We start from the raw sequence: 57671 nt of genomic DNA on the forward strand, positions 1-57671 counted from the left end.
ACATTGATGGGCGCTACCTCTCTTTCTTTTATACCATTATGTGAATTAATGATCCACTGATTTGCAAACTTAGCATTATACTTCTTTATGTCTCTGCCACGTAAAATCGGACGTATAATTTCGTCATTTTTAGGTGATGCTTCTATTAATGCATCTCTCGTTTTTTGGTCGATAATGAACGCATCGTTGTACCCTGTCAATATGCCCCTGTAGATATTTATATCCCAATCTTTTAATGGAGTTCCTACCGTTTCAATCTTATTTTTAATGGTGGCTTCTAATGGTGAAAGTATCACCCATCCACCGTCTGGTTTAAATCCGCCTTGAGTTGTAACTGACTGCCTAATAAAAACGCTCATTTTTTCTAAGCTACCTAAACTCTTATCTAGCAGGCAGGTTTCTGTATGCCCTGCGTAGGGTGCTTTTTGGGAGATCAGCATATTGGCATCAACCGTTGCCGATTCAAATACCTGGTAGCCACCAAAGTCTACCAATAATAACGGGTTAGTTTTTTCCAGGAAAAATTTACGTGTGGCTTCACCGTAATTGGCACGCATCCATTTGTTGGAAGTTATATAGCCAAAAAAGTAACCTGGTTTTAATAAGCGGATGGCCTGCTCATAAAAAAGGCAATAAATATCGCCCGTGCGGGTAAAGGTTTCGTAGTTGCATTTTTGCAGTACATCGGCATCAGCACCCATTTTTTGCAGTTGGATATACGGCGGATTCCCTATAATTACCTCAAACCCCTCGAAATCGCCTTTCTCATCCAGCACTTCCGGGAACTCAAAACGCCACTCAAATGCGTTACGGTATAGCGCGTTATTTTCTATCTCTTTTATTTCTATCTCAATTTTATCAATGCTCAATTCAAATCTTCGTACCTCCAGTTCCATTTCTTTCTGGGTACGCTTTTGCCCGAACAGGTCGAAGTTATTTTGCGCTAAAGAAAGGTTTCCGCGTAAGTCTGCAAGTTTTTTCCGGCGCGGGTCGCGTCGGCTTACCGTTTCATGGAATTGAGCTTTTATCTTTTTAATAAAGTCCTTTAAATCTTCCTTAGCCTCCTTATCAGAAGCCTCTTTATAAGCCTGAACTGCGGTTTGATAATCAACCACGCTAAATTTTTGCTTTTTAAAAACTTCGGACAGGTCTTCGGTTAGTGAATATTTGCTTAATAGCGAGTTACCCTGCTTAATATTGATATCAATGTTGGGCAGTGTTTCCAACTCGGTAAAATTCTCCGGCTTGTAATAAGTGTGCTTTAATAATTCGATCCACAAACGAAGGCGGCAAATTTTCACTGAGTTAGGGTTAATATCTACTCCAAAAAGGCAATGTTCAATTATCTTTCGCTTCTCTTCAAATAATGTGCTTTGTATTCGCTGCTCCTTCGGCGATATGTTATTCCCTTTTTCGCTTGACGACTGAATGGTGTATTCGAAAAATTGATTGTCGTGATAAGTAACCACCAGCTCATCGTTGGCAATACTTACTTCGATGTCTGATAAGCGGCTACCCGCTGCGTCGGCCAGAATCCCTAATTCAGATTTCGTACTGATCAATTCATTTAAAGCAGAAACCAAAAAGTGGCCGGAACCAACCGCAGGGTCGGCCATACGGATACTATTTACCAGGCTGTTAAAATCTAAAATATCCTTAGCATTACGTTTGTCTTGCAGGTAGTTTTTTAAATCTGTGATGTCTTTACATTGCCAGTTATAAGTATCATTAAACTTTTTAATTACTGCTTTTCGGATAGTTTCGCGGCATAAAAAAGTTGTGATAGCACCCGGTGTATAAATTGAGCCGTCTTTGTATCCGTTGATTTTTTCGAATACTAATCCTAAAACGGCAGCATTAATAATGGTTTTATTTTCTTCTTGTACCTCTTCTTTACCTACGGATGCAAAATTATAGGCGTCCAAAAAATCAAACAAATAATGCAGCGTAGTTTTGGAATTGGGATAGCTGTTGTTCTTTCCTTTTTTAAGTACGGAGTTGCTGTAAAGGTCGATAGTTAAGTTATCATCAAGACTGTTAACTTTTATGGTATGCTCTTCAATATCTGTAAACTCAAATAACGAACTGTTTAAGTAAGGTATGTGATTGTACTTGCTTTGTATTATCGTACTTCTATCCGTAGGTTGTTTTGCGAGTACCTGGAAGAATAGCTTGTAAAGCTCATCATAGTCATTAACCACCTGTTGGTTTAGGAAACGATACCTGCGGTCGCCCCTATGGTATTTTATCAATTGGGCTTCGAGCAATTTGAGGAATAACACCCGGTTTATCCAGGTTATACTTAATTCTAAAGCCACATTAAATAACTGCTCTTCCGCGGTATCACCCTGCAAATTTGCCGCAGGTATCTTTCTGACAGCATTTTCTACCTGTAGTATATCAATAGCATTTTCTATTAAAGACGCAGGGTGACGTTTGCCCTCAGGTAGCCTCCTTATTATCTTACGTCCACCGTCCTTTATTTCTTCTAACCCTACGATGTGCAGCAGCTCCGAAAAGAATCCTTTATCTAACGAGTTGCTATCATTTAAAAAAGGAAGCTTAAGTAAGTGTACCGGGGTGAAAAATTTGTAAAGCGGTATTAACTGATTATCCTTGGTGTTGCTGCTTTCTAAAAGAGGGATGTATTTTTTAAGATCAAAATAAGTGAAGCTAATTTCCTTATCAAATATATCAAGAAATGGTTTGGCTATTTCCTTATAAAAAAGATCGGTAGAGCTGCTTACCTTTTGTTTATTATCCCACTCGGTGTAAGCCTTTAAAAGTTGTTTATTTTTATTGAAGATACTTTCAAAACTTGCTGCATCAAATATGTACCATTCATAAATATTGGTAATTACCAGATGCGTAAGCGAATTGTTTTTATCCTTTGACCTTTCGCGCAGGTAATAAAGAATAAGCTCGTGCATGGCCTTGGTGTTCAGATTGGTTTGTGTAACCATATCTGCTTTATTGCTTGGCCTTTTAACCTCAAACAAAACACCGGTAGGTGTACTGGCATCTTTTCCTAAATGGATTACAAAATCGGTTTTACCCTTTGTGGCAATAAGATGATCCGGGTTATAGAAAGTGTTTTTCATGAAATCCATCAGGTGGATCTTCACGTTCTCTTCACTTTCCTTTTCATCTATTAAACCCAGCATCAATTGCAGGTTTTTTTTAAATTGGTCAAGGTCAACCCGCCGCGGACTAATGAGCCTGTAAGCTTTATTTAAGCTGGCTTTTAATTCGGCAATATTTATGGTCATTTAGGTTATTTAAGTAAGGCACTTAAATTAGCTATTTTTTCTAAAACATTGTCGAATAAAATACCCCGTTTGATTTGGGCTGAGAAAGGGGATAGATGCTTCACTCCCGTTCAGCATGATAGACAGAGCATCAAAACCCACCTCATCCGTAAAAAACACCACAAAACCCACAAATATTGCCAGTTTAGTACAATTAACATGTTTACTTTTGAATAAACAAAACCATTATGGAACAAAAACTACCCCTGCCGCTCTTCACCTTTGAAACTGCTACGCAAAAAGTTCAACTGGCAGAGGATGCCTGGAACAGTAAAGACCCGCAACGGGTATCCCTGGCCTATACACCCGATACCGAGTGGCGCAACCGGGATGTGTTTATTAATGGCAGGCAGCAGGTGGTTGAATTTTTAACAAAAAAATGGCAGCGCGAGCTCGACTATAAACTAAAGAAAGAGCTTTGGGCTTTTACTGATAACCGTATAGCCGTAAGGTTCGAGTATGAATTTCACGATGCAGCCGGACAATGGTACCGCGCCTACGGCAACGAAAACTGGGAATTTGACGAGAACGGTTTGATGCAGAAACGTTACGCCAGCATCAACGACCTCGCGATTAAAGAAGAAGACAGGCGGTTGTAATTAAGGTTGATCTATGTTTGGGTTATCCTGAGTTATCAAATCCCGTGGCCTATTTAGGGTGAAATGAACACTAATTTTTGCGAAACCGTGCAGCGTGACCGACTATATTATTTGCATGTTTGCCTGTGCCAGGTTTGGATTTAATGGTGACGTTATTTCGTCAGTACCTTATTTTTAAAATCGCTTATTATCAGTTATTTATGCATTAACGATGGTGTTCACGGCCGTGAACGTGAACACTCAACCTAATAAAGTCTTGATTCTTGACTCTTATCTCTTGGCTCTCCTACTTATATCTTCAGCCTCACATTTATCTTCTGCAGCAAGCCGGTAAGCCATACCATTACAAAAGAAAAAATGACGCATTTGATGAGTCCGCCGGTGCCCTGGTCAAAGTATTCGGGATAACCCAGATCGGTCATTTGGTAAAGGGGGTAAAATAAAAAGGGCAGCAGGTAGCAGGTAAAGGTGTTAGTGCCCGCGGGTTCTATCACCTTAAACCAGTGAAACTTGTGCTTTACATCTACCAGGTAAACAAAAAAGGCGTACACCACCAGGCTTATACCGGTACATATCAACACCCATGAAGGGGTATCGCGCGCCTTAGAGATTCCCCCGCTAAAGTAACGGACAATGAAGCCCAGGTTAAACAATATCACGGCCATAAGCAGCATTGCCACCCATAACATTTTAATTTCTTTGTTTTGGTTTAGGCGCATATACAGCACCGATACAAATACGCCCGCCATAGTAAAGGCCTGCATAGCGCCGTTGCCGGCTATCCACATGTATTTTTGAATGCCGCTTAAAAAGTTAAGCATCCCAAAGTGAAAATCGATGTTAAAAAACATGAAGAAGATCCAGGCGGCGGCCTGCACCCACAATACACCGTTAGAGTAATAGTAAATAAACGCGCACACCAGGTACGACCAGCCTATCAGCCCCAGTATGCCCCACCAGGTTAGGTGCAGCCACGGGTGGTTGGGGTCGTCGCTTTTGTAAAGTATGCACATAGTTATCAGCAGCGCCACGCCAAAGCCCTGAAACAGGTATTGCCGCAATTTTGATTTGGTTTTGCTGTAATCTAAAAAGATAAAGAAGAAGCTGAAGGTAGCCAGGCTGTCCCACACGGGCTTGGGTAAAAGGGTGGTTGCCTCGTTATAGGTTTCCATATTGGCATGAAAAAACCCAATAAATATCAGCGCGAACGACCGTGTAATAATGCGCATAGGTATATGGGCATTCTCGTTATGTAAGCGCTTTGCAAATGCATAGGGTATGGATAAGCCCACTATAAAAAGAAAGGCAGGGAAAATGGTATCGGCAAGTCCTAAAGCGTCAGCATTGATATCAGCATGTTTGAGCCATTCAGGAGTGTTTGGCACGCCATCCAGATCATTCACAAAGATCATCAGGAACATGGTAACTGCACGAAACGCATCAATTGACCTGATGCGGTTAATTAAATTACTCATTAAACAGGAAAATGATTTTTACAGATAAATGTTTTAGTTAAACGGTAATTAATTTAAAACAGTATCTGCGCAAAGCTATATTAGTCCCTGTCGCGGCTCAATTTGGCAAACATCAACGGGTTTTCGTTTAGTTCGGCCGTCTCTCTTCTGTGCTTAATAATATGTATAGCCGTGAACAACGCTTCACGGAACGAGATCTCTGACGCCATGTTCTTCCCGGCGATATCATAGGCCGTACCATGGTCTGGCGAGGTACGTACAAAGCTTAACCCGGCGGTATAGTTCACACCCGATTCAAAAGCTATCTGCTTAAATGGAATCAACCCCTGATCGTGGTACATAGCCAGTACAGCATCAAACTGCAGGTATGTTCCGTTTGCAAAAAAACCATCGGCAGGGTAAGGGCCAAATGCCAGTACGTCGTTTTCCCTGGCTTCTTCAATAGCGGGGATAATGGTGTCTTTTTCTTCACTGCCAATAAGGCCGTTATCGCTTGCATGTGGGTTTAACCCCAATACAGCAATCTTTGGTTTGCGTATCCAAAAATCATCCTGCAAGCTCGCGCTCATCAGCTTTAATTTGTGAACTATTTTTTGGGTGGTGATACTTTCCGAGATCTTAGCTACCGGGATATGGCCCGTTACTACACCAACACGCAGGGTATCGCTCACCAAAAACATTAACGATTCGTCCTTGCTATCGCGATGCTGCAAATATTCGGTATGGCCGGGGAAGTTAAATTCCTCGTTCTGGATATTATCTTTATTAATGGGTGCGGTTACCAGGCCGTCAATACTTCCATTCAGCAGATCGTCGGTAGCGCGTTGCAGGGATATGTAAGCGTATTTGCCACCATCGGCAGTGATCTGCCCAGGTTCAATACGTACATCTTCTTCCCAGCAGTTTATCATGTTGGCTTTACGGTGCTGCGCATCTGCAGGGTTATCAATCACGTTAAAGTTAAACTCGCTTATATGCGTGGCGCGGCGATGAAATGATGCCACTTTGGTATGCCCGTAAACAATAGGTGTACAGTAATCGTATATGCGGGTATCGGCAAGGGTTTTAATAATTATCTCTAATCCTATCCCATTAACATCGCCAATACTTATTCCTATTTTAGGTTTGTCGCTCATGATATTTATAATGATTCACCAGCCTGATATTAGGGCCGGATCCTTGTGTTTGCTTTGTGCTTTAGGCTTTTAACCCTAAGCTTATATTGCAAATAAAAAGATTTTAAGTTTATAATTCCTGATTAAAGCACAAATATGCCTTAATTTGCTCAAATAAAAACGGATAATGACATTAGTAAGAGCAAAAAAACATTTAGGGCAACACTTTCTTACTGATAAAAATATAGCCTCGAAAATTGTAGAGAGCCTTCGCCCTGCCGATAAGTACAAACAAGTGCTGGAGGTTGGCCCGGGTATGGGCATCCTGTCCGACTTCCTGCTGCAAAAAACTGAATACGAAACGTTTTTAATTGATATTGACACCGAATCATATACATTCCTGAAAAAGAAGTATCCAAACCTGGGCGAACGGCTCATCAACGCCGATTTCCTGGAACTTGATTTTAAAGCCAAGTTTGATAGCCAGATGGCCGTTATTGGTAACTTCCCTTACAATATATCATCACAAATACTTTTTAAGATACTGGATCACCGCGACCAGGTGCATGAAGTAGTAGGCATGTTTCAAAAAGAAGTGGCCGAACGTTGCGCCTCTAAACCGGGCAGCAAGGAGTATGGCATATTAAGCGTGTTTTTGCAGGCTTATTATAAGGTAGAATATTTATTTACGGTGAAGGCAGGGGTATTTAATCCACCGCCAAAGGTACTATCGGCAGTAATCCGCCTAACCCGTAACGAAACTGCCGGATTGGGTTGCGACGAAAAACTATTTTGGCAGGTTGTAAAAGCCGGTTTTAATCAGCGCCGCAAAACATTGCGTAATGCGGTATCATCTTTAATAAACAAAGAGAAGATGGTCGATAATAAAACCCTCGACCTGCGCGCCGAACGCCTAAGCGTAGCCGATTTTGTGAAACTGACGAATGAGATAGCGCAGAACAGACAGGCTTAATCTATTGGTATCACTACAATTTTATCCACGCCTTTCATTTCCTTTACTTGTTGCGCCATACGTTTAACAAACAAATAGTTTGCTGTACCGCCAATTACAGCGCCAACAACAGGCACTAATCTTCTGGCAGCGCGTGCGCCAAATGCCAGCAATAGTTTCTCGGCAATACTTTCCATCATGGTTTTGGTTAGGGTTACACCAGCCTCTATTTTAAAGGATGTTGCTACCAGGTGCATAAATTCGTCAAAGCTTATTCTGTAACTGCCTTTTTTATAATACATAATGGCCATAGTAACCCTAAACTGCTGGGTTATTAGGTTCACAAAATCAACCGGCATGCCTACTATCATGGTCATAATACCGCCGCTACCAGCTATTGCACCCGAGCCCGCTGCCAGGTAAGCACATTGGTTTATGAATTTATCCAGCCCCATTTTATCAACACTTTTTTTTATGCTGAGCTGATCAATATGGTCAAATATCTGCCTGAAACCATCATGCGATAGTTTTTCGGTATACAGTTTTATATGCGTACGGGTCTTTTTAAATGGAAGTATCATTGGTAATATGTATATATAGATGTATTGCTATTAACGTGCCAAGTTTGGAGGAGTGACCGAATGGTTAGTTGACTCACCCCGACATCGCTACGCTGGTCGACCCTCTCTGCTGCGCAAAGAGGGTGAAGAAAAAAAAGTCCCCCAACCCGAAGCGTAGCCAATTCCGTCATGCTTAAAACACATCTGCCACAACCGTTAACTAATGGATTGCTTTTTACTAATTTTGCCTATCATAATTTCACTCCTTTGAAAAACAACATTCTTATAGTTGACGATCTGCACCCGGCCTTTGTTGAGCAGGCCCAAGCCTTTGGTTATACCTGCAATTACCAGCCGGATATGAAACTTGATGAGGCTTACGCCATTATCAATGATTACGACGGGCTGGCCATCCGTTCAAAATTCCAGGTGGATAAGGTTTTTATTGATCAGGCTAAAAACCTGCGCTTTATTTGCCGCGCTGGTGCCGGTATGGATAATATTGATGAAGAATATGCCCTATCCAAAGGCATTGAACTGATAAACGCTCCCGAGGGCAATATGGATGCGGTTGGTGAGCACGCTATGGGTTTGTTGCTATCATTAATGAACAACCTTAACCGTGGCGATGCCGAGATAAGGGATGGTAAATGGCGCCGCGAAGAAAACCGGGGCTATGAGCTAAAGGGCCGAACCGTGGGTATTATTGGCTATGGCCACATGGGCAGCAGCTTCGCCAAAAGATTATCTGGCTTTGGGGTAAACGTTATTGCCTACGATAAATACAAAACCGGCTTTAGCGATCAATACGCCCGCGAGGTGAGCATGGAAGAAATTGTTAAACACAGCGACGTGTTAAGCCTGCACATCCCCCTAACTGCCGAAACCAACGAAATGGTTACCGATGAGTACCTGTTCCATTTTAAAAAGCCGATATTTTTTATCAATACAGCACGTGGCAAGGTAGTTAAAACCAGCGCGGTATTAAATGCTATTAAACAAGGTAAAATTATAGCTGCCGGTTTAGATGTGCTGGAGGTTGAGAAATTCCCGGCGCTGGGCGAGCAGGAATGGTTTGATGAATTGCGCAAAAGCGGCAAAGTTATTTTAAGTCCCCATGTAGCGGGATGGACCTTTGAGAGTTACCGTAAAATAAGCGAGGTGATGGCCAGCAAGCTCGGCGAGTTAGGTTTAGCGTAGAGACGCGATACCTCGCGTCTTGAATAAGATATTTATACCTAAGGGAGACGCGAAGTATCGCGTCTCTACAGAAAAGGAATGTGTAATCTGAAAAACAAAAAATTTGGATATTAAAATTTAATTATACTATCTTCGTTTTAGACTAAACAAGACTATGCAGGCAATGCCCACGTAGTCTTGTTTGTTTTTAAGGCCATTACGCTCTTCTATCAAAAAGTAGGGGGGCGGTTTTTTTTGGCGATAATTATAAATCAATACTAATTATAATTGTGTTATGGCAGAGGTATCATACTATACCAAAGAAGGTTTAGAAAAATTAAAAGAAGAATTACAAAGGTTAAAAACTACCGGCAGATCTGATATATCAAAGCAAATTGCCGAAGCCCGCGATAAGGGCGATCTTTCGGAAAATGCCGAGTACGACGCAGCAAAAGAAGCACAGGGTTTGCACGAAGCAAAAATTGCGCAAATGCAGGAAAACCTGGCTAACGCCCGTTTATTAGACGAGTCTAAACTGGACGTATCTAAGGTGCTGGCGCTATCTATTGTAAAAATAAAAAACGTTAAAAGCGGCACTACCATGAGCTACCAGCTGGTATCAGAAAGTGAAGCGGATATGAAAGCCGGTAAAATATCGGTAACATCTCCAATTGCCAAAGGCTTATTAGGCAAATCGGTAGGTGAGGTAACAGAAATAACCGTACCGGCAGGTAAAATAGAATTTGAGATATTAGAGATCTCAAGATAATTACTGAATTATCGATTTATAGAATTATTGATTTAGGATAATCCCCAATTAATAATTCTATAAATCATTAAATCAAAAATCACATGTCTATCTTTTCAAAAATCATATCAGGCGAGATCCCGGCGCATAAAGTGGCCGAGACCAATGAATTTCTGGCTTTTTTGGATATCAGTCCCTTAGCCGAAGGCCATGTGCTGGTAATCCCTAAAACAGAGGTTGATTATATTTTTGACCTGGACGACGAAACCTACATGGGCTTACAAATGTTCGCCAAAATTGTAGCTACAGGTATAAAAAAGGCTATCCCTTGTAAAAAGGTAGGTGTGGCTGTGATAGGATTGGAAGTGCCTCATGCACATATCCATTTAATACCCATGAACAGGGTTGATGACATGAACTTTGCACGCCCAAAACTAACACCAAGCCAGGATGAACTGGCCGCTACAGCTCAAAAAATTGTTGAGGCTTTACGGGAAGTGACTCACTAAATTAAGCATTAGCCGACTTTGACGTAGAGACGCAATACTTTGCGTCTCCCTTTAAGATAATTTATAATATAGTCAAAAGACGCGAAGTATCGCGTCTCTACAATTGTCGGCGGCTATTATATCTCCATTATCTCTTTCTTCTTTTTAGTACGAAGCCTTTTGGGTACAAAATCCAGGATCTCGTTTTTAAGGGCCTCTATCATGCGCCGTTTTAAAAAGTTGCGGTGCATTACTATACTTACCTCGCGTGCCGGTTCGGGGCTTTTAAAATAGCGTACACGGTCGCGCTGCCTGTCGCTCATTTCGGCCAGGGCAAGCTCGGGCAAAATCGTAGCGCCATTGTTCATATCAACCATGCGTTTAAGCGTTTCAACGCTACCGGTATTGTATTCAAAATGCTGGAAGCCCTTGGTTGCCTTGCGCCTTTGGCAAATATTTAATACTTGCTCGCGCATGCAATGCCCCTCGTTCAGCACCCATATTTCCTCCATATCTATATCATCGGGACTAATGGTTTTCTTTTTATAAAGCTTGCTGTTTTTGGATGCGTAGGCCACAAAATTTTCGTAGAAGACAGGGATCTCGGTCAGGGTGCTTTCGTGTAGCGGGGTAGATAGAATGCCGCAATCCAGGGTGCCCTGTTTTAATTGCTGAATGATCTGCTCGGTTGTTTGCTCCCAAACAATTAGTTTTACCTGCGGATATTTCTGAATAAACCCATTCAATATCTTTGGCAAGATATAAGGCGATACGGTAGGAATAATGCCCACCTTTAATTCTCCCGAAAGCTCTTTTTGCCTGTCGGTAATAATTTCTTTTATCTTTTCGCTTTCGGCTAATAAAATCCTTGCCTGGGCTATAATTTCCTCACCTATTTCGGTAGGTATAACCGGCTGATGGCTCCTATCAAAAAGCTTTACACCAAGCGTATCTTCCAGCTTTTGTACCTGCATACTTAGCGTGGGCTGTGTAACAAAACATTTGTTGGCAGCCATAACAAAACTGCGGTAGGTATCTACAGCAATTATGTATTCGAGTTGCGTTATAGTCATTATCAATAATATCTATATAAAGATAGTAATTATTGATTTTTTCTATCCATAATTTTTAATGAAGTTTGAAAATAACAAACAGTTACCACCATGGAACCTATAAAGAAGCTGACCACTGCATCAGGCAAGCCTTATGCAGAGAATGAGAACTCTCAAACCGTAGGACCGCGCGGCCCTATTCTGTTACAGGATTTTATCCTACACGAAAAAATGGCCCATTTTAACCGCGAACGCATCCCCGAACGTGTTGTACATGCTAAAGGCTCTGGCGCTTACGGCACTTTAACCATCACACACGATATTACAAAATATACGCGTGCCAAAGTATTTAGTGAAATAGGCAAGCAAACCCGTACTTTTTTACGCTTTTCTACCGTAGGAGGCGAGAAAGGATCGGCAGATACTGAACGCGACCCGCGTGGTTTCGCGCTTAAGTTTTATACCGAAGATGGCAACTGGGACCTGGTTGGTAATAACACACCTGTTTTCTTTATAAAAGACCCCAAGAAGTTTGGTGATTTTATCCATACCCAAAAACGTGACCCATACACCAACTGCAAAAGCGCAACCATGATGTGGGATTTTTGGTCGCTTAATCCCGAAAGTCTGCACCAGGTAACTATCCTGATGAGCGACAGGGGCACGCCATACGGCTACCGCCACATGGATGGTTTTGGAAGCCATACCTTCTCGTTCATTAACGCATATAACGAACGCTTTTATGTAAAGTTCCATTTTAAAACACAGCAGGGAATTAAAAACTTTACTGATGAAGAGGCTGGTGAAATGCGCGGTAGAAACCCTGATTTTGCACAGCACGATCTGTTATCGCACATTGATAACGGCGATTTCCCTAAATGGGATATGAAGATACAAGTAATGCCCGAGGCAGAAGCTGCTACTTATTATATCAACCCTTTCGATCTGACCAAAGTTTGGCCACATGGCGATTACCCGCTGATTGATGTGGGCGTGCTGGAACTAAACGAGAATCCTGATAATTATTTTGCACATGTAGAGCAGGCTGCCTTTGCACCGGCGCATGTTATAGATGGCATAGGCTACTCACCAGACAAGATGCTACAGGGCCGCATACTTTCTTACCCCGACGCACAACGTTACCGCCTTGGGGCTAATTACGAGCAAATACCAGTTAACCGTTGTCCGTTTATGGTGAACAACCACCAGCGCGATGGCCAAATGCGTGTTGATGGCAATGGCGGCAAAAACCCTAACTATTTCCCAAATAGCTTTGACAATATTGTTGCCGACCCGCATTATAAAGAACCGGCCTGGGATATTAACGCGCAGGTAGCTGATTGGTACGACCGCAACGCCGAAGGCGATAACGACCACTACACACAACCGGGCAATTTATACCGCCTTATGAGTGACGAGAGTAAAAAGGATCTGATCAAAAACATAGTACATTCTATGAGTGGTATTGAGGGGCCTAAAAAGGACGAGATAACCAACAGGCAACTTTGCCACTGGTTTAGAGCAGATATTAGCCTGGGGATGGCTGTTGCACAGGGCTTACAATTAGATCTGAGCGAAACCATGCAGCATATGCCGGCTTAGTTTTAGATTCAAGATATAAAAAGTACAGGATGTAACAATCTGATGCAGGATGACGCTTCTTGTAAAAAAGCCGCTTCGTAATTGAAGTGGCTTTTTTATTTTAGAGATCAGACACAAAAAAGGCCGATAGAAGTTCTATCGGCCTTTGTATTAAACGGTCAGAACTAACCTTACTCTACTGTCACTGATTTTGCCAGGTTACGTGGCTGATCAACGTTACAACCGCGCATTACCGCTATATGGTACGACAACAGCTGCAATGGTATAGTTGCCAATAGTGGCACAAATGTTTCGCCTGTTAAAGGTATTTCAATAGTGTAATCGGCCATTTCCTTAACATCAGTATCCCCTTCAGATACAATAGCGATAACGTGTCCGCCACGGGCTTTTACTTCCTGTATGTTGCTGATTACCTTCTCGTACGATGAGTTTTTGGTAGCGATGAACACAACCGGCATATCGGCATCAATTAAGGCGATAGGGCCGTGTTTCATTTCGGCAGCAGGGTAACCTTCAGCATGTATGTAAGATATCTCTTTTAGTTTAAGAGCGCCCTCCAGCGCAACCGGGAACGAACTGCCACGGCCTAAGAACAGGCAATTGGCAGAATCTTTAAAACGCTCTGCAATGGCTTTAACCACATCATTACATTTCAAAGTTTGCTCTACAAGTGCAGGGATCTCATCAAGTTCGGTAAGGTACTCAACAAATTTGCTTTGTGTAATGGTACCTCTTTGCTGCGCAATATAAAACGCTATAAGTGTTAATACTGTAACTTGTGCGGTAAAAGCTTTGGTTGATGCCACACCAATTTCGGGGCCGGCATGGGTATAAACACCTGCATGGGTAATACGTGGTATTGATGCGCCAACAACATTACATATCCCAAAAATGGTAGCGCCTTTTTCTTTGGCCAGTTCAATGGCAGCCATGGTATCAGCCGTTTCGCCAGATTGTGATATGGCTATTACCAGGTCTTTAGAAGATATGATAGGGTTACGGTATCTAAACTCCGAAGCGTACTCCACTTCAACTGATACACGTGCGTATTCTTCAATTAAATATTCACCAACCAAACCTGCATGCCATGATGTACCGCAAGCCACAATAATGATACGATCGATGTTTTTTAACTTTTCAATATACTCTTTAATACCACCAAGGGTAACAATGCCCTGCTCCGGGTCAATACGCCCGCGCAGACAATCGCGGATAGAGCGGGGCTGCTCGTAGATCTCTTTAAGCATAAAGTGATCGTAGCCGCCTTTTTCAAGCATTTCCAGCTTAAGCTCAAGTTCTTGTATATATGGTGTTTGTATTGTATTGTCAATATGTTTTATTAACAGGTCATCGCGCCTTACATACGCAATTTCGTTATCGTTTAAGTAAATAACGTTTTTGGTGTATTCAACAATAGGTGTAGCATCAGATGCTATAAAGTATTCGCCCTTGCCTACACCAATAACCATTGGGCTGCCTTTACGCGCTGCAATAAGCTCATCCGGCTCATCTGCACTCATAATAACAATTGCATAAGCGCCCACAACCCTGTTTAAGGCAAGCCTCACTGCTTCGCGAAGGCCTAACTGGGTTACATCCTGTATCTCTTCAATAAGGTGTATCAATACTTCGGTATCGGTGTCACTTTTAAAAGTGTGTCCTTTTGATAATAAAGCCTCTTTTAAGGTAGCGTAGTTTTCAATAATGCCATTATGTATAATGGTAAGTTTGCTATCGCCTGATGTGTGAGGATGCGAATTTCTGTCGCTTGGCGCACCGTGGGTAGCCCAGCGCGTATGCCCCATCCCTGCAGAACCCGAAAGGTCTTCGCCTTCAACATGGGCTTCCAGATCGCTTACTTTTCCAGCCTTTTTAAAAAGTTTTAAGCTATGATTTGCTAAGGCAATGCCTGCGCTGTCATATCCCCTGTACTCCAGTCTGTGAAGACCCTTTATTACTATTGGATAGGCGTCTCTGAAACCTATATAACCTACTATGCCGCACATAAATAAATAAATTTGTTGTAATTAATAGAATTAGATGTGCGACAAAAATAAGGAGATAAATAGCATTATCAATATTAAAAATAAGATATAAAAAAAACGCCCCTTGCGGGGCGTTTCTCAATAACTTTAAAAAGTTTTTATTGATTTAACTTTGTGTAAATAATGTTAAGTTTTATCCGGTATGGAGAGTTCTTCCCTTCTATGATTGACCTTTCTGCAAAACTTGCGGTAGGGCTAATGTCAATAGCATCCGTCACTGTTGGGTCAACCGGCGCTAAAAAGGTACCGTAGTCTATCGTTTTACCACGTATAAGATCTTGTAAATAAGAGGTCACTATGAAGTGATATTCGCCTGTTGCCGAATTATAACTACCTCCAAATACCCCACTTGCACGGGGGTCTGAAGTTGATGCATCCTGCAGGGCGATACGCTGATGCGCTATATCATACCTGTATAAGGTTAGTCTTCGGTTTGGTGCAAAAGGCGTAGCTGTACCCGGCTTAACTTTAACAACTAATTCGGCCCGATTAAGTATTACTTTGTTTTGTAACGAGTCGAACATGCTTTTAACATTCGGTAATGTCAGTTTGGCCCTCAACCCGGCAAGCCCCTGCAAATAAACAAGGCCATCGTTTGAAGTATTATCTAAAGCAGCCTGTACTTTAGCGCTATAGGTGTGCTTAATTTCGTTAACATTTGTACCTAATGGCAGGGCAACCGAAGCGGTATCGATGGTAGAACCATCCACCCTTTTATAATAAACCATTACCATAGCCGAATCCAGACGGAAGAACATATTGCCGCCGGTACCCGTGGTTTGGCTTTTATCTAAAGTAAGATAAAGCCCTTTAAGGTTATTTGAAAAAATATCATTCGAAGCTAAAGCTGATGCCGAAGCACCAAAGAAACTGGTACTTATAAAACTCTTATTTATAGGGATCCGCACCTGCGGCTTAACCTTCACTAATGTATCAGCGCCGCCTTTTACAACATTAGTTATCATAATACTGTCATGCGACCTGGCCAAAAAGGTTTTGGTGCCCAACAATTCGCTTTTGGAATCAAAATGTTTGGTGTTATAGTATCCTTTTGACAGAACAATACGCTCGTTAAGCTGATGCACATCAACTTTGTAAGTCGACAAGAGCGAATCGCCATAAAAACCGTCTGCAGCATAAGGCAGTATTAAACTTGCAGAGTCGACTGTTATTGTACCTGTCGGTAAAGTATAAGCAGTAGCACCGGGTAAATTCACTATCACGGCTATATTAGCCTCGGTAGTGCCAAAATCAGGGTCTTTAAAGTAAGCCAGCGGGGCCCTTGCCGACGAGTTGTTGGTTATAACAGAATCTTCGGGTACGGTAGTAGCTACCACACTGGTATCTGATATAAGCGTGCCATTGATCTGGGTAGCCGGATCAACGTCTAACCCAATACCATCCTGGGTTTTACAGCCATTCAAAATAAAAAGACTTATTAACAGGGTTAATAAGCCTAATTTGTAAAATTTCATATGTAATTTTAAAGCTTAAGCAACATCCACCAATTGATCATTGGTGATTTCGTCGTAAAAATTGTAATAATTTTCGAAATCAGAAGTGGAAACGTATTCTAAGACTGATTTATTGCTGTTTTTAACATTATTTAACACATCAGCATCAATGTTAGCGCTGCCTAACACAATGCCATCGCTGTACTGGATAGCACCTGCATACATTGCAGTGTTAGTGCCTTCCTTGTAAACTTCGGTGTGTGCTTCGGTCATATCGCCCATTATTGCCTTGCGTGCAAAATCGGGATCCATTTTCTCTTTAAAATCATTTTCATAAATAGAGTAAACTACTTTTGAATTTTTAAAAGTAGGATCATCTTTATATGTTGTTTTTAGATAAGCCGGCACTAAAGCGCTCATCCAGCCGTGGCAGTGGATAACATCCGGCGCCCAGCCAAGTTTCTTAACAGTTTCTAATGCGCCTTTGCAAAAGAAGATCATACGCTCGTCGTTATCGGCATAAAATTTACCGTCTTTATCGTTAAACACGTGCTTACGTTGAAAATACTCTTCGTTATCTAAAAAGTAAACTTGCATACGTGCTGCCGGAATTGAAGCAACCTTAATTATCAGCGGATTATCATTATCATTAATAATAATATTCATCCCCGATAAACGGATAACTTCATGTAAGCGGTTCCTGCGCTCATTAATATTCCCGAAACGCGGCATCAAAATGCGTATTTCAAAACCTTTTTCCTGCATTGCTTGCGGAAGCTGGCGTGTTATTTCGGCAATTTTTGTGAGTTCAAGGAAAGGGGACATTTCATGAGTTATGAACAAAAGCTTAGATTTACCCATCACTAATCAGTATTAAATGTAAAGAAGTCAAAAAAATTTGAGTTTGCAAATATAAGCATTATTATATGAACTGGCAACCACATATGCAAGTGGGTTTGGTAGTTTTTAAGTAATTGCACACCTTTACCAAATTTTTGCAACCTTATTTTAGCTTGAAAACATTTACCACCCGCCGGGAGATCCGGGAATACCTATCCACACAAAACCCAGCCAATGTTGGGTTTGTACCTACCATGGGTGCATTACACAATGGCCACCTGTCGTTAATTGCACAGGCAAAAAGTGCCAACGACATTGTAGTTTGCAGTATTTTTGTAAACCCTACCCAGTTTAATGATCCAAAAGATCTGGAGAATTACCCCCGTCCTATTGAGTCTGATATAGCCAAATTAGAGCAAGCCGGTTGCGATGTTTTGTTTAACCCTGCAGTGAGCGAAATTTATGACAATAATGAGCAATGGCATTTAGACATTGGCCCGCTGGAGCATTTACTGGAAGGTGAGTTTAGGCCCGGGCACTACCAGGGCGTAACGCAGGTGGTGTATAAACTGCTGGATATTGTTAAACCCAACACCCTTTACATGGGCCAAAAAGATTATCAGCAGTTTATGGTGGTGAGCCGCATGGTGGAGCTGCTCAGCATCCCCGTTAAAATGGTGATGTGCCCAATTGAGCGCGAGCCGGACGGCCTGGCCATGAGCTCCCGTAATATCCACCTAAGCCCGGCCGATAGGCAACATGCTTTGATCTTATCAAAAACCCTTAACTGGGCTAAAGCAAATTTCGATAGCAATAACATTCCAAATTTGCAGCAACAAGCCATGGATCTGCTAAAAACTGAAGATGGGGTACAGCCCGAATATTTTGAGATAGTTGACGGCGAAACCCTATTACCGGCTGATAAGAACAGCAAAACTATTGTAGCACTTACTGCCGCCCGCGTGGGCAAAACAAGGCTGATAGATAATATGCTGATAAAATAGTTGATGGCTAATAGTCGATAGCCCATAGAAATCTAAGTCTTTTTTATGTCTTATATATTTTACGAACCATGGACTATTGACTATCGCCCATGGACTAAAATAATTCCTACCTTTGCACCATGATTATTGAGGTATTAAAATCAAAACTTCATCGCGTTAAGGTTACGCAGGCCGAACTGAACTATGTTGGCAGTATAACCATTGATGAAGATCTTATTGAAGCGGCTAATATCATCCCGAACGAGAAAGTGCAGATTGTTAACAATAACAACGGCGCCCGCTTTGAAACCTACGTTATAAAAGGCGAACGAGGTAGTGGCACCGTATGCCTTAACGGCGCAACCGCAAGGCTTGCCCAGGTTGGCGATGTTGTTATCATTATGTCATATGCCTACATGGAAACCGAAGAAGCCCGCAATTACGAGCCAATTTTGATATTCCCGGATGCAAATAACAAATTAATAAAATAGTACTGCTATTTCTGCGCTTAACCCTGCCCTCTATTATTTTTACGTTAACTAAAAACACGGGAATAAATTTGCTTTTTTTGATAGGTAAATAATATCTTTAAAGAATACTATTTACCTATCACAATGAAAAACCTTTATCCTAAAAGCAACTCTACGCTTTTTAAGCTTTGCTTATTTATCTTTTTTACTCTGTGTAATATTCTTTATGGATGCCGTAAAGAGATTCATACCGAAAAAGAATCTGCTACACCGCTGATTGACCCTACGCTTGTGGATGCAAAATCGTGGTACGAAAGAACCTATATTGCTAACAGTAATGGGCGATCGCTCCATACAAATGGTACCAGTACCGACCTCAGCCAGAAAGTAAAGCCCGACTGGCAGCATGCCTCAAATTACACCCGTTTAAACAAAGATGTAATTGAAATGCCTCTTGACCCAAACAGTAAGTTTGGCTCGATATTAAAAAAGAAGGTTAATAACCATGCATACGATAAGAGCTATACCCGCAGCACGTTCTTGCTATTGAAAAGCGAGAAAGGTTATGAGGCTTATATCATGACGATAATTGCCGACTCATCTTATATCAAAAATAACCCGGCTAAGTTGGCTAACAACACCTACCAACAGCACGATGCCGATTTTAGCGGCTTGGTATTATACTTTACCCCAAAAGGTAAATATGTTAACGGTTATGCTTATAGGAACGGGCAGGTTGTATTGCCGGCCTCACAGGTACAAACATCTGGCAAACCAAGAGTGCAATTAGCGCAGGTATGTATAGATTGGTTTTGGGAGGTTTATATAGACGGCAAATTGGTTTCATCCGAATATTTATATACCACTTGTACTGGTGGAGACGATGACGACGGTGGTGGCAGTGCGCCTCCATCAAACCCTTGTAATCCCCAATCGCCATCGCTTCCGCCGTCGCTGGCGAGCTCCATACCTGGAAGGCATTTGATTGTTAACACTGTACCTGGCGGAGGAGGCGGATTTTTACCTCCCATTGGCGATACCCCTTGCGATTCACAACCGACACCACCACCACCGCCAAAGCCTCCTACTTTCGGCCTAAATAATTCGAATGCTGTTATTCCAAATGCAAATTTCGGTGCGTTTTTAGCATATGTTAAAAGTTTGGGCTACAGCGTAAGTAATCCTGTAAATGGCTTGGCTTATGGTAGTGATGGCAGCCAGTATGCTGGGCAGTATACCTATGTTTTAGATGCATTAAAAAACGTAATTTCCTCTTATTTTACACCAGATTCAAACAGCGGCGCGTTTCAAGTAGGATACAATTACAACTTAGGGAGTACCCTAAATGACTCAAGTCCGACAACCCCGGCCATAACCATAATCTTCGGACCACCTGCAACTTTTGGCGATGGAACCATTACCTACAGCCCACCTCTTCCTAACGGCGGAGGAACGATTGGTGGTAGCAGCAGCGATTACCCCGCTGAATGGTTTACAAGCGAAGACGAATTAGGTATAATAGGGGATGAACTTCAACAGCAAGGACTTGAAAACACCGACCCTATCCCCGAATCGTATTATAAAAACGGCACTCCTATTGATATGACACCTGCCCCGGCCATCACCCGTACCGTAAAAGGTGCACCAAGAAACGCCGGCTACTTTTGGGAACAGTTAATAAAAAAGAGACCCGAAATGTTTAGTGAAAGAAATCGAAATTATATTGTAACTAAGCGATTTAAAGAAATTAGTGCAGATGGGCAATGGATAAAATATAACCCCACTCATATGGCTTATAAAGATTTGCCATTACGTCACCATCATGATGAACAGGGATACATGGCCTATGCAATACCCGAAAAAGTACATCAAAAATGGACTAAAATTTTACATGAATTTAGAGCTAAAGGTAAAATTCTACACATTAAGGGAACACTTAACTCGTTTATTAACATTATCCAGGTATTTTCTTTTTTAACAGATATACAAACAGGCAATCCCGATGCCTGGGTAAACTGGTTTGGGACAAATAATGAAGTTGGCAAAATATACAAACAACCCCTTACCAACGATTATTATATGATCACCAAACTAACACCATATAAAAACAGTGTAGGAAAAGTGATAAGGGCCATTGTTACATATGATGTGTATGCCGATTATATTTGGGATGATGACGAAGGAAAATATATGGGCGTACAAAAGCTTGGTGCATTTACAGAAGATATTGATGTGCTAAATAAAAAATCAACAACAAGAAGTTTTCAAAGTAATTAACAAGGTATTATGAAAGATATAATAAATAGTTTTTTTGACGCTTTTTTTTCATTTACATCGCCGGATGCTGTGTATGTGGAAAACACACCTCAGAACATGATGAATTCAGATGTTGATAGTGAAGGCTGGTATAAATGGAAACCAGTAGAGGGGACATTATCTTATGAGGATTATAACAAAGTAGAAAAAAGATTTAATGTTAAGTTTCCCAAAAGTTTTATAGAATGGCATAAAAAATACTTTTTCCTCCGGGGAGGGTGTTCCATTATTTCCTTACCTCCGTCCTATCCTACCCAGGCTTTACAGCGAGTTATTGATAATCTGGACAATGACCTTTCCGAAGAACTGATCGCTCAAAAGTTATATCCTTTTGCTACTGATGATAATGATATAGGCTTTTTTGTTTTTGATGCACGGGAAGACAAAACAGATAATGAATACCCCATCAGGTTATATGACCATGAATATGGTGGAGACCTTGACGGTTTAAGCGAAATTTTGTTTTCTTCATTTACCAAATTACTGGAATGCCTTACTTATGCTATGGAAAATGACAGCCTACCCATGCATGAAAAGCTGGCCGAATTTATACGTATAGATCCGGAGGGTGCAGGTAAAGATGGGATTGACTTTTGGCTGGAAAGAATAGCTGTTGAAAAAGAGAGTTTTGAAGACCAAAATGGGATTAATTAAAAAGAATATTAAAGGGGAACAATTAAGTACCGTATCAAAAAATATCTAATTATTAAATGGTGAATACCTTAATGAAAACCCTTTTCATCATCATACTATTTTGCAGTATAGTTAGCTTTAAAGCGGCCGCACAAGATACTATACAGTATAAAGACTTACCTTCTTATATCGGCAGAAAGGTAAAAGTGATTATGCGTGTAATTAGCTTTGACTTGAGGAAAGAATACATTTACCTTTATATGGGGAACTTCTATCCCAATCAAGAATTAACAATTATAGTTAAAAGGTATAATGGTAAAAAACGTATAAGGCTTAATAAGGACATTATACTGGGGCAGGTAGCTGTATCCTCAACCGGCTATATCGCAACTTACGATGAAGGGCCGGATACCACTAAAAGTTATAACGACGCTGGTATAAATAAAGCATTTGAAAAAGTACATTCAGGTAATTCTATTGGGCTGAATACACCCTTTAAATGGCATCTTAAATATACCCCCAGAACAGAGCCCATTGATTTAAGAGGCAAATTAGTGATGCTTATAACCCAGCAAAAACAAATAGGTGCCACCTATCACCCCCCTCCCGGTAACTTTAATTATTTACCTCCAACATGGAGCGACGATAGCTTCAACGATAATACCCCCTAATTTACGTTAGTATTATCAATGAGCTTCTGCTTCCGTGTAATAAAATTCAACTGTATCTACATAAGGTACCAACAAATTATTAAATGCCGGGGCTTTAAACCATATTGAAATTAAAATTTTAATATCCCTGCAAATTGCTATCTTTGCACCCCGACGCTGAGGTCGGGATTTTTCGCCTTTCAGCGCATAGGATTTATGTTAAATGGACTACCCATTTTTAACTTTTGAATTTTAACTTTTTGACTTAGAAAAGCCCTATGCCCAAAGATACTTCCATCAAATCCGTATTAATTATTGGTTCAGGCCCTATCATTATTGGCCAGGCGTGTGAGTTTGATTATGCAGGTTCGCAAGCTGCCCTCTCCTTAAAAGACGAAGGCATCACCGTATCCATCATCAACAGCAACCCTGCTACCATTATGACGGATAAGGTTATTGGCGACAATGTTTACCTGTTGCCGCTTACTGTTGAAAGCCTTGAAAAAATACTGATCGAACAAAAAATTGACGCCGTACTGCCCACAATGGGTGGCCAAACTGCATTAAACCTTTGTATTGAGGCAGACGAGCAGGGATTATGGAAAAAATATGGGGTTAAAATCATCGGTGTTGATATAGCCGCCATCGAAAAAACAGAGAACCGCGAAGCCTTCCGCCAGTTAATGGTTGATATAGGTGTAGGCGTGGCTACTTCAAAAATTGCCAATTCATTCCTTGAAGGTAAAGAAGCTGCACAGGATATTGGTTTCCCGCTGGTTATACGCCCAAGCTATACCCTTGGTGGTAAAGGCGCAGGCTTTGTACATAAAAAAGAAGATTTTGACGCTGCTTTAAGCCGTGGCCTGCAAGCATCACCAACCCACGAGGTATTGGTAGAGCAGGCAGTTTTAGGCTGGAAGGAATACGAGCTGGAGCTTTTGAGGGATAGTAATGATAACGTTATCATTATTTGTTCTATCGAAAACTTCGACCCAATGGGTATCCACACCGGCGACTCGATAACCGTGGCACCTGCTATGACACTGAGCGACCGCTGTTACCAGGAAATGCGTAATCAGGCCATCAAAATGATGCGTGCCATTGGTAATTTCGCGGGGGGCTGTAACGTACAGTTCTCGGTAAACCCTGCTAATGAAGAGATCATCGCTATCGAGATCAACCCACGTGTATCGCGTTCATCAGCATTAGCATCAAAAGCAACCGGTTACCCAATTGCTAAAATAGCTGCAAAGCTGGCTATCGGTTATAACCTTGATGAAATAGAAAATCAGATCACCAAAACTACTTCGGCATATTTTGAACCGACGTTGGATTACGTGATCGTAAAGATCCCCCGCTGGAACTTTGATAAATTTAAAGGCGCTAACCGCGAGCTTGGTTTAACCATGAAATCGGTAGGCGAGGTGATGGGTATTGGCCGCAGCTTTATCGAAGCTTTACAGAAAGCCTGCCAGAGCCTGGAAATTGGCCGCGCCGGCCTTGGTGCCGATGGCCGACAAAGCCGCAACCTTGACGAGATAATGCACAGCCTGGAGCATCCAAGCTGGGACAGGTTGTTCCACATCTATGATGCCATGAGCCTGGGTGTGCCAATTGAATCGATCAGAAAAGTTACTAAGATTGACCGTTGGTTCCTGAACCAGATACAGGATGTAGTGAACGTAGAAACAGAACTGCGCCGCTACTCGCTGAATAATATCCCCGAAGATTTCTTCTTCACTCTAAAACAACGCGGTTTTTCTGATACCCAGATAGCTTATGTTTTAGGTAACGTAACCGAGGAAGATGTTTACAAACGCCGTAAAGCGTTGAACATTAACCGTGTTTACAAAATGGTGGATACCTGCGCGGCAGAGTTCGCGGCAAAAACACCATATTACTACTCTACTTACGAGGGCGAGAACGAGTCTATCGTATCTGATAAAAAGAAAATAATTGTATTGGGGTCGGGCCCTAACCGTATTGGCCAGGGCATTGAGTTTGATTACAGCTGCGTACATGGCTTACTTGCTGCTAAAGAAGCCGGCTATGAGGCTATCATGATCAACTGTAACCCCGAAACCGTATCTACCGACTTTAACATGGCCGATAAGCTATACTTTGAGCCCGTTTTTTGGGAGCATGTACGCGAGATCATCGACCTGGAGAAACCGGAAGGTGTAATTGTTCAGTTAGGTGGCCAAACAGCCCTTAAAATGGCCGAGAAGTTACATGAGCATGGCATCAAAATAATCGGTACATCTTTCAATGATATGGATGTGGCTGAAGATCGCGGCCGTTTCAGCGACCTGTTAAAAGAGCTTGGAATCCCTTACCCTAAATATGGTGTTGCCGAAAGTGCTGAAGAAGCGCTGGAAGTTGCACACGAAGTAGGCTATCCGGTATTGGTTCGCCCAAGCTACGTGCTTGGCGGCCAGGGCATGAGCATTGTGATAAACGATGAGGATCTGGAGAAAGCTGTGGTAAATCTGTTGAAAAATTTACCCGGGAATCGGGTATTAATTGACCACTTCCTTGATCGCGCTGCCGAAACTGAGTCGGATTCTATCCACGATGGGGAAGATGTTCACATTATTGGTTTGATGGAACACATTGAGCCTGCAGGCATCCACTCCGGCGATTCATTTGCAGTATTGCCACCGTTTGACCTATCAGCTAACGTGATAAGCCAGATGGAAGAATACACAGAAAAAATTGCCCGTGCTCTAAACGTTCGCGGCCTGCTAAATATACAATTCGCGGTTAAAGATGATAGGGTATATGTGATAGAAGCTAACCCGCGTGCATCGCGTACTGTACCTTTTATAGCTAAAGCGTACGATGTACCTTACATAAACATAGCTGCCAAAGTAATGCTTGGCGTAAACAAATTAAAAGACTTTACCATAGAGCGCAAGCTTAAAGGATATGCAATAAAAGAGCCTGTATTTTCGTTTGATAAGTTCCCGGAAGTAAACAAGGAGCTTGGGCCCGAAATGAAATCAACAGGCGAAGCCATCAGGTTCATACCTGATCTGGAAGACCCGTATTTCAGGCATCTGTATAAAGAAAAATCAATGTATTTAAGCAAGTAATTTAAAACTGGCATCAGTTTTGAATTTAAGGTTAGTCGCCTTGAGGTTTACGGTGACTATATGGTTTAATTTAGTACTATAGTATTGAAAGTTAATTTAAAAAATAATACGCCGGTCGTTAATTTGAGCACTATCGACCCGGAGGATGTAGGTGATGTTTTACTAAAGATCGAAAGATCGTTCAATATCAGATTCACAGACCAGGACCTTAAACATATTAAAACCTTTGGCGCATTATGCGATCTTGTGGTTGAAAAGGTTAAACAGGTACAAAGTGACAGTTGCACAACTCAACAGGCTTTCTACAAATTGCGTAATGCAATTAATGCTAAAAAACCTATTGAAAAATGCGACCTTAAGCCACAAACAAAACTTTGCGAGCTTTTCCCGCGCGATAACCGCATTGAAGTTGTAGCAGATATGGAAGCCGAAATGGGCTTACACGTTAACCTGCTGCAGCCAAAGAGATGGATAGTTTATGGCTTTGCCGGCTTGCTGCTGGCCGCGATAGCATTATCATTTTTTAATAACATAGCTGGCCTTATACTGGCTGTTATTGCCATAACAGGATTAATACTTGCAGGTAAATTTGGTAAAGAGCTAAAGGTAAAAACCCTTGGCGACTTGGCCGAGAAAATTGCCCGCGAGCATTATCTAAGCTGCCGCCGCAATGCATCAACCGTTAACCGTACCGAGGTAGCCGAAAAAGTAAAAGAACTTTTTGCCGATTACCTTCACGTAGAACCTACCGCTTTAAGAAAAGAAGCAAGGTTTGCATAAATAACACATAATTCAACAAAAAAGGGGATAGTTAAAGCTATCCCCTTTTTTGTTTCGTCACTATCGTGATTGATTATTTACTCAGCTCCTTTACCATAAATTCCAGCGCGGCTTTATCAGCCAACGTTTTAGCCATAGGTTTTTCGCCCAAATACATTACCTGGCTGGTAGCATTGTTAAAAGCCGGCCATGTGGGTAAACCGTCGCCGTTAGGATTCCCCGCTTTAGCAAAGTTTACCCAGTACGATGATATTGCCTCGGCCAATTGATTGTCGACAGGTTCAAACGAGCGGTTCAGAAACTTAAGATTATTAAATACATAGGCCACCTCGCCGGTGTGGAACGCGCCGTATTTTACAAAATCTGCCATAGCGGGTAGCCTGCGGGTAAAACGGTACACGTAAATTTTTGCCTTGTTTTTTGCGCTTTGCACCTTTGCCCATGTGTAATTTTGTATGCCAAAGGTTTGGTCGCGATTGATATTGATCTGTGAACGTTCGGCCTCTGCATCCGTCGAACCGGGGTAAAGTTTTAAAAACACCACCGCGCGGGCGCCATATTTTTGTTTCGCATCAGCCTGATAATCTGCCGCGTTTTTTAATCGGCCAATAAAAGCATCATCTGCATTCCAGCCGGTGAGTACAGGCACCTGGTTCTCTTTACCCGTTGCAAAAGTAGCGGCAATATTTTCAGGCAATACATAACCATCAATAATAGGGCCGCCGCCAAATTGCTTCAGTAATGCTTCGGCAGGCAGTTTTCTAAGATCAGCCAATGATGCTGCGCCGAGTTTTTCGGCAGATCTAACGCCCGACTCTTCTGCCCGTTTTAGGGTAGTACCGCCAAACGGCCCCGCTATAAAGCTGGCGCCGCTTTCGGCAATAGCTTTATTAAATAAACCTTTCCCTAACGGCGATGCCACCAAACAATTTACAGCCATTGAGCCTGCCGATTGCCCCGCGATAGTTACATTATTGGGGTCGCCGCCAAAGGCAGCAATATTTTTCCGTATCCATTTTAGTGCCGCCAGCATATCCATTAAACCATAGTTGCCAGATGCATGATCAGGCGACTCTTTTGTTAGTTCCGGATGGGCAAGAAAACCCAGGATGCCAACACGGTACGGGATACTCACTAATATTACACCCTTTTTAGCCAAAGCTTCGCCATCGTATATGGGTACATTGGTTCCGCCGCTTACAAAGCCACCACCATAGATCCATACCATAACAGGTCTTTTTTCGGCGGGTGTTTTTGCTCCTGTCCATACATTCAGGTACAGGCAATCTTCGCTTAGCGGTTCGTCTTTTATTAAAAATTCGCGGGTGTAAACACCAAATTCGTTTGGTTTACCTTGGATAGGGCTCTTAGAAAATTCGGCACATTCTTTAACACCATCCCATGGGGTTACCGGCTGTGGTGCTTTCCAGCGCAGCTCGCCAATGGGCGGTGCAGCGAATGGGATGCCCTTAAATGCATAAACGCTGTTATCGCTGTTCAGTGTTCCTGATATTTTACCGGCATCGGTTTGTACTACATTAAAAGCGGTTTGCGCGTTGGAACTTAAAGTGATTAGCAGGATGAGTGATAAAGTAAGGATTCGTTTCATAATTCAAATTTTTACCACAGAGGACACAAAGATAAAAACACAGAGAGCACTAAGATTTTTAGTTGTCTTTCTCGGTTTACTCTATGCAACCTCAGTGACCTCTGTGGTTAATTCTATAATTAAAAGCAATTTACGGTTTTGCTGTTGCTTTACCATACTTTGCTGTGCGGGCATCTTTTATAACACCTTTCCAATTCAATCCGTAGCCAAAATCATAGATGTGACCTTCAGAATCGGTGTAACATTTCATATCGTGTGGTACATCTTCATATTGGGCTTCTACTATCTTCATATCCAGCGGCATTTGCAGCGGCAATAAGGCAGATGGTTCTGCTTTACCTGTAAGGATATCCAAACTTGCTTGCCCTTGTACGCCAAAATCGGCAATTATCGCATTAGCCTGTTTTTCCAATTCACCAAAAACCATAGGATTGTTAATGTTAACCGAAACAATAACTGGTTTGCCCTTCATTTTTGCGTAAGTATCGGTCACCATAGCCAAATCGGTAACATTGGTTGATGTTTCTGATTTGTTTTTATAGCTACGGTTAGTGAAATTTTCTAAAGGGTCGCCACCGGCAAGACTGGTTTCGCGGGCGGTTTCGGCGGTATACTTACTATACTGCAATGATATCGGTAAATAGCCGTTCCCGCCGTTTTTAACATCATCGGCATCGTAACCACCGTGCCCAATGGGGCTGTCAATAAACACCAATGCATAATCGGCTTCGTCAGGATTTTCAGTTACCTTAAAATATTTCTTAACCGTTTCCATATTTACCGGGTATTCCAGTTTTTCGGGAGTTGGCATCCCCAGGAAATTCTTACCTGCCGGAGTGAATTTTTTAGGAACGTAAACCGTTTTGCCTGTTTGCAATGGCAATATGTTTGCCTTGTTCTTAAGCATTACAATTGATTTTAGCTGTGCCTGGTAGCCTGCAGCCATAAAATCGGCATTACCCACAGTTTTTTTAGTTACTTCAGGGTCAAGGTATGGGTTCTCAAATAACCCCGTACGGAAAACACCTCTCAACAAACGCACGGCAGATTGCTCAAACCTTGCCCGCATAAAAGGTTCGCCATGTTCTTTAATCCCCATTTGGTAAGCTTCCAAAACAGGTGCAGCATCATTATTACCGCCAAACTGGTCAACCCCGGCCATTAAAATTTTGTAATGGCGCTGGGCAATAGTTGCTTTTTCCATTCCCCATGATTTCCCCGACAGGAAGCTATTGATAACGGTTTCATCGCCGGTAACCAGCCAATCGGTACATACCACGCCATCGTAGTGATACTTGTTGCGCAGCAGATCGGTAATAATATATTTATTATAGTTGTTGGCCACATTCTCGTGGTTTTTGGTGTCCTGGTTAAATGAAATAGTATAATATGGCATCACCGCGGCAGCCATACCCGTTTTACCGGCAAGCTTAAACGCGCCTTGCGTAAAGGGTATTAGTGCTTCGTTAAAATTATTGCCCGGATACACAGCATATTTACCAAAACCATAATGCGCATCGCGGCCACCTTCGCCAGCGCCGCCACCCGGCCAGTGTTTCACCATGGCGTTAACGCTATTATATCCCCAGCCATTAGCCAGCTCTTTTGTACCGGTTGATGTTTGGAAACCATCTATATAAGCGCGGGCCATATCTGCGGCCAGTTGTGGGTCTTCACCAAAGGTTCCGCTTACACGGTTCCAGCGTGGGTCTGTGGCGATATCAACTTGCGGGGATAAAGCTGTAGCAATGCCCAACGCCCGGTATTCCAGCGCGGCTATATGCCCAAAGTTCTGGGTAACTGATGGATCGAATGTTGCCGCCATACCCAATGAGCCTGGCCACATAGAAATAGTACCTCCCGCACCCGCATTAAACTCGGCAGTAGCCAATGTACCATGCCGTGGATCCGAACTATTGTTTGCCGGGATACCCAGGCCAATACCCTCTACAAAGGCTTGCGCTGTATTGTTCCACTTAGCGGCAACCTCGGGGCTTTGTACCGATGTGATAAGCACGTGGCGCACGTTATCCTTTTCTAAAAATTGCTTTTGCTGGTCAGACAGGTCAAAGGGATTTGCCCCACTCTCGGTAAATGGCTTGCCACCGTAAGTCCCCGCAAATGGCCCAACCGGGATAGAAGGGATCATTTGGTGGCGACTGTAAAGCATTAGGCCCGCAATTTGCTCAACGCTCATTTTCGAGGCAAGGTCTTTTGCGCGTACATCAACAGGCAAGCGCCAATCTTCGTACTTGTCAAGTTTGCCGTTTTTGTTCAGGTCTTTAAAAGCTAAGCCATCAACAGTTAATACTTTAACCCCCGATCTGGTTGAATAGCCAAGGCTTCGGCCGCCCTTATTGGTTACAAAAGCAATGTTGCCGGCCTTGGTTTCGGTCCATTTGGTTTGTGCGGATACAACGCATGGCAGCAATGCCAGCAGCAATAGGTAGTTTTTTTTCATAAAATACTTTTCAGCTTTAGAGCGGTTCCCCATAAAGGCGTTGCAGCCTGTATGGTATAATTGGTTATAGCACTGACAGTTCTGAGTTATTGTGTCATTACTACACAATACTAAATATTATAATTTAAAATAGCAAATGCGCAGTATTAAAACATCCATCCGGCTTTTGATGTGGCTACCGGTCATGAACGATGGTAAATTTTTTAATTATATTAACTTTGAGCTTTAGGCTAATGAGATAATATGACAGAAATAAACTGCAGGGTATGTGGCACCTATTTAGAATCAAAGTACACTTTTAAAGAAATGATGTTTGGCACCCGCGAGGAATTCGCTTATGGCGAATGCCCGAATTGTGGTAGCATCCAGATCTTGGAAGTGCCTGCTGATATTGACAAACACTATCCACCATATTATATGTCATTTAATCAGATTATAACGCCGTTAAAAAGACTCCCCTTTTTTAAGCGTTTAGTGGGCAGCATCAGGATGAGGAAGAAATATAGAACATCGGCCAATAAAACCCTGGAGTATCTAAAACCTATTAACACCATGCCCAGTGCAAAAATACTTGATATTGGGTGCGGCAAAGGCCAGCTTATCTGTTTATTATTTAACCAGGGGTTTGAACATGTTACCGGCGTAGACAAGTTTATAAGCAAGGAGATAGATCATGGTTATGGTGTTAGGGTTCTAAAAAAAGACCTTTCAGAACTCCCTTCAAATTCGTATGATGTATTAATAACCCACCATGTTTTAGAGCACATGGACGAGCAGATTAAGGAGTTGAAGGAATGCCACAGGCTACTAAAAAAAGGGGGCATATTTTTGGTATGTATCCCTATTTTAGGCGAGGTGTGGGATATTTATAAAGAAAACTGGGTTCAGCTTGATGCACCAAGGCACTTTGTATTACATACTTTAAAAAGCGTACAAATTTTAGCGGAAAAGACGGGGTTCACCATTGGCAAAACAATCTTTGATTCAACCGCATTTCAGTTTTGGGGTAGCGAGCTTTACAAAAAAGGCATCCCTTTAACACATCCTGACACACATCAAACCTACCCGGTTGAAGAGGCATTTACCCCTGGAGAGCTTGCCGAATTTGATGAAAGATCCGCAGCATTAAATGCCATACAAAGGGGGGATTCCGCACGTTTTTATTTGTATAAGAATTAAATGCCATGTCCGTATTTACCCGTTAAATGGTCGCATTAATACCCCTTGAATGTAACATTGCGGCCTTACCTTTGGTTGTATAATATTAACAATTAAAACCACCAAACATGACAACGGAATTATGGATGAACCTACCGGTTAAGGATATTAACCGCTCAAAAGAGTTTTTTTCGAGTATAGGGTTTGGCATTAAAGATGGCGCTACGGATACCTCTGTGGCTATATCGGTGAGTGAGAAAAACACCATCGTGATGCTTTTTCAGGAAGATATATTTAAGCAGTTTGCCCAAAATGGTTTGGCAGATACTTCAAAAACTACCGAAGTGCTGTTTAGCTTTGGCGCCGAAAGCCGCGAGGAGGTAGACGAGGTTGCCAAAAAAGTAACAGCTGCCGGGGGTAATCTTTTTGCACCGCCTGCCGAAATACAGGGTTGGATGTACGGCTGCGCTTTTGCCGACCTTGATGGCCACCGCTGGAACGCGCTGTTTATGGATATGAGTAAAAAAGGATAATTGCTACATTTAAATAGCAAAACCATGAACAAACCAAAAGATGTTGACGAATATATTGGCGGTTTTCCTGCCGATGTACAACAAAAGCTGCAGCAAATGCGGGATGCTATAAAAAACGCTGCCCCGCATACCCAGGAAATTATAAGCTATGGGATGCCTGCCTATAAACAGCATGGTAACCTGGTTTATTTTGGTGCTGCAAAAAATCATCTTGGCTTTTATCCTGGTGCGGCTGCCATAGCGCATTTTAAAATGGAGCTAGCAGCTTATAAAGGGGCAAAGGGTTCTGTTCAGTTTCCGTATAATGAGCCTATCCCTCTTGGTATAGTTGCTAAAATTGTAGCATTCAGGATAGTAGAGGATGAAGATCGGGCCCTGGCGAAGAAGAAAAAGTAGTTAATAAGCAAGCTTTTAACTTAAATGCAACATTAATAATGTTAAAAAAATCAAAGTAAAATATGCTTTGATTTTTTTATTTTCATAGCCTTATGCAAAAAGGCCTTATCACGCTGCTAACCTTATTTATTGTACTGCTGCAAGCTGCTCTTCCAAATTTCGGGTATGCGGGGGCTCCTGTTGTTCATCTATCTCCTAAACCCGTTTGGCTTAATACTTATAAAGCATACGATAAAAAAGTATCCTCAAGAAATATTACCAATGGATATTTTTATCAGCTGTTTGAAGAGCAGTTACATGTTGAAAAGCAGGCTGACTATACGCACATCATTAAAGAAATTGTTTCAGAAGCGGGCATCCAGAACGGATCATCAATAAATATTGGGTTCGACCCATCTTTTGAAAGGCTTGATGTTCATGACATAACCGTTTGGCGCAACAACAAGCCAGAAAAACGTTTATCAGCCAGGTCATTTAAAATTCTTGCCGATGAAAAAGAACTATCAAGGTTTATTTACCAGGGCAGCTATTCTGCCTATTGTATTTTAGACGATATACGTAAAGGCGACAGGATAGAGTACTCCTACACCATAACCGGCCGGAACCCCATATTTAATAACAAATTTTCACAGGACCTGTATTTCCAGTCATCGGTGCCATTTGCACATGTGTACAAATCCATTTTGGTATCGCCATCGCGCAAGCTAAATTTTAAATCGTTTAATAAAACACCACAGGCATCCGTTTCAAAAAAGGATGGCCTTACCAATTACGAGTGGAGTGCTTACCAGGTATTACCGGTGGAATATTTTGATAACCAACCCGGCTGGTACAATAATTACGCGTATATACAGGTAAGTGATTACAGCAGCTGGAAAGAAGTTACCGATTGGGCCTTAAGCGTTAACCCGGTTATACCCGTAACTAATGGAAAGCTCGCGGTGCAAATTGCCGGGCTAAAAGCGGCAACGAAAGGCAATAAGGAAAGATACTTTAGGGCGGCCGTTAAAATGGTGCAGGATGAAGTAAGATACATGGGTATAGAAATGGGCGAATACTCGCACAGGGCAAATAGCCCCGAAAAGGTATTTAACCAGCGCTATGGCGATTGTAAGGATAAATCGTTACTGCTGGCATCTGTTTTAAGGGCTGGTGGCATAGAGGCTGAAATGGTGCTGGTAAACTCGGGGATTGACGCCGGTATTGATAAATTTATACCAACCCCCAATGCATTTAACCATGCTGTTGTTGTGGCTACCATAAACAACAAACAGGTTTGGGTAGACGCTACCATTTCATATCAACGAGGCACAGGTACTAACATTTACTTTCCTGAATATGGAAAAGGCCTTGTGCTAAAACCGGGTAATAACGGGCTGACTACCATAACACCGGTTAAAACAGGGAAGATAGATTTGCAGGAAAGGTATACCATAACTGATGAAAAAGCCAAAGTACCGTTTATTGTAACCACGGTATATACTTTAAACGAGGCTGACAAAATTAGGGACAAGCTTGCATCATCAAGTATGAGTGAAACAGAAAAAAGCTACCTTAATTATTATACCAAAGTATACCCAAAAATTGAACAGACTGATTCTGTTACAGTTATTGACGATGAGGAAAATAATACGGTTACTACTATTGAGCATTATTTAATAAGCGATCTGTTAAAAAAAGGCAAAGAAACCGGGCGTTTTGAAGCCGGGTTTTATGCAAACTATATTAACGACCTGCTACCCGTTATTCCTAATAAAGCTGTAAGCCCGGTAGCGCTATCATTTCCTTTGAATATTAATTACACCATACAGGTAGTAATGCCCAACGGATGGAATATTGAAGAGGGGCATAATGAAATAAAACGCGATGCCTATATTTTTAAATCGCAATCATCGGCAGAAAATGACACTCTATCTTTAAACTATCAGCTTGCCTATTTAAAAGATTTTATTCCCGTAGATAAGCTGGACGAAACACGTGAGGATGCGAAGAAAGTTTCAGATAACGAACTATCCTATAGCTTCACCTTCACGCCGGATGTTTCTAAAGTGCCCTACCACTTTAATTACTGGATGTTTTTGGCTGTTATGATATTTGCCGTCGGCCTGATAATACAAGCGATAAGGATTTATAAGACCGAAACCAAAAGCCTGCAGTTTGTACACTGGCGCTACCAGATGCCTATTGGTGGCTGGCTTATTTTAATTGCATTGGGCTTAGCTATAACACCACTGGCTATTTTTGCTATCATTATAAATAATGGTTCATTTGACCTAAGCAAATGGAACCTGGCTTTGCCGGGGGCATCAAAAGCGTTTTATAAGGCCGCTTTTACGTTTGAAGTTTTTGGTAATATTTTTTCATTGTGTTATACGTCTTTTTGCTTTTTTCTGCTGATAAAACGACGCGATATATTCCCAAAATTAGTGATAGGGTTATATGCTTATCACGTGGTGTTCCATTTTATGGATTATGCTTTATTACAGGCAGCCGGGGTTAAACTTGACACTGACGACAGCAGGGATGTAATGCGTTCAATGATTGTAGCGGCTATCTGGATACCGTATTTTATCAAATCGACAAGGGTGCAAAAAACCTTTATTATGCCATACCCGGTAAGCAATTACGCGTTTGATACCAACATACAGCCACAAACCGAAGGGCACGAACAGGAAATTAAAGGGGATAAATTACCGGGGTAATTGATTAAAGTCGATCATAGGCGGGGGTAAACTTGTTCTGTATTCAAGTTTTTGGTTTAGCGGTGTTAGGTCATCAAAGAAACCGCCATTTCTAAGGTAAAGCCGCCCATCCTTTAATCCCCCCGAATAATCTTTACGGTAATTTTTCCGGGCGGTTTCATCGCCTGTGTATTTGGCCCCTGTTACGGCGTGCCATTTCCCGGCGCTATCGCCCAGCCACTGATTGGTGTAATAAGCCATCCGTATTTTATCGCCATTATCAGGTTCAAAGTTTTCTACAAAAGAATACAGATCGGTTAGATAGCCGAACGTTTGCGGCCTGCTAAAACTGGCAATTAACAACCATTTATCAGTTCCTGTTTCTTTAAACCATGCGGTATATGTTGTTGAATTATATAGTTTATCCGGGGCGGCTTCTAATAAAAACGCGTAGGTTTTACCCGCCTGCCATGGGTATAGCAAATAACTTTGCCCGCCCGATCCCTCGTCCCCAAACTCGCCGCCGTGTACCTTATCGCCTTTAGTCAACAATTTTATACGCAGGCTATCCGGGATGCTTTTAGGATCATCGGTATTAAACGGGCTCCATACCGAAAACAGCACCCGGCGCTCAGTATCAGAATTTACCTGCATGCCAAAATATCCTCCGCTAAAACCATCGGCCATAAAATAAGAACCTATCACGTCCATTTTTTGAGGGACGGTAATTTCGTTATAAAACCATTTAACATCCTTTTTTATTTCCTGCGGGATGTTATAGCGTAAATGAACCGAAGGCCCCCGCCGCCCAAAATGAAAGGAAGATCCGGTTCTTACATAAGTAAGTTCATTTGCAGATTGAACACCTTCAACTATCAGGTCTGTTACGTCGGCATAAACGTTTCCTGACCTGCTTATCCCCTTCAAATCAACTTTTATATAGCCAGGTTGCAGCATTACCTTGCCAATACTAAGAGTGTCAAAGCCTGTGTTAGCTACTTGCTTTGAAAAAGTGTGTTTGCCAATAGTAACGCTGATCTTGCTTTTCCCTTCGGGAACTCGTACTCTTAATGCAAATGTCAATTCTGCCGCTTTATCAACCCTAAAATATATGGATATTGCATCCTGCGGGTTCTCCCAGTTAGTTAAGCCATCATCGGTAATAGTGGCTTTACCGGTAACCCATGCATTGCCTCCAAGTGGTATAATAGCCTTAGCCGACTGGCCCAATGCATACATCGTACCCGTAAGTGTAATAAATATTATAAGCGGGAGTGTTTTTCTCATTAAATGCGTAGCGACATGAAGGCTAAATTAAAAAATTAAGCCATTACACCCATTTTATAACCAGTATTTCTTCGGCATCAATACTAATATGGTTTCTACCTACCTTGCCACCATTATTGGCAAAAAGCACCATAGGTTGCAGTGATGGGTCTTTTAGGATCAGTTTTAACTCTCTCCTTACAACTGCTTTATTAATAATAATAGTCACAATTTCTTTATGGTTACCCATTAGCTTCATCAGCACACCCTTTTGTGGTTCTTCAAAAACAAAGGGCAGGTTTAATGTAGAATAGTCGAGAGCTTTGGCTAAAAATAGGTTAAGATGATCATAGGTGTTCAGTATCCTGCTGCCCAAACCCACAAGCGATGGCAGCCAATATACCTCACCTTTCCCAAACTCATTCCTGGTAGATGTTATATCATCGTTCCGATAGGAGAGCGCCGTAGCTGTAGTGGCCTTTAAGTTGCCCCGCCATTGATAAGCAGGCAAGGCTATGCCATCAACAACCATTTCCTCCATATCATCAATAGCTTTGTATTCGAGCACATCGGCCCCCAACAAATCGCGCAGCGGGAAACCAAGTCGCATTGTGCCTACCGCGTTTTCGTCATAATAACCGGTTAGTCCATCGGCTATCAACTTGCCCCCCTTTGTTACAAAGGCTTCCAGCAAAGGCCAATATTTTGAGGGTATAGCTATTTGGTGCGCTAAAATAACGGCACAGCCGGCATAGCTGGGTTTTGAGAAATCAAACTCACTTATCTCTTTTAAATTGGCTTGTACACCAGCTTCACTTAATGCTTCAAAATAGGCCAGCGCCGATCTCATTACTCCACCCTCGTCGCGCCCCTCGTAGCTTTTGCCGCCGGTTTGCAACTTCTTTTCAACCCATAACGATTCGCGGGTGTACAATATATTTATGCCGGATGCTACCACTTTAGCCCCCTCAAAAAAACTAATGTGTTCATTAACCGAATCAATAACTTCTATAGCTGCCTGCAACCTGTCTGATGGTTCATTATGATAATTAAGCATGGCCCATTCGCCAGCTTCGATACCCGATGAGCGGGGATTTAAGCACCAGAATATCGCGCCTTTACTTTCCGTGCCAATAGCTATCCAAAGCCATTGCGTAATTTCTTGTTTAGTTGGGCAAAGCGATAAAAAGCCGCTATAGGTATTATTGCCCCCCTGCAGTTCGGTCATAAACCATGGGATCTCTCCCGCACCCGAGCGGATGATCTCGCAATTAGCCGAAACCGCCAAAGCATACTGCTCCCGATTAAAATAGCTAAAATGCCAGCTGGCATGTGCAGACCCGCCAAGGCTGGTCAGGAAGTCGCGCCAGTCGGTAAAGTTATACTCGGCTACATTTTTAAATATGGCGTGGTTATTTACATGGATGATACTATCCGGATCGTATTTATGGATCTCGTCTGTAAGCCATTTCAGGAACCAGGTATTATAATATAAGTGGAAGCGTTCATCGGCAAAATCAAAATGGTCATAACCTCCGCTGTTATATTCAGAGTAGGCCTGGGCGGCTTTCCACTCGCGGTATTTATCAGTAGCAAATTGCTCTTGCGGAAAATGGCCAACGCCCGGCTCGTTTACCGGCACCCAGCCATAGCAGGAATCAAATTGTTTAAAATGGGGAACAACACTTTCTACATATCGCGCTATAGTGCCTAAATGGTCTTCGTCCTTGGGGAATTTTAAGCCGCCCAGATCGGTAAAAGCCGTGGCTGGGAACAGGTTGCCATAAACTTTGATACCATATTTATCTGCGGCTTTGTAGGCGGCATCAAACAGGGTATAATCCCACTTGCCATCAGGTTTACGCATGTAGGTTTCAAACAGGCGGATGCGTGTAACGGTCATGCCGGCCTCCTGCAATCTGCGAAACCAGAGATCTATCTCTTTAGGCGTCTGGCCGGGTTCAATAAAAACCTCGGCACCTATCATTATGGGTGTGGCTTGTTCTTTAGTGGTATTCTGCATGTTAATAATCTGCAGGAATGTTTCATCCTGTGAGGTATTAACTTTTTAAAGCGGGAATGGTTTTAAAGGGTAATTAGATTATAGGTGTGGGTTATATTTACTCAAAGGCTTTGGCAGAAAATAACCTTTAATAGAATCGGGGTTGCAAACACATATCTGAATATGTAAACGGGAAGATATTGTAGCACCCGGATATATTTCTTCACCCTCGGGATATGCACAGCGTATTGTATCTAATGATTGTTTGCCTGCATCGGCATTGGCCTGATGAATATATTTTATTACTGAACAGTCTAATGCGCGATTGTTACCCTTATTAACAGGCATTTTTTCTTCCAGAATGTCTTTAATTTCTTTGAGTTTATTATAAGATTCCTTTAATATTTCAAGCGAGACGGTTTCAACGAGATCAAGACAGTTGCCAAGTTCAATTATTGCCCCAATAACAAATGGGATTTTAGCCGCAATTTTATTTTTTTGTTTACTGCTGCTGTTTCAGTAGCATATTGTAATGCTCGTTCTGCATCCTGTTCCCAGAAATAACTTCCCGGCCCTAACCAATCCCATGGGTTATCACTTGGCAGCAATTCATCCGTGCCATTTAACAAGCGCAAACCAACTTCTTTGTCACAACTATGAAAGCCAATTACATAGCCTGTTTGAAATCCCGGCATTATTCAGCTATTTTGTAAACCTACCGGAAGACGAAGTGTTTTTATTAGAATTTGCTTTATGAGCAGAGTCTGTTTTTGTTGAAGCATCATTTATACCTGCCCTTATCAAGAATGCTGCTGCTGCCTCTTTTGAAGAAGTCGCTTTAGTTGCGGTGTCCCTAATAACCGCTATTTGTTCTTCGATGCTTCTTGTCGTCATAGTTCAAAGTTAATAATATTTACGTAGATTGAATATAACTGTGCAACTGCTCTATGGTTTCCTTTTGTGAGTGGATGGTTTCGTAGATCACATCGTTAATAGATACTATTCCGCATAATTCATCGGCGGCATCAAATACCGGTAAATAACGGATATTGTTTTCGCTCATTACCACCATACAGGTATCAATTGACGATTCGGGGGTGATCTTAGGAAAATCATTACTCATGATCTCGCTTACAACGGTCTCATCCGAGTGTTTACCCATCAATATGATCTTACGGGCATAGTCCCGTTCTGTTGCAAGGCCAATGTATTTACCGTTCTCGGTCACCACAACCGATCCGATGTTTTTTTCAGACATCAGCTTCAATACGTTTAAAACAGTAGTTTGGGCAGGTACAGCAATAACATTGCTCCCCTTGCGGGCAAGGATGTGTTTAACGCTTTTCATATCAGTTGGGTTTGTTTGGTGACTGAATTTACGAATAACTAATAGAAAAACAATAGGTTAATGCGAAAAAAGATATTAACTAATAGCGATCACCTTATCTTTTAACACCCCAAACACCCTATCGGCCTTGCGGCTTAGGATGGCAACCCTACCCGTAAATTTACCGAATGAGGGCAATATGGCCTGGTTTTTACCAAATGCGAAACAGGGCAGTGTAACACTTTGCCTGCCCCTGCCAACCAAATTAATACCCGGGTGGATATGTCCGCATAAAACGTAACCGTCCTCATCCTTCTCCTCCGGATCGGCCAGTGGATGATGCAGCATCAGGAAAGGACCAACGGCTAATTTTTGATGCAGGATGATCCCCAGATCGGTATAATGTTTATCGCTGATGATATCATGGTTGCCTTTTATCAGGATGATTTGCAGCCTGGGGAACTGACTGCGCCAAAGCACAAACCAATCCCAATCATTGTTCATATCGCTATGAAAAAGGTCGCCCAGGAAGATCAGTTTTTCGGGTTTGTGCTCATAAATAAGGTCGGATAGCATGGCCAGGTCATCCTGTTCCATATTGCGGGGGATAGCGATACCTGCCTTACGGAAATGCCCTACCTTGCCAAAATGTACATCAGCCGCTATTAAAGCTTTTTCCTGCTGCCAGTAAATAGCCTTTTGTGGTAACAGTAAAAGATCCTGATCTAAAAATTGAAAGGGGGTGCCCGCACTCATCGTCATAGGTTACAAAGATAAGGACTTTGGTTTTATTTGGTGAAGCTCCACCCCGGCCCTCTCCAAAGGAGAGGGGGCTGTTAAAGTAAAGTCCTTTCCTTTGGAGAGGATTATTTCATGAGGGCTTTGCCGTTTAGGCGAGGCTCTAACCCGCATGCAAAGTAAAGGCGGGAAGTTATATTATCAAGTTAACTCCCCTCTCTGCTTCGCAAAGAGGGGAGTTAAAAATTTTTCACCCTCTTTCCGCGTAGCGAAGAGAGGGTCGACGAGCGAAGCAAAGTCGGGGTGAGTTAACCCGCAAAGTGATGCATTAACCGAGTAGTAAATTATTGTAATATTGCCTTATGGAAATTAAGGAAGCACAGCATCTTGTAGATAACTGGATAAAAACAACTGGTATACGATATTTTAACGAGCTAACCAATACCGCTATTTTAATGGAGGAGGTTGGTGAGGTGGCACGTATAATGGCAAGGCAGTATGGCGAGCAATCGTTTAAAAAATCGGACACGGAGGTAAACCTCGCAGATGAAATGGCCGATGTGCTGTTTGTACTCATTTGCCTGGCCAACCAAACCGGTATTGACCTGACCGCCGCTCTGGAAAAAAACATGCAAAAGAAAAGCATCCGCGACGCCGACAGGCATAAGAATAATGACAAACTTAAATAGCAATATTTGATACTTAATTTCAAGTAAACACATTATAACAAAATATAATTTGTTTATTTCTGTAATTATAAAATATAATTTGGCTATCTTCGTTTATACAATAAATTAAAGCAGCCTTATTATGGAAAAGTATCTATTTATTCTGTTTGCCTTAATGCTGGCATTTACAGCATGCAAAAATTCTTCACCCAAAGAAAAATCGGTATCAACGGAGCTGATAATGCCCCCACCGGCTATAAAGGCGGATGAAGAAATACTGGCTAAAGCTTATGCTCCTCCTGCAATAAGAGAAGTGGAAGTTGCCGAGCCGGTGGGCAATCAAATAATGGCAGACAAATCAGCAGGCGGTGTGGATGCGTCCCTCGTTAAAAAAAAGAATGTTGCTGATACAGAAAAGAAGATCATCAAAGAGGGTGATATCCGGTTCGAAACAAGCGACGTTGCCAAAACCCGCGAACAGATCATCAGTTCTTTAAAACACTTAGAAGGTTATGCTGAAGATGACAGCGAAACAACAGATGGGGTGTTGGGCAGTAAGGAGTACACTATTATCATCCGAATTCCTGCCAAAAACTTTGATACCTTTTTGGGGACGGTTTCCTCTACAGCCACCAAGATAGATAGCCGAAATATCCGCATAAAAGATGTTACCTCGCAATTTATAGATACTAAAGCACGCTTAGAGAATAAGCTGCAGCTCGAAAAACGGTACTTGAACCTGCTAAACCGTGCAGGCAAAATGCGCGATCTGCTGGATATTGAAGAGAAACTAACCGAGATCCGCAGTGATATAGAATCTACCCAAAGCCAGCTGAACTACATGAGCAAACAGGTGGCCTACAGCTCGTTAAATATCACTTTTTATACCAAGCAACCAGAACAGGTTGCCGCCGGCAATGGCTTTGGTTATAAACTTAAAAGCGCGTTGATAAGCGGATGGGAGTCGTTACAAAACTTGTTCTTCGGCTTATTATCCAACTGGTATTTGCTGCTTGTAATCGCTTTAATAATTGTATTTGTAAAGCGGTGGCGTGGGCGTAGGATAGCTAAACAAGCTTAACCAACTTCTCGCCATCCAATACCGGGATAGCAGTGGTCAGATCAATCTGCAGGCAAAATTCGATATCTTTCTCGATACCAAGTTTTCTGAGGCGTTCCCCGTGAGATGTTTTGCTGAGGTAATGGCTGATATCGTTTTTACCGATCTGGAACAGGTCGTTGGCGGCGATGGCGGGGTCATCCAAGATAAAGCCGTTGTTTTTTAACTGCTCTATTACAGCACCGGCAAAAAGGGTGTCTTCCAGGTTAAAGTTATTTTGCCAGCCGGCACAAACCAGCAATATATTACCCTGTTGTGCCCTTAACCAGGTGCATAGCGAGGTAATATTCAGAAAAGAACCTATTACGATCTTCCTTGCTTTGCGCGATAAATGCAATGCATGGGTACCATTGGTGGTAGTTAGCACAACGGTTTTACCAGCTACTTTTTCGGCGGTGTACGAGAACGGGGAATTGCCAAAATCAAAGCCGGAAACCACTTCACCATTGCGCTCGGCTGCCAGTAAATAGCCCGGACCTTTTTCACGGTAAGCGGCACATTCTTCTACTTCTGATACCGGGATAATGGCCTCGGCACCATTCTCTATCCCATAGCAAATAGAAGACGTTGCCCTGAAGATATCTATTACCACCACAATATAATCCTCTACGTTGTAAAGGGGTATAAGCGCGGGGGTAAGGCAAACGTCTAAACTGCGTGTCATTGGGGTAGTTATTGGTCACTGGATCATTGGTTATTGCGTTTTAAAACACAATAACCAATGACTTTATGACAAGCGAAGCTTCTATTTATAAAAAGGTGGTTTTACAACCTTTGCTTTTACTTTATTATCGCGAATGCTGATGTAAATATCAGATCCTTCTTTGGCGAATTCGTTTTTTACGTAACCAAGGCCAATTGCTTTTTGCAGCGAAGGTGATTGGGTACCCGATGTTACTTTACCTATAACATTACCATCAGCATCAACTATTTCGTAATCATGGCGGGGGATACCGCGGTCTATCATTTCAAAACCAACAAGCCTGCGCTCTACACCGGCTTGTTTTTGCTGCTGCAGGGCTTCAGAGTTGGTAAATTCCTTGCTGAACTTTGTTACCCAACCTAACCCTGCTTCTAATGGCGATGTGGTATCGTCAATATCGTTGCCGTAAAGGCAGAAACCCATTTCTAAACGTAAAGTATCGCGTGCAGCCAAACCAATTGGTTTAATGCGAAATGGCTCGCCGGTTTTAAATACTTCGTTCCAGATAAACTCGGCATGCTCGTTATCAAAATAGATCTCGAAACCGCCTGCGCCAGTATAACCTGTTGCAGATACCAAAACATTATCAATACCGGCAAATTTGCCTTTCTTGAAAGTATAATATTCCATTGATGCCAGGTCAATATCTGTAAGGCTTTGCAACGCATCGGCAGCTTTTGGGCCTTGTACAGCTAACAGTGAGGTACGGTCTGATATATCTTTCATCTCCACACCCTCGGTGTTGTATTTAGAGATCCAGTTCCAATCCTTTTCAATATTGGAGGCGTTAACCACCAGCATATAGGTTTTTTCGTCTATGCGGTAAACCAGCAAATCGTCCACTATACCGCCATCTTCGTTTGGCAGGCAAGAGTATTGCACCTTACCATCGTATAGTTTAGATGCATCGTTACTGGTAACGCGTTGTATCAGGTCAAGCGCTTTTTCGCCTTTCAGGATAAACTCGCCCATGTGGCTTACATCAAATACACCTACGCCTTTGCGTACGGTATCGTGTTCGGCATTAATGCCAACGTATTGTACGGGCATATTGTACCCGGCAAAAGGCACCATTTTAGCGCCCAGATCAGTATGTACTTGTGTTAAAGCGGTATTCTTCATGTTTATATAATATCGTGGCAAAAATAGCAAAATAGCTGTAGTGCGCGGGCAATTTATATAATTGATTGATAAAAATCGGCGAGCTGGCGGGTTATGGTATTTACATCGTGCTGCTGCTCTATCAGCGTACGGGCATTGCGGCCTATTTCGCGGCAATAATGCTCGTCGGTAATGCATTTTTTTACGGCATTATAAAACTCGTCGAGGTTGTTGGCGATAATGATATTTTTGCCGTGCTCAATATTAATACCTTCGGCACCGAGGGATGTAGATATGATGCATTTTTCCATGGCCATCCCCTCTACTATTTTTACCCGCATACCGCCGCCTGAGAGTAGGGGCACTATCATGATAGATTTACTGTTTACAAACTCAAGGGCATCATCAACCTCGCCATGTATAAACACTTTGCCCAGCACTTCGTAATCGTCAAACTGCTCGGGGATATTATGGCCGGCCACGTAAAATTTCGCTTTCAGGTCGCCATCGGTAAGGTCTTTATGAAAATTATCTATAAACCATTCTATTCCTTCACGGTTAGGCAGCCAATCCAGCGAGCCCAGGAAAAACAGGCTCGGAAAATCAACTTTACTATGGTCCGGTTTATATAAGGAGAGGTCTATCCCGATAGGTAAAACCCTTAAAGGTATTTTGGCACCGTAAGATAGCATGGAGCTTTTATCCTGCTCGGTAAAAACCACTATCGCGTCAAACTTATTCAGCAGCTCCAGCTCATAGTTTTTAATGCGGCGGGCAAGCAGGCGCAGGTACCACTTTTTAAACGGATCGCTTTTTTGCTGGGCCAATTTTTGCCACACCTGGTGCTCTATATTATGCGCCCTAAAAATGACCTTCGCTTTTGAATGCCTGCGGATAACCTCCAGATAAGGCGCTACAAAAATACCCTCCAGCTGAATGATATCGTATTTGTTATCCGTCAGGTTTCTGAACAGCAACTTCTCAAAACCGGCGTTATAGTACTTATCAATATTATAAGAGTTATTAGTGAACAGGTTGCTTACAGCTTCAATTACCGATATGCGGGTGTCAATATCAAACTCTATATAGCTTATCCTATCCAGTAATTCGTCTCTTTCGGCAATTGTGCTGTTCTTTTTTACGTTGAGGGATATGAGGGAAACATCGTGCCCAAGGCTAACCAATCCCTTTATGGTATTGCCTACCACAATAGGGTAGCCACCATTTTGCGGAAACGGGGCACGGTGCGTTAGTATAAGGATCCTCAAGGCGGGTATTAATTGGTTTAAGTCAAAGTTATCAACCTTGGCGTATCCGACAAAGTAAAGCTTATAAAATACTTGGCAATGGCTCGGTTACACGGAAAGTTTTACGATGATATGGCGTATGGCCGCGTTCCAGCACCATTTTACGATGACTAATGGTTGGGTAACCCTTGTTTGAATGCCAATTGTATTCCGGGTGTTCTAAAGCAATTTGCTTCATGTAATCGTCCCGGTAGGTTTTGGCAAGGATAGATGCTGCCGCTATACTGAAATATTTGGCGTCGCCCTCTACTATGCACTTATGCGGTATTTCGCCGTATTTATTAAAACGGTTACCATCAATAATTAAAAACTGCGGGATGCACAACAGCTTATCAATAGCACGGTGCATAGCCAGGAAAGATGCATTAAGAATATTGATCTCGTCTATTTCGGCATTATCGCACCAGGCCACAGCGTGGGCAATGGCTTTTTCTTCTATCTCTATACGCAGCTGATACCTCACCTCTTCGGTAAGCTGTTTAGAATCGTTCAATAAATGATGGTCAAAATCTCGGGGAAGGATCACAGCAGCGGCAAAAACAGGCCCGGCAAGGCAGCCACGTCCGGCTTCGTCACATCCTGCTTCAATAAATCCGTGCTGGTATCTTGCTAATAACATTTATTTCCCTTATCGTACATGGTAGTTTACAAATATCTTAAAATAAGCTTGCTGTAAACAATAACTGTTGAAAAATAAACTCCGGGTGGTTAATTAGGTCAAACTAACAACTCTAACGAATGTTAAAGGGATAATGAAAAAGCTGGCTCTCATGGTTTTTATTTTTGTCGGGATACACTGCTTTGCCCAACAGCATACCCCATTGCCCCACGGAATGGTTTTTGGCGATAAACCCAATAATATTGCACCTGTACCCGCAACAAAAATAGAGGCATTTATGGGTAAAAAGATCAGGCAGACCACTGCCATAACCGGCACCATCATCAGCGTTATTAAAGAAAAAGGCGGCTGGTTTGAAATGGATGCAGGCGACGGGAAGCTTATAGCAGCGCATTTTAAAAATTACAACATCACCCTACCAAAAGCAATTACAGGCCGCGGAGTAATCATTGAAGGTGTGGCCCAGCGGGTATTAATTGCCGATGATATGCAGCATTTTGCCGGAGATACGGTTGTTGGGGCTAAACAACACCGGGAAAAGGTTAACCCCAGGGCACGCATAACTTTTGAAGTAAGGGGTTTAATGGTAGATAGGTAGGTACAGGTACAACACAAACAAATTGTATTATTACAAATCGTATCTTTAAAAATAAACCTGTAATAATTCATAATGAGATCAATATTTACCATTGCGGCCTTATTGCTATGCTTTTTTATTTCTAAAACCGCGCTATCGCAAACCATAAACCCCGATATATTAAACAAACAATGGAAGGCTACCTGGATAAGCGTACCTAAAGAGCCCAATAAAGATTACGGTATTTACCATTTCCGCAAAAGCATTGAGCTGCCCACAAAGCCCGCCAAATTTGTGATCCATGTATCGGCAGATAACCGCTACAAACTATATGTGAATGATAAACTGGTTAGTACAGGCCCTGCCCGTGGCGATACTTATTATTGGAATTTTGAAACCATAGATATTGCCCCATACCTGCAGGCCGGTAAAAACACTGTAGCAGCGCTTGTTTGGAACGAAGGAGATTACCGCCCCGAAGCGCAGATCTCTGAACGCACCGCTTTCATTTTACAGGGCGATACCGAAAAAGAGGAAGTACTAAACACAAATGATACCTGGAAAAGCATCCGCAATAAAGCGTACCACCCACTTACAGGGGTAGGTTACTCTACTTACTACGTGGCTGGCCCCGGCGAAATGCTGGATATGCGCGAAACCTTAAAAGACTGGACAACCAATAGCTTTAACGACACCCAATGGTTACCCGCTCAAAAAATTGACAAGGGTAACCCTAAAGGTATAACCAATGCTTTTGGGTGGATGCTGGTACCGTCATCATTACCGCAAATGGAATTGAAAGTACAACGGCTTGCATCTTTACGCCAGGCAAAGGGATTTAACGCCCCATCGGGTTTCCCGGCTGCAAAAACCGCGGTTACCATCCCGGCAAATACTACGGCATCTATGCTGTTAGATCAATCATTTTTAACTAACGCATATTTTACGATGAATATGAGCGGTGGCGATAAAGCAGGCATCTCGCTTACTTATTGCGAATCGCCGATGGTGAACGTGGGCAATACCTATCAAATAGTTAAGCCAAACCGTAACGACATAGATGGTTACAAATTTGTGGGCCGCAAGGATAGCATTACTACCGATGGCTCCAACAACCAAAGTTTTACCACGCTTGCCTTCCGCACGTTCAGGTACATATTGGTAAACATCACTACAAAAGATCAGCCGTTAACCATTGATGATATCTATGGCACCTTTACAGGCTATCCGTTTAAAATGAACGCCAAACTGGAAACCGGCAATCCCGAAAACCAGCAGATAATGGATATAGGTTGGCGGACCGCCCGCTTGTGCGCGGTAGAAACCTACTTTGATTGCCCCTACTATGAGCAACTACAATACGTTGGTGACGGCCGCATCCAGGCCATGATTTCCTATTATAATGCCGGCGATGACCGCCTTGCCCGTAACGCAATTAACCTGATAGATCACTCGCGCATTGCAGAAGGCCTCACGCTAAGCAGGCATCCGTCTTATAGTCCGCAGATAATTTCTACCTTCTCACTTTGGTACATCAGCATGCTGCACGATTACTGGATGTACCGTAACGATGCCGGATTTGTGAAAAGCAAACTGGAGGGTGCCCGGCAGGTACTGTCGTTCTTTGCCAAATACCAGCAGGCGGATGGTTCATTGAAAAATGTGCCCTATTGGAAATTTGTGGATTGGATAAATAAAAACTCAACCGACCAAAAAGGCTGGGATTTTGGTCAGCCGCCAAAAGATGGCAATGGCAACTCGGCCATATTAGATCTGCAACTGCTTTTAACCTACCAGCAAGCTGCCGAAATGGAGGCTAAACTGGGTCTGCCTGTTTATGCACAACAATATCGTGCTAAGGCAGCACAGCTAAAACAAACCATTCAAAGCAAATACTGGGTTGCCGGTAAAGGGGTATATGCCGATACAAAAGATAAAGATACTTACTCGCAGCATGCAAATTCGCTGGCTATTTTATGCGGGATGACAACGGGAGCGAATACCCTGGCGCTTGCAAAAAAACTGGAAGCCGATACCAGTCTGGTTCAATGCACCATTTACTTTAAGTATTACCTGCACCAGGCCATGGTAAAAGGTGGTTTAGGCAACCATTATATTAACTGGCTGGATGTGTGGCGCAACAATATTAAAATGGGCCTAACCACCTGGGCCGAAATATCTGATCTGGAACATAACCGCTCTGATTGCCATGCATGGGGCGCCAGTCCGAATATTGAGTTTTTCCGTACGGTGCTGGGGATTGACAGCTATGCGCCGGGCTTTAGTAAAATAAAGATAGAACCGCATTTGGGCAAAATGGAAAATGCGTCGGGCGAGATACCGCACCCAAATGGTACAGTTGCTGTTAATTATACTAAAAATGGTGCTAAATGGAATATCAGCATTAATCTCCCTATAAAAACGGATGGTGTGTTTTTATGGAAGGGGAAGAGCTATAATTTAAAGGGTGGTAAAAACACTTTTACCATATAATTATTTAAGACGCGAAGTATCGCGCCTCTACATTGGCTTTTCGTAGAGACGGGATACTTCCCGTCTCCTTTAGGACAGGACATCCCCTATTTCCGTTTCTTAAATGTCATAAAGCTGCCGTTTCCCGCCTTCAAAAAACCTTTTCTAAAGCAAATAGGTTATTTTCCAACCAACAGCAGCATAAAATAACATCATCATTACATATATGTTATTCGGATACTGTTTATTTGGTTAATAATTAATATTATAGCCAAATAATATCTATTTATTATTTAAAATGTGATATTTACGGCGGAATACCTGAATAAGCATTTAACATATATCACCGGTTACATGAAAACTACACCTTCCAAGTTAAAAATCCTTTCAATTGACATCGGTGGCTCCAGCATAAAAGCTACAATACTGAACAGTAAGGGCGATCTTACTATGGATTACAAAAAAGTAGTTACCCCAAATCCGGCCACTCCGGATAATGTGATCAAGGCTATCAACACCCTGGTAAAAGGTTTTCCTGCTTTCGATAAAATATCGGTAGGCTTCCCGGGTTATGTACGAAACAGCATAGTGAAAACAGCGCCAAACCTGGGTAACGATTTCTGGAAAGATGTGGATTTCAGAAAATTGCTGCAGGCAAGTTTAGGCAAAGATGCGCAGGTAGTGAACGATGCCGATATGCAGGGCCTTGGCGTGGTAAGCGGCAAAGGGCTTGAAATGGTAATTACCCTGGGTACAGGCTTTGGCACTGCCCTGTTAATGGACGGGCACCTGCTTCCCCACCTGGAGGTATCGCACCACCCGGTATCAAAAGGCCGCGATTATGATGAGTATATTGGCGATAAAGCGCTTGACGAAATAGGCGAGAAACGCTGGAACCGCCGGATGGAAAAAGTTTTTAAAATATTGAAAACAGTATTCAATTACGACTACTTATATATAGGTGGTGGAAACTCTGACCTGCTTAGCTTTAAGCTGGACAAAAACATGAAAATAGTAACCAATGCCGATGGCATTAAAGGCGGGGCAAAATTGTGGCAGGAGGATAAACATCCCGTTACACACACCGCTATGGCAACCCCAACCAAATAATAATCTCTTTTTATAAAAACAATGGAAAAACAGAACGACGAACTTGAGCAATTAGCAATAAATACCGTAAGGATACTTTCGGCAGATGCAGTACAAAAGGCAAATTCGGGCCACCCCGGCACCGCAATGGCTTTAGCGCCAATGGGCCACGTACTTTGGACCAAGTTTTTAAATTATAATCCAAAAAGTCCTGATTTTGCAAACCGCGACAGGTTTATCTTGTCTGCCGGCCATGCTTGTATCTTACAATATAATTTCCTGTATTTAACCGGATATGATCTTTCTTTAGATGACATTAAACAGTTTCGCCAATTACACAGCAAAACTGCCGGCCACCCAGAATATGGTTTGGCACCGGGCGTTGACGTTACCACCGGCCCTTTAGGCCAGGGTTTTGCAAACGGTATTGGTTTTGCCATTGCCCAAAAACATTTAGCCGCGCGTTATAACAAACCGGGTTTCGATCTTTTCAACTACAACATTTACTCTATAGTAAGTGATGGCGATATGATGGAAGGTGTAACTTCTGAGGCAGCTTCATTAGCGGGCCACTTACAGTTAGGTAACCTAATTTACCTTTACGATGATAACCACATCTCTATTGAAGGCAGCACCGATATTGCTTTCAACGAAGATGTAAGCGCACGTTTCCGTGCCTACGGATGGCATGTACAGGATTTGCCCGATGTTAATGACACCCATGCTTTAGAGCTGGCATTGATCAACGCTAAATCTGAAACGCAGAAACCATCATTGATCCGTGTTCGTTCGCTGATCGCTTATGGTAGTCCAAATAAATCTGGTACCGCAGGTTCACACGGTTCGCCGCTTGGCCCGGACGAGATAAAACTGGTAAAAGAGTTTTTTGGATTTGATCCGGAAGAATCGTTCGAAGTACCTGCCGAGGTATTAAAATACTACAACGAAAAAGGTGCACGCGGCGAAAAAACCGAAGCTAAATGGAACGAACTTTTTGCAAAATACAAAGAGAAATTCCCTGAGCTTGCTGCCGAATACGAAGCTGCATTTAAAGGCGAATTACCGCAAGGCTGGGCAGACAAACTGCCTGTGTTTAAAGGCTCTGACCCTAAAATGGCAACCCGCCAGGCATCAGGTAAAGTTTTGAACGCTGTTGCTGCAAGCCTGCCAAACTTAATTGGTGGTGCCGCAGATCTGGCGCCATCAACAGAAACCAACTTAAAAGATTTCGATTCATTCACGTCAGAAAACAGGGGCGGCCGCAACTTTCACTTCGGGATCCGCGAGCATGCCATGGGATCAGCTTTAAATGGTATGGCCTTAACCAAAGGCGTATTACCATTTGGCGCAACCTTCCTGCAATTTGCTGATTACATGCGCCCGCCGATCCGTTTGGCGGCCATTATGAAGATAAGCCCGATATTTGTTTATACACATGATAGTATTGGTTTAGGGGAAGACGGAACAACCCACCAGCCTATAGAGCATTTGGCAACCCTGCGCGCCATACCTAACGTAACCGTTATTCGCCCGGCAGATGCAAACGAAACTTCATTTGCATGGAAGGTAGCTATCGAGAAAAAAGGTGGCCCAACTGTATTAGTGTTCACCCGCCAGGGATTACCTATTCTTGACCAGGATAAATACGGTAAAGCTGCGGATCTGGAAAAAGGCGCTTACATCTTATCAGAAGCCAGCAAAAATATTGACCTGATATTAATGGCTACCGGTTCGGAAGTTGCCCTGATCATGCAGGCACAAGAAAAACTGGAAGCAGAAGGTATCTCAACCCGTGTGGTAAGTATGCCATCATGGGAATTGTTTGAGAAACAGGATGCCGCTTACAAAGAAAAGGTATTCCCTAAAGCAAGCCGCAAACGTTTAGCTGTTGAAATGGCATCGCCAATGGGATGGCATAAATACACTACCGATGAAGGCGATATGCTGGGCATGACCACTTTTGGTGAATCGGCCCCGGCAGAAGACCTGTACAAATTCTTCGGCTTTACAGTTGATAACGTAGTTAACAAAGCAAAAGCGCTTTTATAAAAAGACACAAGAATTAAGAATCAAGAGACAAGACAGCCTTGCTCTTGTTTCTTAACCTGATTGAGTGACCATATAATAAAATGAGTAAAAGATATTTTATAATTCTTGGTATAGTGATACTTAGTATAGCTGTATCTTCGAATATAAAGGCGCAATCTCCTATTAAGGATAAAGAAAGTGCAAGGGCTTTTGTTCAAAAATTTTATAGTTGGTACGTAGCTTTATATAATAAAGACACCCCTAAGTCTGATTTGGTTGCACTAAAAAAATATCCCACGTATTTTGATACAGCGCTGAGCGACGCAATTATGAGGGATTATAGCGAACAGCCCAAAAACGCAGGTGAGATTTTAGGGTTGGATGCCGATCCGTTTCTGAGTGCCCAGGATACCGGGTTTGATTATCAGGCAGGGGATGTTAAACAAGTGGGAGATAAATTTTTAATAGACATACATAGTGGAACGGCTGGTGAACCAAAAAAGGAGATATTAAAGTCGGAGACGATTTTGATAGCGCAGGTAGCTAACGTTAACAATCAGTGGAAGTTTATTAATTTTTTGTATCCCGCTAAACAAGGAGGTGGCAGCCTATTAACGGTATTGGCAAAACTGCTGAAAGATCGAAAGGAATGGAATGCAAAACAAGGTAAAAAATCAAAGGCTAAACAATGAACGCTAGCAGCAGTTTGATAAGTAATCTTGAGTGGTCATCGCAGATCATTAACCCGGCAGGCAAGCAAAAAGTAGCGCAGCAAATTGCCCAAAAGGTAAAAGATGGCGATGTACTTGGCGTTGGTTCAGGTTCTACGGTTTATATGGCGTTACTGGCTATATCCGAAAGGATAAAAGCCGAAAAACTAAATATACTGGCTATCCCCACATCGTTAGAGATAACCATGTTTTGCACCAAACTGGGCATACCCTTAACTACCTTGTTTGAACACACGCCCAATTGGTTGTTTGACGGTGCGGATGAGGTTGACCCCAACAACGGTTTAATAAAAGGCCGTGGTGGTGCCATGTTTAAAGAGAAACTATTGATTAGCAGCAGCCCGCTTAATTATATTATTGTCGATAGCTCGAAACGGGTAGATAAACTGGGAACTAACTTCCCAATTCCGATTGAAGTTTTTCCGCAGGCATTGCTGCATGTAGAGGCAGAATTAAAAAAACTTGGTGCAAACAACATAGTTTTGAGGCCCGCCAAAGGCAAGGACGGGCCCATAATTACAGAGAACAACAACCTGATATTAGACTGCCGTTTTGATGAAGTGAAAGATACCCTGGAAAGGGATATAAAAACCATAACAGGGGTGATAGAAAGCGGCCTTTTTATTGGGTACGATCTGCAAATTTTAACAGCAGAAAACGACTAATAATTTGTGACTTAAACCTAACATAATTAGGATATTAGTATTACACTATCCCGCACATTTAACAGGACATTTGTGCAACAAAAAATTAAAAATTAACAAGAATTTAAAACCACAATACATACATTTTTATCATGGCAAATAACGTAAAACAAATACATGAATTCGGCCAGAGCATCTGGCTTGACTTTATTGACCGCGAGATCATCGCATCAGGTAAATTAAAAAAACTGATTGACGAGGATGGCGTAAGAGGCGTAACCTCAAACCCCGCGATATTTGAAAAAGCCATAACCAGCAGTTCTGATTATGATGCAGATATAAAAACACTTGGCGAAACTGCTAAAACCACCGAGGAGCTTTTCTTTGGTTTAGCTATAAAAGACATCCAGGCAGCTGCCGATCTGTTTAGCGGCGTATACAACGAAGAGGTTAAAGGTGCCGATGGCTACGTAAGCCTTGAAGTATCTCCGTTTTTAGCTTTAGATACCGAAGGAACCACCAAACAGGCAGAGCTTCTTTGGAAACAAGTTGACCGCGAAAACGTGATGATCAAAATTCCGGGTACTAAACCGGGTTTGCAAGCCATCCGCTCATCTATCGCCAAAGGCATCAACATCAACGTTACCTTACTTTTTAGTTTAGACCGTTACGAAGAAGTTACCGAAGCATACATCGCTGGTTTAGAAGACCATTTAGCTGCAGGCCATAACATCGAACACATATCATCAGTAGCCAGTTTCTTTTTAAGCCGTATTGATGTTATTGTTGACCCGCTTTTAGAAGAAAAAGGCCAAAAAGATCTTGTAGGTCAGGTTGCTATCGCGTCAGCTAAAAAAGCTTACGAAATTTATAAAAGAGTATTCAGTACTGACCGTTGGAAAGCCTTAGCTGCTAAAGGCGCTAAACCACAACGTTTATTATGGGCAAGTACAGGTAGTAAAAACCCTGCATTTAAAGACACCAAATACGTTGAGGCCCTTATTGGCCCTGATACTGTTGATACCGTTCCATTAGAAACTATTGATGCTTTCCGCGATCATGGTATTGCAGCAAACACTTTAGAAACAGGTTTAGAAGAAGCAACAGCTACTTTAGCCAAGCTTAAAGAATTAGGTATCGACCTTGACAAAATAACTCAGCAACTGGAAGACGAGGGTATTGATAAATTTAACAAACCTTTCGAAAAATTGCTGAAAGCTATCGAAGATCAAAAAGTTAAAGCCTAATCCCAGCCTGATGAAAAACTCAGATCTGAAGATCCTTTTCTTTGACGTTGGTGGCATCTTGCTTACCAACGGATGGGGCCACGAGTCTCGCCATGAAGCGGCCAAAAAGTTTGGCCTGGATTACGACGAGGTTAACGCCCTGCACAATTTTATATTTAACGTATACGAAATTGGCAGCATCACCCTTGACGAATACCTGGATACCGTAATTTTTAATCACCCGCGCGATTTTGTCCGCGAGGATTTTAAAGAGTTCATCTACGCGCAGTCGGTTGAACTGCCGGACATGCTTAAATGGTTAAAGGAATGGAAAAAGAACTGCGGTTTCCGCATCATATCCGTTAATAACGAGGGGAAAGAGCTGAACGATTACCGGGTGCAGAAATTTAAACTGCATGAGTGCTTTGATGCCTTTATATCATCGTGCGAAGTAAAAATGCGCAAGCCTGACCCGGGTATATGGCAGCTGGCTATGGGTATTGCCCAGGCTAAGCCAAGCCAGTGCGTGTATTTTGATGACAGGATAATGTTTGTACGCACAGCCGAAAAGCTGGGTATCCGCTCGTTCCTGCATACCGACTTTGAGACCACCAAAAAAATTTTAAACGACCTTAAGAAAGAAAATCTCAATTAACATGAGCAATACAACAGATAAATATGCTTTCGGCATGATAGGTTTAGGCGTTATGGGCCGCAGCCTACTATTAAACATGGCCGACCATGGCTACGCAGTAGCCGGGCATGATAAGGATGCCGCCAAAGTAGCATCGTTAAATGAAGAAGGCGGCCAATTAGCCGTTAAAGGCTTTGGCGATGTAAAGGAATTTATACAAAGCCTTACCACGCCACGTGCTATTATGATGCTGGTGCCCGCGGGTAAAATTGTTGACGCTGTTATTGAGGAACTTACCCCTTTGTTGGAAAAAGGCGATATTTTAATTGATGGCGGTAACTCGCACTTTACAGATACCAACCGCCGTGTTGACGAGCTGGAGGCAAAAGGCCTGCATTTCTTCGGTATGGGTGTATCTGGTGGTGAAGAGGGTGCCCGCCGCGGCCCAAGCATGATGCCGGGTGGCGATAAAGATGCCTACAACGTAATGAAGCCGATATTTGAAGCCATTGCCGCTAAGGTAGATGGCGCGCCTTGCGTAACCTATATTGGTCCTGGCGCATCTGGTCACTTTGTAAAAATGGTGCATAACGGTATCGAGTATGGTATAATGCAATTATTGGCAGAAACCTATGAGATAATGAAGAAAGGCTTAAAGCTGGATAACGCCACCATTGGTAAAGTATTTACTGATTGGAACAACGGCCGCCTGCAATCATTCCTGCTGGATATTACTAAAGACATTTTTGTATATAAAGCACCGGGAACAGACCACCTGCTTTTAGATGATATTAAAGACGAAGCACGCGCAAAAGGTACAGGTAAATGGACATCGCAAAGCGCAATGGACCTGCAGGCACCTATCCCTACGGTAGATACCGCGGTTGCCATGCGCGATCTTTCTAAATACAAAGCCCTGCGTACAAAAGCTGCCGCTATATATAGCACGAATGATAACCAAACTATTGAAGGCAACATAGATGAGCTATTAACCGCTTTAGAGCAGGCGTTCTACTTCACCATGATCATTAGCTATGCACAAGGCATGCACATGCTGTCTAAAGCTTCAGAAGAATATAAATATGAACTGAAACTTGACGAGATCGCTAAGATTTGGAGAGGTGGATGTATCATCCGTTCCAAATTCCTGGAGAATATTTACGGCGCTTACGGTAAAGATAAAGGCCTGGAGCATTTACTGTTAGACAGCGATGTTGCTGCTTTGGTTAAAGGCACATTGCCGGGTATCCGTAAAATAGTTTCATCGGCAGTTAATGCGGGTATCGCGGCACCGGCTTACGCAGCGTCGTTAGAGTATTTTGATGCTTTCCGCAGCGAACGTATGCCATCAAACTTAACACAGGCACAACGCGACTACTTTGGCGCGCACACCTACGAATTGATTGGCAAAGAAGGAACGTTCCATACACAATGGGCACCAGCTAACGAGGCTTAATTAAAGAGAGACAAGAAATTAAGATGCAAGAATCAGGAGACACCGGGAACAATAATCTTGCTTCCTGCCTCTTGAATTCTTGCTTCAAAAAAATATTATCATGAGTAGTAACAGCACAACATCAGAACCAACCATATTTATCATATTTGGCGGTACCGGCGATCTAAATTCCCGCAAAATTGCACCGGCACTTTATAACCTTTTTTTAGATGGTTGGATGCCTAAGCAGTTCTCCATCATTGGCACGGGGCGTACCAAGCTTACCGATGAGCAGTTTAGGGATAATTTACACAACGATATTGACCAGTTTTCGCGCAGTGGCAAAACTGAGGATAAAAAATGGGCCGAGTTTTCAGCGAATATCCATTACCAGGTATCAGATGCGAACGATTTTGAAACCTATAAAGAATTTGGTAAACGCATAGATAAGCACAACGAGGAATGGAAAACTACAGCCAACGTATTGTTTTACCTGGCGGTAGCACCAAATTTCTTCCCTATAATTGCATCTAACATATCAAAAGCCAAACTGGCCGAGGATAAACAAAAGGTAAGGATCATCATCGAAAAACCTTTTGGCCATGATCTGGAAACAGCGAAAGAGCTAAATGAACTATTAAAAGGCATCTTTGATGAGTGCCAGATCTACCGCATCGACCATTACCTGGGTAAAGAAACCGTTCAGAACATTATGGCTTTCCGCTTTGCCAACTCTATTATGGAGCCGCTGTGGAACCGTAATTATATAGAGCACGTACAAATCTCGGTTACCGAGCAACTG

General features: G+C 42.5%; 49 protein-coding genes (1 of these 49 running past the window's edge). 29 read left to right on the forward strand and 20 right to left on the reverse strand.

From position 1 onward, the window contains the following. On the reverse strand, window positions 1-3269 hold a 3269-nt coding region (locus tag NPE20_RS26200; protein WP_256541679.1), incomplete at its 3' end, for a DUF7149 domain-containing protein. 227 nt (window positions 3270-3496) lie between these two features. Between NPE20_RS26200 and NPE20_RS26205 the strand changes: the two genes are divergently transcribed. Further along, window positions 3497-3907, forward strand: a complete 411-nt coding sequence (locus NPE20_RS26205; RefSeq protein WP_256541680.1) for a nuclear transport factor 2 family protein — start codon at window positions 3497-3499, stop codon at window positions 3905-3907. 290 nt (window positions 3908-4197) lie between these two features. On the opposite strand, the gene NPE20_RS26210 is transcribed toward NPE20_RS26205, so the two are convergent. Together NPE20_RS26210 and pdxA are read right to left on the reverse strand one after the other, a co-directional pair. Then, the gene (locus tag NPE20_RS26210) at window positions 4198-5382 is read right to left on the reverse strand and encodes a DUF5009 domain-containing protein (RefSeq protein ID WP_256541681.1); all 1185 of its coding nucleotides are present in this window, start codon (window positions 5380-5382) and stop codon (window positions 4198-4200) included. 80 nt (window positions 5383-5462) lie between these two features. Next, window positions 5463-6518 carry a 4-hydroxythreonine-4-phosphate dehydrogenase PdxA gene (gene pdxA, locus NPE20_RS26215; protein ID WP_256541682.1) on the reverse strand — a complete coding sequence of 352 codons (1056 nt, stop codon included), beginning with the start codon at window positions 6516-6518 and terminating at the stop codon, window positions 5463-5465. A 166-nt stretch (window positions 6519-6684) separates the two neighbouring features. Between pdxA and rsmA the strand changes: the two genes are divergently transcribed. Then, window positions 6685-7470, forward strand: coding sequence for a 16S rRNA (adenine(1518)-N(6)/adenine(1519)-N(6))-dimethyltransferase RsmA (rsmA, locus tag NPE20_RS26220; protein ID WP_256541683.1), 786 nt, complete (start codon window positions 6685-6687; stop codon window positions 7468-7470). Here the strand turns inward: rsmA and NPE20_RS26225 are convergent. Further along, complete coding sequence (locus NPE20_RS26225; RefSeq protein ID WP_256541684.1) at window positions 7467-8030, reverse strand: hypothetical protein; 564 nt, start codon at window positions 8028-8030, stop codon at window positions 7467-7469. The genes rsmA and NPE20_RS26225 overlap by 4 nt on opposite strands. 246 nt (window positions 8031-8276) lie before the next feature. Between NPE20_RS26225 and NPE20_RS26230 the strand changes: the two genes are divergently transcribed. From NPE20_RS26230 to NPE20_RS26240, 3 genes are all read left to right on the forward strand, one after another. After that, on the forward strand, window positions 8277-9209 hold the full coding sequence (locus NPE20_RS26230) for an NAD(P)-dependent oxidoreductase (protein ID WP_256541685.1): 933 nt from the start codon (window positions 8277-8279) through the stop codon (window positions 9207-9209). Between the two features lie 274 nt (window positions 9210-9483). Continuing rightward, a complete protein-coding gene (gene greA / locus NPE20_RS26235; protein WP_256541686.1) occupies window positions 9484-9957 on the forward strand; it encodes a transcription elongation factor GreA in 474 nt (157 codons plus the stop codon). An 83-nt stretch (window positions 9958-10040) separates the two neighbouring features. Next, window positions 10041-10445, forward strand: a complete 405-nt coding sequence (locus NPE20_RS26240; protein WP_256541687.1) for an HIT family protein — start codon at window positions 10041-10043, stop codon at window positions 10443-10445. 116 nt (window positions 10446-10561) lie between these two features. Here NPE20_RS26240 and NPE20_RS26245 read toward each other — a convergent pair whose 3' ends face one another. Continuing rightward, window positions 10562-11497, reverse strand: coding sequence for a hydrogen peroxide-inducible genes activator (locus NPE20_RS26245; protein ID WP_256541688.1), 936 nt, complete (start codon window positions 11495-11497; stop codon window positions 10562-10564). A gap of 90 nt (window positions 11498-11587) precedes the next feature. Here NPE20_RS26245 and NPE20_RS26250 point away from each other — a divergent pair, with 90 nt between their 5' ends. Continuing rightward, window positions 11588-13078, forward strand: coding sequence for a catalase (locus NPE20_RS26250; protein WP_256541689.1), 1491 nt, complete (start codon window positions 11588-11590; stop codon window positions 13076-13078). Window positions 13079-13248: 170 nt separating this feature from the next. Here NPE20_RS26250 and glmS read toward each other — a convergent pair whose 3' ends face one another. The 3 genes from glmS to NPE20_RS26265 form a co-directional block, all read right to left on the reverse strand. Then, a complete protein-coding gene (gene glmS, locus NPE20_RS26255) occupies window positions 13249-15084 on the reverse strand; it encodes a glutamine--fructose-6-phosphate transaminase (isomerizing) (protein ID WP_256541690.1) in 1836 nt (611 codons plus the stop codon). A gap of 137 nt (window positions 15085-15221) precedes the next feature. Further along, window positions 15222-16598 (reverse strand): DUF4270 domain-containing protein, encoded by a 1377-nt coding sequence (locus NPE20_RS26260; protein ID WP_256541691.1) that lies wholly within the window; start codon window positions 16596-16598, stop codon window positions 15222-15224. Between the two features lie 15 nt (window positions 16599-16613). Continuing rightward, the gene (locus NPE20_RS26265; protein WP_256541692.1) at window positions 16614-17438 is read right to left on the reverse strand and encodes a glycogen/starch synthase; all 825 of its coding nucleotides are present in this window, start codon (window positions 17436-17438) and stop codon (window positions 16614-16616) included. Window positions 17439-17590: 152 nt separating this feature from the next. Here NPE20_RS26265 and panC point away from each other — a divergent pair, with 152 nt between their 5' ends. From panC to NPE20_RS26300, 7 genes are all read left to right on the forward strand, one after another. Beyond that, entirely contained in the window at window positions 17591-18421 is an 831-nt protein-coding gene (gene panC / locus NPE20_RS26270; RefSeq protein ID WP_256541693.1) for a pantoate--beta-alanine ligase, read from the forward strand. 119 nt (window positions 18422-18540) lie between these two features. Next, complete coding sequence (gene panD / locus NPE20_RS26275) at window positions 18541-18891, forward strand: aspartate 1-decarboxylase (RefSeq protein WP_256541694.1); 351 nt, start codon at window positions 18541-18543, stop codon at window positions 18889-18891. A 123-nt stretch (window positions 18892-19014) separates the two neighbouring features. Then, a complete protein-coding gene (locus tag NPE20_RS26280) occupies window positions 19015-21147 on the forward strand; it encodes a hypothetical protein (RefSeq protein WP_256541695.1) in 2133 nt (710 codons plus the stop codon). 9 nt (window positions 21148-21156) lie between these two features. Then, on the forward strand, window positions 21157-21840 hold the full coding sequence (locus tag NPE20_RS26285) for an SMI1/KNR4 family protein (protein ID WP_256541696.1): 684 nt from the start codon (window positions 21157-21159) through the stop codon (window positions 21838-21840). A gap of 71 nt (window positions 21841-21911) precedes the next feature. Continuing rightward, window positions 21912-22490 (forward strand): hypothetical protein, encoded by a 579-nt coding sequence (locus NPE20_RS26290; protein ID WP_256541697.1) that lies wholly within the window; start codon window positions 21912-21914, stop codon window positions 22488-22490. A 257-nt stretch (window positions 22491-22747) separates the two neighbouring features. Beyond that, entirely contained in the window at window positions 22748-25564 is a 2817-nt protein-coding gene (carB, locus tag NPE20_RS26295) for a carbamoyl-phosphate synthase large subunit (protein ID WP_256541698.1), read from the forward strand. A gap of 84 nt (window positions 25565-25648) precedes the next feature. Further along, on the forward strand, window positions 25649-26344 hold the full coding sequence (locus NPE20_RS26300; RefSeq protein ID WP_256541699.1) for a hypothetical protein: 696 nt from the start codon (window positions 25649-25651) through the stop codon (window positions 26342-26344). Window positions 26345-26417: 73 nt separating this feature from the next. Here NPE20_RS26300 and NPE20_RS26305 read toward each other — a convergent pair whose 3' ends face one another. Together NPE20_RS26305 and NPE20_RS26310 are read right to left on the reverse strand one after the other, a co-directional pair. Continuing rightward, entirely contained in the window at window positions 26418-27953 is a 1536-nt protein-coding gene (locus tag NPE20_RS26305; protein WP_256541700.1) for a carboxylesterase/lipase family protein, read from the reverse strand. Window positions 27954-28083: 130 nt separating this feature from the next. Beyond that, window positions 28084-30414: a glycoside hydrolase family 3 protein gene (locus NPE20_RS26310; RefSeq protein ID WP_256541701.1), complete on the reverse strand. Its 2331-nt coding sequence runs from the start codon at window positions 30412-30414 to the stop codon at window positions 28084-28086. Window positions 30415-30657: 243 nt separating this feature from the next. Here NPE20_RS26310 and NPE20_RS26315 point away from each other — a divergent pair, with 243 nt between their 5' ends. The 4 genes from NPE20_RS26315 to NPE20_RS26330 all read left to right on the forward strand — a co-directional run bounded on the left by NPE20_RS26315 (window position 30658) and on the right by NPE20_RS26330 (window position 35203). After that, window positions 30658-31593, forward strand: a complete 936-nt coding sequence (locus NPE20_RS26315) for a class I SAM-dependent methyltransferase (RefSeq protein ID WP_256541702.1) — start codon at window positions 30658-30660, stop codon at window positions 31591-31593. Window positions 31594-31700: 107 nt separating this feature from the next. Continuing rightward, a complete protein-coding gene (locus tag NPE20_RS26320) occupies window positions 31701-32105 on the forward strand; it encodes a VOC family protein (protein ID WP_256541703.1) in 405 nt (134 codons plus the stop codon). A gap of 24 nt (window positions 32106-32129) precedes the next feature. Next, window positions 32130-32501 carry an iron chaperone gene (locus NPE20_RS26325; protein ID WP_256541704.1) on the forward strand — a complete coding sequence of 124 codons (372 nt, stop codon included), beginning with the start codon at window positions 32130-32132 and terminating at the stop codon, window positions 32499-32501. A gap of 92 nt (window positions 32502-32593) precedes the next feature. Continuing rightward, a complete protein-coding gene (locus NPE20_RS26330; protein ID WP_256541705.1) occupies window positions 32594-35203 on the forward strand; it encodes a DUF3857 domain-containing protein in 2610 nt (869 codons plus the stop codon). Here NPE20_RS26330 and NPE20_RS26335 read toward each other — a convergent pair. From NPE20_RS26335 to pdeM, 6 genes are all read right to left on the reverse strand, one after another. Next, window positions 35192-36469 carry a DUF3472 domain-containing protein gene (locus tag NPE20_RS26335; protein WP_256541706.1) on the reverse strand — a complete coding sequence of 426 codons (1278 nt, stop codon included), beginning with the start codon at window positions 36467-36469 and terminating at the stop codon, window positions 35192-35194. The two genes, NPE20_RS26330 and NPE20_RS26335, sit on opposite strands and share 12 nt — an antisense overlap. A 43-nt stretch (window positions 36470-36512) precedes the next feature. Continuing rightward, complete coding sequence (locus NPE20_RS26340; RefSeq protein WP_256541707.1) at window positions 36513-38471, reverse strand: beta-galactosidase trimerization domain-containing protein; 1959 nt, start codon at window positions 38469-38471, stop codon at window positions 36513-36515. Window positions 38472-38902: 431 nt separating this feature from the next. Further along, the gene (locus tag NPE20_RS26345; protein ID WP_256541708.1) at window positions 38903-39145 is read right to left on the reverse strand and encodes a hypothetical protein; all 243 of its coding nucleotides are present in this window, start codon (window positions 39143-39145) and stop codon (window positions 38903-38905) included. A 7-nt stretch (window positions 39146-39152) separates the two neighbouring features. Beyond that, on the reverse strand, window positions 39153-39344 hold the full coding sequence (locus tag NPE20_RS26350; protein ID WP_256541709.1) for a hypothetical protein: 192 nt from the start codon (window positions 39342-39344) through the stop codon (window positions 39153-39155). Between the two features lie 19 nt (window positions 39345-39363). Further along, a complete protein-coding gene (locus tag NPE20_RS26355) occupies window positions 39364-39798 on the reverse strand; it encodes a CBS domain-containing protein (RefSeq protein ID WP_256541710.1) in 435 nt (144 codons plus the stop codon). Window positions 39799-39873: 75 nt separating this feature from the next. After that, entirely contained in the window at window positions 39874-40533 is a 660-nt protein-coding gene (gene pdeM / locus NPE20_RS26360; protein WP_256541711.1) for a ligase-associated DNA damage response endonuclease PdeM, read from the reverse strand. A 344-nt stretch (window positions 40534-40877) separates the two neighbouring features. Here pdeM and NPE20_RS26365 point away from each other — a divergent pair, with 344 nt between their 5' ends. Beyond that, window positions 40878-41204 (forward strand): nucleotide pyrophosphohydrolase, encoded by a 327-nt coding sequence (locus NPE20_RS26365; RefSeq protein ID WP_256541712.1) that lies wholly within the window; start codon window positions 40878-40880, stop codon window positions 41202-41204. Between the two features lie 121 nt (window positions 41205-41325). Then, window positions 41326-42264 carry a DUF4349 domain-containing protein gene (locus tag NPE20_RS26370; RefSeq protein WP_256541714.1) on the forward strand — a complete coding sequence of 313 codons (939 nt, stop codon included), beginning with the start codon at window positions 41326-41328 and terminating at the stop codon, window positions 42262-42264. Here the strand turns inward: NPE20_RS26370 and NPE20_RS26375 are convergent. The 4 genes from NPE20_RS26375 to rnhB form a co-directional block, all read right to left on the reverse strand. Next, window positions 42251-42967: a 2-phosphosulfolactate phosphatase gene (locus tag NPE20_RS26375; protein ID WP_256541715.1), complete on the reverse strand. Its 717-nt coding sequence runs from the start codon at window positions 42965-42967 to the stop codon at window positions 42251-42253. The two genes, NPE20_RS26370 and NPE20_RS26375, sit on opposite strands and share 14 nt — an antisense overlap. 81 nt (window positions 42968-43048) lie before the next feature. Then, on the reverse strand, window positions 43049-44128 hold the full coding sequence (gene gcvT, locus NPE20_RS26380; RefSeq protein ID WP_256541716.1) for a glycine cleavage system aminomethyltransferase GcvT: 1080 nt from the start codon (window positions 44126-44128) through the stop codon (window positions 43049-43051). Window positions 44129-44181: 53 nt separating this feature from the next. Continuing rightward, window positions 44182-45375: a glycosyltransferase family 4 protein gene (locus NPE20_RS26385; RefSeq protein WP_256541717.1), complete on the reverse strand. Its 1194-nt coding sequence runs from the start codon at window positions 45373-45375 to the stop codon at window positions 44182-44184. Between the two features lie 61 nt (window positions 45376-45436). Next, complete coding sequence (gene rnhB / locus NPE20_RS26390) at window positions 45437-46033, reverse strand: ribonuclease HII (RefSeq protein WP_256541718.1); 597 nt, start codon at window positions 46031-46033, stop codon at window positions 45437-45439. Between the two features lie 133 nt (window positions 46034-46166). On the opposite strand from rnhB, the gene NPE20_RS26395 reads away from it, so the two are divergent. The 10 genes from NPE20_RS26395 to zwf all read left to right on the forward strand — a co-directional run. Further along, window positions 46167-46631, forward strand: coding sequence for a DUF4920 domain-containing protein (locus NPE20_RS26395; protein WP_256541719.1), 465 nt, complete (start codon window positions 46167-46169; stop codon window positions 46629-46631). Window positions 46632-46703: 72 nt separating this feature from the next. Then, window positions 46704-49103 (forward strand): alpha-L-rhamnosidase-related protein, encoded by a 2400-nt coding sequence (locus NPE20_RS26400; protein WP_256541720.1) that lies wholly within the window; start codon window positions 46704-46706, stop codon window positions 49101-49103. Between the two features lie 333 nt (window positions 49104-49436). Continuing rightward, on the forward strand, window positions 49437-50192 hold the full coding sequence (locus tag NPE20_RS26405; RefSeq protein ID WP_256541721.1) for an ROK family protein: 756 nt from the start codon (window positions 49437-49439) through the stop codon (window positions 50190-50192). Window positions 50193-50213: 21 nt separating this feature from the next. Beyond that, window positions 50214-52220, forward strand: a complete 2007-nt coding sequence (gene tkt, locus NPE20_RS26410) for a transketolase (protein WP_256541722.1) — start codon at window positions 50214-50216, stop codon at window positions 52218-52220. Window positions 52221-52300: 80 nt separating this feature from the next. After that, a complete protein-coding gene (locus NPE20_RS26415; RefSeq protein ID WP_256541723.1) occupies window positions 52301-52891 on the forward strand; it encodes a YqhG/Tai3 family protein in 591 nt (196 codons plus the stop codon). After that, entirely contained in the window at window positions 52888-53595 is a 708-nt protein-coding gene (rpiA, locus tag NPE20_RS26420) for a ribose 5-phosphate isomerase A (RefSeq protein WP_256541724.1), read from the forward strand. The genes NPE20_RS26415 and rpiA overlap by 4 nt, the downstream gene beginning before the upstream one ends. Window positions 53596-53726: 131 nt before the next feature. Next, window positions 53727-54821: a transaldolase gene (gene tal / locus NPE20_RS26425; RefSeq protein WP_256541725.1), complete on the forward strand. Its 1095-nt coding sequence runs from the start codon at window positions 53727-53729 to the stop codon at window positions 54819-54821. 10 nt (window positions 54822-54831) lie between these two features. Further along, window positions 54832-55455 (forward strand): HAD family hydrolase, encoded by a 624-nt coding sequence (locus tag NPE20_RS26430; RefSeq protein ID WP_256541726.1) that lies wholly within the window; start codon window positions 54832-54834, stop codon window positions 55453-55455. A 1-nt stretch (window position 55456) separates the two neighbouring features. Beyond that, window positions 55457-56890, forward strand: a complete 1434-nt coding sequence (gene gnd / locus NPE20_RS26435) for an NADP-dependent phosphogluconate dehydrogenase (protein WP_256541727.1) — start codon at window positions 55457-55459, stop codon at window positions 56888-56890. Window positions 56891-56990: 100 nt separating this feature from the next. Beyond that, a protein-coding gene (zwf, locus tag NPE20_RS26440; protein ID WP_256541728.1) for a glucose-6-phosphate dehydrogenase crosses the window boundary here: on the forward strand, window positions 56991-57671 show its start. 837 nt of this gene lie beyond the right edge of the window; the window shows 681 of its 1518 coding nt (coding positions 1-681); it begins with the start codon at window positions 56991-56993; the stop codon falls past the right edge of the window.

Origin of the sequence: Mucilaginibacter aquariorum (assembly GCF_024498135.1) — a bacterium.
Lineage (GTDB): Bacteria > Bacteroidota > Bacteroidia > Sphingobacteriales > Sphingobacteriaceae > Mucilaginibacter > Mucilaginibacter aquariorum.

Bases quoted from the DNA above. Each gene is read 5' to 3' on its own strand.
- NPE20_RS26305 (WP_256541700.1), bottom strand. From the start codon at position 27,953: ATGAAACGAATCCTTACTTTATCACTCATCCTGCTAATCACTTTAAGT.
- NPE20_RS26250 (WP_256541689.1), top strand. From the start codon at position 11,588: ATGGAACCTATAAAGAAGCTGACCACTGCATCAGGCAAGCCTTATGCA.
- rpiA (WP_256541724.1), top strand. From the start codon at position 52,888: ATGAACGCTAGCAGCAGTTTGATAAGTAATCTTGAGTGGTCATCGCAG.
- NPE20_RS26280 (WP_256541695.1), top strand. From the start codon at position 19,015: ATGAAAAACCTTTATCCTAAAAGCAACTCTACGCTTTTTAAGCTTTGC.
- gnd (WP_256541727.1), top strand. From the start codon at position 55,457: ATGAGCAATACAACAGATAAATATGCTTTCGGCATGATAGGTTTAGGC.
- NPE20_RS26345 (WP_256541708.1), bottom strand. From the start codon at position 39,145: ATGCCGGGATTTCAAACAGGCTATGTAATTGGCTTTCATAGTTGTGAC.
- NPE20_RS26405 (WP_256541721.1), top strand. From the start codon at position 49,437: ATGAAAACTACACCTTCCAAGTTAAAAATCCTTTCAATTGACATCGGT.
- NPE20_RS26370 (WP_256541714.1), top strand. From the start codon at position 41,326: ATGGAAAAGTATCTATTTATTCTGTTTGCCTTAATGCTGGCATTTACA.
- NPE20_RS26340 (WP_256541707.1), bottom strand. From the start codon at position 38,471: ATGCAGAATACCACTAAAGAACAAGCCACACCCATAATGATAGGTGCC.
- NPE20_RS26330 (WP_256541705.1), top strand. From the start codon at position 32,594: ATGCAAAAAGGCCTTATCACGCTGCTAACCTTATTTATTGTACTGCTG.
- NPE20_RS26225 (WP_256541684.1), bottom strand. From the start codon at position 8,030: ATGATACTTCCATTTAAAAAGACCCGTACGCATATAAAACTGTATACC.
- gcvT (WP_256541716.1), bottom strand. From the start codon at position 44,128: ATGAAGAATACCGCTTTAACACAAGTACATACTGATCTGGGCGCTAAA.
- NPE20_RS26290 (WP_256541697.1), top strand. From the start codon at position 21,912: ATGAAAACCCTTTTCATCATCATACTATTTTGCAGTATAGTTAGCTTT.
- NPE20_RS26285 (WP_256541696.1), top strand. From the start codon at position 21,157: ATGAAAGATATAATAAATAGTTTTTTTGACGCTTTTTTTTCATTTACA.
- NPE20_RS26320 (WP_256541703.1), top strand. From the start codon at position 31,701: ATGACAACGGAATTATGGATGAACCTACCGGTTAAGGATATTAACCGC.
- pdxA (WP_256541682.1), bottom strand. From the start codon at position 6,518: ATGAGCGACAAACCTAAAATAGGAATAAGTATTGGCGATGTTAATGGG.
- NPE20_RS26245 (WP_256541688.1), bottom strand. From the start codon at position 11,497: ATGACTATAACGCAACTCGAATACATAATTGCTGTAGATACCTACCGC.
- NPE20_RS26430 (WP_256541726.1), top strand. From the start codon at position 54,832: ATGAAAAACTCAGATCTGAAGATCCTTTTCTTTGACGTTGGTGGCATC.
- pdeM (WP_256541711.1), bottom strand. From the start codon at position 40,533: ATGAGTGCGGGCACCCCCTTTCAATTTTTAGATCAGGATCTTTTACTG.
- carB (WP_256541698.1), top strand. From the start codon at position 22,748: ATGCCCAAAGATACTTCCATCAAATCCGTATTAATTATTGGTTCAGGC.
- NPE20_RS26260 (WP_256541691.1), bottom strand. From the start codon at position 16,598: ATGAAATTTTACAAATTAGGCTTATTAACCCTGTTAATAAGTCTTTTT.
- NPE20_RS26365 (WP_256541712.1), top strand. From the start codon at position 40,878: ATGGAAATTAAGGAAGCACAGCATCTTGTAGATAACTGGATAAAAACA.
- rsmA (WP_256541683.1), top strand. From the start codon at position 6,685: ATGACATTAGTAAGAGCAAAAAAACATTTAGGGCAACACTTTCTTACT.
- greA (WP_256541686.1), top strand. From the start codon at position 9,484: ATGGCAGAGGTATCATACTATACCAAAGAAGGTTTAGAAAAATTAAAA.
- NPE20_RS26355 (WP_256541710.1), bottom strand. From the start codon at position 39,798: ATGAAAAGCGTTAAACACATCCTTGCCCGCAAGGGGAGCAATGTTATT.
- NPE20_RS26240 (WP_256541687.1), top strand. From the start codon at position 10,041: ATGTCTATCTTTTCAAAAATCATATCAGGCGAGATCCCGGCGCATAAA.
- NPE20_RS26400 (WP_256541720.1), top strand. From the start codon at position 46,704: ATGAGATCAATATTTACCATTGCGGCCTTATTGCTATGCTTTTTTATT.
- NPE20_RS26415 (WP_256541723.1), top strand. From the start codon at position 52,301: ATGAGTAAAAGATATTTTATAATTCTTGGTATAGTGATACTTAGTATA.
- NPE20_RS26210 (WP_256541681.1), bottom strand. From the start codon at position 5,382: ATGAGTAATTTAATTAACCGCATCAGGTCAATTGATGCGTTTCGTGCA.
- glmS (WP_256541690.1), bottom strand. From the start codon at position 15,084: ATGTGCGGCATAGTAGGTTATATAGGTTTCAGAGACGCCTATCCAATA.
- NPE20_RS26325 (WP_256541704.1), top strand. From the start codon at position 32,130: ATGAACAAACCAAAAGATGTTGACGAATATATTGGCGGTTTTCCTGCC.
- NPE20_RS26205 (WP_256541680.1), top strand. From the start codon at position 3,497: ATGGAACAAAAACTACCCCTGCCGCTCTTCACCTTTGAAACTGCTACG.
- tal (WP_256541725.1), top strand. From the start codon at position 53,727: ATGGCAAATAACGTAAAACAAATACATGAATTCGGCCAGAGCATCTGG.
- panD (WP_256541694.1), top strand. From the start codon at position 18,541: ATGATTATTGAGGTATTAAAATCAAAACTTCATCGCGTTAAGGTTACG.
- rnhB (WP_256541718.1), bottom strand. From the start codon at position 46,033: ATGTTATTAGCAAGATACCAGCACGGATTTATTGAAGCAGGATGTGAC.
- NPE20_RS26375 (WP_256541715.1), bottom strand. From the start codon at position 42,967: ATGACACGCAGTTTAGACGTTTGCCTTACCCCCGCGCTTATACCCCTT.
- NPE20_RS26310 (WP_256541701.1), bottom strand. From the start codon at position 30,414: ATGAAAAAAAACTACCTATTGCTGCTGGCATTGCTGCCATGCGTTGTA.
- NPE20_RS26350 (WP_256541709.1), bottom strand. From the start codon at position 39,344: ATGACGACAAGAAGCATCGAAGAACAAATAGCGGTTATTAGGGACACC.
- NPE20_RS26335 (WP_256541706.1), bottom strand. From the start codon at position 36,469: ATGAGAAAAACACTCCCGCTTATAATATTTATTACACTTACGGGTACG.
- NPE20_RS26315 (WP_256541702.1), top strand. From the start codon at position 30,658: ATGACAGAAATAAACTGCAGGGTATGTGGCACCTATTTAGAATCAAAG.
- NPE20_RS26395 (WP_256541719.1), top strand. From the start codon at position 46,167: ATGAAAAAGCTGGCTCTCATGGTTTTTATTTTTGTCGGGATACACTGC.
- NPE20_RS26265 (WP_256541692.1), bottom strand. From the start codon at position 17,438: ATGGGTAAATCTAAGCTTTTGTTCATAACTCATGAAATGTCCCCTTTC.
- tkt (WP_256541722.1), top strand. From the start codon at position 50,214: ATGGAAAAACAGAACGACGAACTTGAGCAATTAGCAATAAATACCGTA.